This window comes from Streptomyces sp. NPDC041108, from assembly GCF_055592645.1.
Map to the genome: position 1 here is coordinate 1 of NZ_JBVIYK010000013.1, position 57,671 is coordinate 57,671.

Below are 57,671 nucleotides of genomic sequence, written 5' to 3' on the forward strand. Positions count from 1 at the left end.
CTCCGTAGGAACCGCCGCTGTCACGGACGACCACCGTCTTGGAACCCTTGCCGCCGCTGCCGCCGGCCGTCCGGCTGGAGCCGGTACCGCAGGCGCTGAGTGTGGTCGCGGCGGCGATACCGGCAGTGACTCCGCCTACTCCTCGCAGGAACAGTCTGCGGTCTATTCGGGCGTCTTTCATTTGGTGCCTCCTGGTGATGCCGGCCGTGGGAAGGGACGGCTGGGGAGTGGGAAAGGGGGGCGGCTGGAATGGGGGTCTAGGAGCGGGGATCCGCCTCGTCGGATCCGGCACCCAGGCCGGGTGCCCGGAGGGTGTCGGCCCGCGCGGCCGTGTCGGGGTCCCACGGGATGGCGAGGGCGGCGAGTTCGGTACCGGGGGCGACGGTGAGGCCGTGCATGGCGTAGAAGATCCGTCCGTCGGCCGGGGCGTGGAGGGTGTGTTCCGTGCCGTCGGCCGGATCGACGATGCGGCCGAGGAGGTCGCCCTCGGAGACATCGCCGATGACGTCGGCGTCGAAGGAGTACTCCGGGTACCACAGACCGGTGGCCTCTGCGGTGACGCCGGCGGACCAGACCCATGCGCGGATCGGCGTCGGGGCGGAACCGTCCTGGTCGAGGACGCCCAGGTGTCGAAGGGCCTTCAGCAGGCCGTCGACGCGGCGGAGGGCAGTGGCCTCGTCCCGCCGGCCCAGCTCGCCCACCTCGACGAGGACCGCCGAGATGCCCCGGCGGGCGGCGGCCGCGTGGCTGTTGCCGCCCTCGGGCGTCAGCCCGAGGATGACGTCCTCGATGCCGAAGGAGCCTGCCAGTTCGGCCGTCGCCTTGTCCAGGTCCGGATCACCGGTGATGCGGTAGCCGACGAAGTCCCGCAGGACCTGGTCGATGCCGCCGCAGTGCAGGTCGATGTAGACGTCGGCGCCGTCGATCAGGTTCGCGAAGAGCCAGGCGGCCAGCCGCTCGGTGGGGCCGCCGACCGGGTCGCCGGGGAAGACGCGGTTGAGGTTCACCCCGTCGACCGGGGAGATGTTGAGCCTGCCCCGGTACACGGCGGGAGGGTTGGCGACCGGACAGATGATCACCTGTCCGTGCACCTCGGAGGGCTCCAGCCCGTCCGCCAGTCGCACCACGGCGTCGATGGGCGGAAACTCGCCGCCGTGGACACCTGCGGTGATGACGACGCGGGGGCCGGGACGGGTCCCGTTGACGAGGGTCAGCGGGATGTCAGCGGTGAGGGTGCCGAGGTCGGCGGGGACGTGGCCGCGGACCTTGGTGCCCGGCTCGGCGACCAGGGTGCCCACGGAGAGCGTGGTGTCGTTCATGGTCATGCCTCCGCACGGCCGACGGTGGAGATGAAGTCGATGGGCTGGGGCGAGGCGCCGTCCAGCGCGAGGTCCGCGGCGATGTCGCCGAAGGCGGGCGAGAGTTTGAATCCGTGGCCGGAGAAGCCGGCGAGCAGGATGACGTTCTCGGCGCCGGGCAGCGGGCCGACCAGGGGGCGGCTGCTCTCGGTGTAGCCCTCCATGTAGACGGAGAGACGGGTGGGGTCCGGGTGCAGGTCGGGCAGGTAACGCCCGATCAGCTCGGAGAAGATCTCCAGTTCGTCCGGCCGTACGGTGCGGTCCAGCTGGTTGGGGTCGTCGGTGAGCCGGTGCAGCGCGCGGGACAGTCCGAGCTTGACCGAGATGCCGTCCGGGGAGGGCAGGCCGTAGCAGTGGGTGGGTGCCGTACGGATGAACGCCGGGCGCTCCTCGCCGAACCAGGCGTCGGGGGCGGTGGGCACGTACCAGGCGCTGACCAACCGGCGGATCTCCACCTCCCACGGCAGGTCGGGCAGCAGGTCGTTGACCCAGGGGCCGGGCGTGACGACGGCGGTGTCGAAGCGCTCGCTGCCGGAGTCGGTGCGGATCTCCACGCCGCCCGCGACGGGGACGATCTCGCGGACCGTGCTGTAGCGGTGGATCACGGCGCCCAGCTGCTCGGCGCGGCGGGCGGCGGTCTGGATCGTCAGTTCGGGGCGGATGAACCCGGCGCGGCGGTCGAGTACGGCCGCGTCGCCGTCCTCGATGCGGTACTGCGGGAATCGCTTGGCGAGCGTCTCGGCGTCCAGCACCTCGTGGTCGAGGTCGTGCTCGGCGATGGACTCAAGGACGGTGGCCATCTGCTGGTGGCTGGTCGGCCCCATGAGCAGGCATCCGGTCAGGCGGCGCAGCTCGCGGCCGGTCTCCTGCTGGAGCTGCTCCCAGAGGCCGTCGGCGTGCTTGAGGAGGGGGACGTACCGGGAGTCCTCGAAGTGCGCGCTGCGGAAGATGCGGGTCTCACCGCCGGCGGCGCTTCGGTCGTGGCCGGGTGCGTAGCGGTCGTAGCCGACGACCTCGGCGCCGCGGGCCGCCAGCCGCCAGGCGGCCTGGCTGCCCATCGTTCCGACGCCGACCACCGCGACGCGCTTCCTGGCAGCTGACACAGGACTTTCCTTTCGTATCGCCGAGGCGCATGCTGAGCCTTCGACGTGAGGCTGTTCGATTCGGGATGGTTTGAGCGGGAGCCAGGCCCTCCTTGTGGACCTGCGGCTCGCAACCGCCGCGTCTCGCAATCCGGCTCCCTGCGAGGGATCCCCCCGCCATGCCGTGCCACTATGTGGAATGCTGTGCTAGAATCTGGCACAGAGAATGACAGCGCCCTCGGAGGGGAGTCAAGAGGGTGTCCAGCAGAAATTTCGAGGATTAACAGGGGGAAACCGGATGGAAATGAAGAGCGTCACCAGGTCGCTGCGCGTCCTGGAGGCGGTCGCCCAGCATCAGCCCGTGACCGTAGGAGAGTTGACGAAGATCTTCGGGCTGCCGAAGTCCACCGTGCAGCGGACCCTGGTCACACTGGCCGAAGCCGGCTGGCTGCGCGCCAACCGCAAGGACACCACCCGCTGGGAGATCGGCGCCCGCGTCCTGGCCGTACGACCCGCCGCCCTACAGGGCTCCAGCCTGTTCGCCGCAGCCCGTGAACCCATGGTTCGCCTCCGGGACACACTGAACGAGACCATCCACCTGTCGGTACCCGACGCCCTGCAATGCATGGTCGTCGTCGACCGCGTCGACTCCGACCACGCCGTACGCACCTTCCACGCCATCGGCGACACCTCGCCCCTGCACGCCACCGCAGTGGGACGCGCCATCCTCGCCCACCTTCCGAAGCGAGATGTCCAAGAGCTCATCACCGCAGGGCTGGAGCGGTTCAGCGACACCACCCCCGTCCAGCCCGACGAACTGCGCGCCGAGCTGGACCGGATCCGCACCGACGGCTACGCGGTCAACCACAACCAGTACCGGCCCGGCGTCTGCGCCGTCGCCGCCACCGTGCTCGACGAGGACGGGACTCCGCTGGCAGCCGTGGCCGCCTCCATGCCCGAGGCACGGTTCGACAGCGAACGCGCGCCCGAGTGGGGCCGCCTCGTCGCCGACACGGCCGCGGAGATCTCACAGCGCCGCCTGGGCGCCTGAACGGCGGACAACACCCCGCAGACCGTCGGTCGAGGGCCGGCTCGCACGCCTCAGCGCGCAAGCCGGCCCTCAGCCTTGCCTCACGGCAGCCACCGCCCTGCGCCCGACCGGGGGAAGACCGGACGCAGGGCGGCCGCACCACGCGGCACGGCAGGGACGGTCAGAGCACTACCGCCGCCCATCGCCGCGGGGAATCGGGATGCACCTCCACACCCTCCCAATCGTGCCATATTGTGGAACGCTATGCTATTATCCGGCACGATCGGCAGATGACTCCTTGAGGGAGTCACGAGGCGAGAAACATGAATCCACAGGTCTGAGGGGGCATCGGATGGAAATGAAGAGCGTCACCAGGTCGCTGCGCGTCCTGGAGGCGGTCGCCCAGCATCAGCCCGTGACCGTAGGAGAGTTGACGAAAATCTTCGGGCTGCCGAAGTCCACCGTGCAGCGGACCCTGGTCACACTGGCCGAAGCCGGCTGGCTGCGCGCCAACCGCAAGGACACCACCCGCTGGGAGATCGGCGCCCGCGTCCTGGCCGTACGACCCGCCGCCCTACAGGGCTCCAGCCTGTTCGCCGCAGCCCGTGAACCCATGGTTCGCCTCCGGGACACACTGAACGAGACCATCCACCTGTCGGTACCCGACGCCCTGCAATGCATGGTCGTCGTCGACCGCGTCGACTCCGACCACGCCGTACGCACCTTCCACGCCATCGGCGACACCTCGCCCCTGCACGCCACCGCCGCCGGGAACGCCGTCCTCGCCCATCTGGGGAAGTCCGAGATAGCAGAGGTCACCGCGGGAACGCTGGAGGGTTACGGCGAGGAGACCATCACCGAGCCGGGGCAACTGCGGGCGGAGCTTCACCGCGTGCGAGAGCGTGGCTACGCCGTCAACCACAACCAGTACCTGCAGGGGGTCTGCGCGATCGCGGCACCCGTGCTCGACGGTGAGGACACACCGCTGGCCGCCGTGGCCGCCTCCCTGCCCGACTCCCGCTTCGAGCCCGGCCTGCTGCCCGAGCTGGGTCGGCTGGTCGCCGAGACGGCGGCGGAGATCACCGCCCGGCATCTGGCCTGACGGCGGTCCCGGCTCCGGCCGCGGGTTCCTCACCCCGGCCGACGGCCGCGTGCCGACGCGGAAGAGGGCGTCGCGCGACGGCATCACTTCACGATCACGTAGATCTTGCGCACGGTTTCGACGGTCTTCCAGACACCGACGAAGCCCGGCTTCATGACAAAGCTGTCACCTGCCTCGTAGACCACCGGCTCGCCACCGGCCGGCGTGAGTTCGACGATGCCGGAGAGGATGTGGCAGAACTCGAAGGTATCCCCCTTGATCGAGCGCGTCTCGCCGGGCGTCGCTTCCCAGATCCCCGTATGGATCATCTCGCCGCGGGCGACGTCCTGCGGCCAGGTCATGAACGCGGGGTCGCCGGAGATCAGACGTTCCGGGGGCGGACCGGACCGGTGCGGCTCGAAGGAGGGATGGGTGTCGATGGTCTTCAGGAGCGACATGTTCTTCCTTGCCTGGACTTTCTTTCTGCCTGGACTTTCTTTCTTGCCCGGGCTCCCGACCTGGTAGCCGTGGCCTCGGCAACCAGCGCCTCCATCGGCCCGCGGGAGCTGTGATGGAGGCGCTGGTCGACGAGGCCCTCGCCGAGGGGAGGGCATGGCCGACCTCCCGTGCCCGGCGGCGTGGAAACCGGGCACGGGGGCGGCCCGTCGCGGTGCGTGTTGCGGCGCGGTCAGGGCATGACCGCCGTCAGCTCACGGGCACCGCGAGGTACTGGTACTCCAGGAACTCGTCGATCCCCACCCGGCCGCCCTCGCGGCCCAGCCCCGACTGCTTGACGCCGCCGAACGGTGCGGCGGGGTTGGACACGAGACCGGTGTTCAGCCCCACCATGCCCACCTCCAGCCGCTCGCTCACCCGCAGGGCACGGTCGAGGCCCTCGGTGAAGACATAGCCGACCAGTCCCCAGGGAGTGTCGTTGGCACGGCGGATCACCTCGTCCTCGTCGTCGAAGGTGAGGATCGCGGCGACCGGGCCGAAGATCTCCGTGTCCATCAGGCGGCTGGCGGGATCGACGTCGGCCAGCACGGTCGGCGGGTAGAAGTTGCCGGGACCTTCGGGTGCACGGCCTCCGGCGAGCACCCTCGCCCCGCGCTCCACCGCGTCGGCGACCAGCTCCTCCACCTTGCCGCGCCCCCTCCTGTCGATCAGCGGACCGACGTCTACGCCGTCCCGGGTGCCCGGACCGACGACCAGCGCGGCCATCCGCTCGGCCAGCCGCCGTCCGAACTCCTCCGCCACCGAGCGGTGCACGAAGAAGCGGTTGGCGGCCGTGCACGCCTCGCCCATGTTGCGCATCTTGGCGACCATCGCGCCGTCCACGGCCTTGTCCAGGTCGGCGTCCTCGAAGACGATGAACGGCGCGTTCCCGCCCAGCTCCATCGAGGTCCGCACGACCGCCTCCGCGCTCTGGGCGAGGAGCAACTGCCCCACGGCAGTGGAACCGGTGAAGGACAGCTTGCGAATCCGCCCGCCGCGCAGGAGCGGTTCGCACACCTCCCCCGCACGGGAGGTGGTGACGACGTTCAGCACGCCGTCCGGCAGCCCGGCCTCCTTGAGGATCGCGGCGAGAGCCAGGCTGGACAGAGGGGTCTGCGGGGCGGGCTTGAGCACCATCGTGCAGCCGGCGGCGACCGCCGGACCGATCTTGCGGGTGCCCATCGCCAGCGGGAAGTTCCACGGGGTGATCAGCAGGCAGGGGCCGACCGGGCGGCGGGAGAGCAGCATGCGGTTGCGGCCGTCCGGCAATGTGGCAAGGCCACCGTCGATACGCACGGCCTCCTCGGAGAACCAGCGGAAGAACTCCGCCGCGTACGCCACCTCTCCCCTGGCCTCGGCGAGCGGCTTGCCCATCTCGGCCGTCATCAGGTGGGCGAGCTCGTCGGTGCGCTCGATGATGATCTCGTAGGCCCGGCGCAGGATCTCGCTGCGCACTCGGGGCGCCGTACGCGCCCACTCCGCCTGGGCCTGCACGGCCGCTTCCTCGGCGAGCTTCGCGTCCTTGGAACCGGCGTCGGCGACATGGCAGAGGATCTCGCCGGTGGCGGGGTCGTCGACGGGCATGGTGGCACCGTCCGCAGCGTCCACCCAGGCGCCACCGATGAACAACTGCGTGGGTGTGTCGGTCATGAGTTCTCTCCTGGTTGTCCGGGTCGGTCGGCGGCGGGGTCGAGCAGTTCCGCGAGGTGCAGGGCGCGGATGCCCCGGTCTCCGGCGAGGTGGTCGATCTGGGTGGCGCAGCTGAATCCGTCGGCCACGACGACGGCCGGTGTCCGCGGGCCGATGTCGTCGAGGCGTGGCTTCAGAGCGAGGTCGGCGACGGCCATCGAGGTGTCGTAGTGCTGTTCCTCGAAGCCGAAGTTGCCGGCGAGCCCGCAGCAGCCCTCGGCCTCGTCGACCTTGTGTACGCCGAGGCGGCCGAGCAGGTCGCGGGGGTGGCGGCCCTTGAACGTGGCGTACTCGTGGCAGTGGGTCTGCAGCACGACGTGGTCCGGCAGTTCCGGGGGCGTCCAGCCGGGGGCGGCGAGGTCGGTCAGGGCTCCGGTGAGGGTGTGGACGCGGGCCGCGACGCGCCGGGCGGCGTCGGTGCCGAGGAGTTCGGGCACGTCACGCTTGAGCGCTGCGGCGCAGCTGGGCTCGGCCACGACGATGGGCCGGTCGTCGCCGTTGTCCAGACGGGCGACCGTACGGGCCATGATGCGGCGCGCCACGGACAGCTGTCCGGTGCTCACCCAGGTCAGGCCGCAGCACAGGTCGTCCTCCGCCGTGCAGGGCAGGCCGGCGTCGGCCAGTACGCGGCTCGCCGCCCCGGCCACGTCGGGGCGGAAGGCGCGGGTGAAGCTGTCGACGAAGAGCAAGGCCTTCGCCGGCTCACCGGCCCTTGCCGTGCGCAGGGCCCGGCGTACCTCGTGCCGGGAGGCGAAAGCGGGGATCCTGCGTTTCGTGGTCACTCCGCCGAGGCGCGCGAGCAGCCTCCCGACGGGCCCGCGCAGCAGCGCGTTCACCGGGCGGGCCGCGAAGCCGACGAGCCTGGACGTCAGGGGGAGCCAGCCCAGCGAGTAGTGGGAGCGGGGCCTGACCCTGCCCTTGTAGTGCTGGTGCAGGAATTCCGCCTTGTACGTGGCCATGTCGACGCCGACCGGGCAGTCGCTGGAGCATGCCTTGCAGGACAGGCACAGATCGAGGGCGTCCCGCACCTCCGTGGAGCGCCAGCCGTCCTGGACGGTTCCGCCCCGCACCATCTCCTGGAGCAGACGGGCCCGGCCCCGGGTCGAGTCGTTCTCCTCCCCCGTGGCCCGGTAGCTGGGACACATCACGCCGCCCGCGTCGCTGCGGCAGCGGCCGACACCGACACAGCGGCGTACCGCTCCCGCGAAGCCGTCCTCGTCGTGGGGGAAGGAGAAGAGGGTCTCGACGGGCAGCACCTTCGAGGGTGTGTGCAGCGCCAGGTCGGCGTCGAGGGGAGCCGGGGCCACGATGACGCCGGGGTTGAGCAGCCCCTCCGGGTCGAAGACCTCCTTGAAGGCGGCGAACGTCCGGATCATCCGGTGGCTGTACATGACCTCCAGCAGCTCGCCCCGGGCCCGCCCGTCGCCGTGCTCGCCCGACAGGCTTCCGCCGTGCTCGACGACCAGGGCCGCGGCCTCCGTGAGGAACCGGCGGGCGGCGGCCCGCCCCGTGTCCGTGGCGAGGTCGAAGTCGATGCGCACGTGGACGCAGCCCGCGCCGAAGTGGCCGTACAGCACGCCGGTCAGGCCGTGCGTGGCCAGCAGCTTACGGAAGTCGCGCAGGTAGGCGGCCAGGTCTGCGGGCGCGACGGCCGCGTCCTCCCAGCCGGGCCAGGACTCCGAGCCGTCGACGAGCCGGGCGGCGAGCCCTGCCCCGTCCTCGCGGACCCGCCACAGCGAGCGCCGCTCGGCCGGGCTGTGCACGACCCGCCCACCGGTCATCCGGCCCTGTGCTCTGAGCACGTCCAGCAGTTCGTCCGCGCGGGCGTCGACGGCCGCCTGGTCCTCGCCGTCGAGCTCGACGTACAGCCAGGCACGCCCCTCGGGGAGGCCGGTGACGGAGTCCGGACCGCGCCGGGCGCGCATGGTGGCGACGATCGCCTCGTCCATGCCCTCGACGGCGGTGGGGTTCCAGCGCAGGATCTCGGGGACGTCCTCGGCGGCGTCGACCACGTCGTCGTAGCCGAGGGCCAGCAGGGTGGAAGCCTGTGCGGTCGCCACGAGGCGGACCGTCGCCGCGGTGACGACCGCACAGGAGCCCTCGGTGCCCACCAGTGCGCGGGCCATGTCGAAGCCGTGCTCGGGCAGCAGGTGGTGCAGTTGGTAGCCGGAGACCTGGCGCGGTACCCGGCCCAGTTCGGTGCGGATCGACGCCAGGTTGGCGTCGATCAGGCGACGCAGGTCTGCTTCCAGACCGGCGACACGCCGGACGGCGTCCGTGTCGTCCGGGTCGGCGGCCCGCAGTCCGGTGCGGTCGGCAACGGCCCGCACGCCGTCGGCCGTCACGATCTCCAGCGCCTCGATGTGGCCGCTGGTGCGCCCGTGCCGCACGGATCGGTTGCCGCACGCGTCGTTGCCGATCATGCCGCCGATGGTGCAGCGGCTGTGCGAGGAGGGGTCGGGTCCGAAGGTGAGCCCGTGCAGGGCGGCCGCGGACCGCAGCGCGTCCAGGATCACCCCGGCCTCGACGCGCGCGGTACGCGCCGCGACGTCGATGTCCAGGATCCGGGTCAGGTACCGGGAGAAGTCCAGCACGACGCCGGGTCCGACGGCGTTGCCCGCCATGCTGGTGCCGCCGCCGCGCGCGGTGACGGGGATGCCTGTCTCGCGGCAGGCCCGCAGCACCGCGACGACGTCGTCGGCGCTGCGGGGAAAGACCACGGCCCTCGGCGGGACCCGGTAGTTGGAGGCGTCGTAGGCGTAGGGCCCGGTGGAGCCGGGGCCGGTCTCCACCCGCAGGCCGGGCGCGGCCTCGGCGAGCCGCACGACCAGCGGCTCCAGGGCCGTGGTGGTGTCCGTCATCGCCGTGCCGCTGCCGATGTGCCGGCCTCGACCGCGGTCGCCCACGCCTGCAGGCCCTCGTCCACCGCGGTCTCGTCGATGACGAGCGCCGGGATCATGCGTACGACCTGGTTCCAGGCGCCGCACTGCAGCAGGAGCAGGCCCTCGTCGACGGCGGCACGCTGCACGCGGGCGGCGGTCTCGGGGTCGGGGCTGCCGTCCTCGGTGACGAACTCGGTGGCGAGCATGAGGCCGAGGCCGCGCACGTCGCCGATGCCCGGCGTGCGGTCGGCGACCGCCTCCAGGCCCTGGCGCAGCCGCTTGCCCATCGCCTCGGCGTTCTCGACGAGCTTCTCGTCGCGTACGACGTCGAGGGTGGCGCACGCCGCGGCGCAGGCGACGGCGTTCGCACCGTACGTCCCGCCCTGCGAGCCGGGCCACGCCTTGGTCATCAGCTCCTCGGAGGCAGCGATGCCCGACAGGGGGAAGCCGCTGGCCAGGCCCTTGGCGGTGACGAGGATGTCCGGGGTGACACCGAAGTGGTCGTGTCCCCAGAAGCGGCCGGTACGGCCGACACCGGTCTGCACCTCGTCGAGCACGAGGAGGAAGCCGTGGCGGTCCGCCCGCTCGCGCAGGCCCTCCATGAAGGTGCGGTTCGCGGGGACGTAACCGCCCTCGCCGAGGACCGGCTCGACGATGATCGCGGCCGTGTCGGCGGGCGAGGAGATCGTCTGGAGGGTGTAGTCCAGCTCGTTCAGGGCGAAGCGGGTCGCGGTCTCCTCGTCCCAGCCGTAGCGGTAGGCCGACGGGAAGGGGGTGACGACCACGCCGCTCATCAGCGGGGAGAAACCGGAGCGGAAACGAGTACCGGAGGTCGTCATGGAGGCGGCGGCGACCGTACGGCCGTGGAAGCCGCCGTGACAGACGATGACGTTCGGGCGCCCGGTGGCCTGGCGGGCCAGTCGCAGCGCGGCCTCCACCGCCTCGCTCCCGGAGTTGGTGAAGAACAGGCTGTCCAGGCCGACCGGCAGCACCTCGCCGAGCTTGTCGACCAGGCGGCGCAGCGGCTCGTGCATGACCGTCGTGTACTGGCCGTGGATCAGCGAGCCCACCTGCTCCTGGGCCGCCGCCACGACCTTGGGGTGGCAGTGGCCGGTGCTGGTGACGCCGATGCCGGCGGTGAAGTCGAGGTAGCGGCGGCCGTCCTGGTCGAAGAGGTGGACGCCCTCGCCCCGGGCCGCCACCACGGGCGTAGCCTGGCGAAGGTGCGGCGACAGTGCGGTCATGTTCGTCTCCCGGCCTCGGTGTTCGGTCAGCTGCGGTCCCCCGAGCATCCCCGCGGGCGGAGGGTGCGCCAACGCGCGATCTGTCCGGCCGGAACGCGACATCCGGACGTTGTGTCAGCCTCCTCGGTGGGCACGCCAGGCACCGATCACTCACGGACCGCTCTTGCGCAGGTCAGAGACGCTTGTCACAGTGGCCGGGCACTCCCTCGGGCTCCGGGCCGAGTTCGAGCAGGGACCCTCATGGAGAGACCGTGAACGACAACCACCCGGCCGGCCAGGGGCCCACCCGTCCGCTCACCGTGGCCGATGTCCTGGCGCTCCCCGTCCTGGCCGCCGGACTGCCCCAGGTCGTCACCGGCAGGCCGGGCCTGGACCGACCCGTGCGGTGGGTCCACATCACCGAGCTGACCGACCCCGCGTCGTTCCTCAAGGGCGGCGAACTCGTCCTCACCACCGGAATGCCCCTGCCGCAGGACGCGGCCGGCGTACGCCGGTATGTCGACGAACTCGCCGACATCGGCGCCGCGGCCCTGGTCATCGAACTCGTACGCCGCTACCACCGCCCCCCGGAGAGCCTCGTCGACGCCTGCCGCCGTCGTGGCCTGCCCCTCGTCACCCTCGCCAAGGACGTCAACTTCCTGGAGGTCACTCAGGTCGTGCACGCGCTCCTGCTCGGCAACCAGGCGGAGGCCATGCGCCGTACGCAGCGCATCCACGAGGCGTTCACCACCCTGACCCTGCGCGGTGCCGGGCCGGAGGACGTGGTGCGAGCGGCGGCGGAGATGAGTGGGCGCACGGTCGTCCTGGAGAACCTGGTCCACCAGGCCCTGATCTGCGAGCCGTCCGGGCTCACGGTCGAGGAGGCACTCGCCGACTGGGAACGGCTCTCCAGGGCGACCGGGCCCGGCGACAGCACGGCGGTACGCGGTCCGGGAGGCTGGCTGACCGCCTCCGTCGAGTACCGGGGCGAGCGCTGGGGTCGTGTGGCCATGCTCCCGGCGCGCACCGAAGGTGCGGCGTTCGGGCCGGAGGAGATCACCCTGCTGGAGAGGACCGCGATGGCCCTGACCGTCGCGCGCCTCATCCACTCCACTCCATGGGAATGCACCGCGCACCGGAACGCCCTGCGCGACCTGGTGGAACAGCGCCACCGCTCCGCGGGGGACGCCCGCGCCCGCTGCTCCGCACTGGGCCTGCCGATCGATCGCAGCCACTTCGTCGCCACCTTGGTGGACCTGCGTGCAGGGGAAGGGGTGACCGAGATCGAGTCCCGTCTGCTGCAGGAGCTGAGATCGGCAGGCGCGCCGGCCCTGGTCGGCGAACTGGCCCCCGACCGCCTCGGCATCCTGCTGGCTCTGCGCGCCTCCCAGACCTGGCGCCCCCTCGTGGAGCGTCTGTCCGGCTCGGTACTGAACTCGGCCCCGGAAGCCGTCGTGAGTGTCGGCTCCGAGGTCACGGACCTCACCGAGACCACTCGCTCGTTCCGCGAGGCGGCCCGCGTCGCCGAGGCCACCCCACCCCATCAGCCCCTCCCGCCGGACCGCTCCTTCCACGAGCTGTCCGACATCGGCCTGCGCCGCCTGCTGTACGCCGTCCGCGGGGACGCCCGGATCCAGGAGTACACCGAACGGCAGCTCCGGCGCCTCATCGACCACGACACCCAGCACGGCACCGACCTGTTGACGACCCTGCGCCACTACCTCGACGCGGCCGGCAACAAGACGACCGCCGCCCGTCGGGGCGGCCTCTCCCGCGAGACCATGTACCAACGGCTGCGCACCATCGAGCGTCTCCTCGCCCGTGACCTCGAATCGGGCGACCAGCGCACCGAGCTCCACGTGGCACTCACAGCACTCGACGTGTTGCGGGCCGGCTGACCCTCGCGAACACGCCGAGCAGCCGCCCGCCCCCGTCCCGGGCGGCGAGCGCCGTGCGGGAGCGGGTCGCCTCCGCGTCGCACAGCCCGGATCCGTATCCCTGCCCGGACCAGGTCCGGGCTGAGACGCGCGGGCTCGGCGGAAAGCTGAGCGGGGCGGGCCGCGCTCGGTACGGCAGCAGGGCCCGGACCGCGTGTCGCGGTCCGGGCCCTGCTGCCGTACGGTGCCACCCTGCGGTGGCGGTGCGTCAGCTCTGTGCGGTGGTGTCGCCCGTCTGCCCGGCGCCCTCGGCTGTGCCTGCCTTCTCACGCATCTTGCGCACCAGCTCCGCCTTCTGCTCGGCCGCAGTCTGGCGGTCGAGGTTGCGGTGCGGACCGTTGTTCTGCCGTTCGGCGCGGGACAGCTTCTTGCGCTGGCCGCCGCCCATGCCCACGGGGTTGTTGATGTTCTTGCTCACGGGTTCTCCCTGAGTGGTGTGAAGTGATCTACGGATTCATCGGTGGGGGACGGGCACGGCGACGTCGAAGGACGTCAGCAGGGGCCCATCACGCTCTCACTCGTAAATCGGCGTCTGGAAGAACATGAGCCAGACGTTACCTGCTTCCGTCGGCTGCGCATACCAAGTTTCCCGCGGCTGCGGAGCGCAGATCGTAGCCCGGCTCGCGTCACGGGCTCACGAATGCAGCTGTCCGTCCTGTGCTTCCGCAGGCCCGTCGGCGACTTGGCTCCATGAGCCGTCACCTGTCCTTCGGCTGTCCTTCGGCCCGGAGGCGTACGGACGGGGGTGCGACAGCAGGCGGGCGAAATCGTCGCAGGCCGCCCGCACTCCGATGCGGGTGTCGACCGCCTCGGCGGCTTCGCCGCCCCACTTCACGGTCTCGTCCAGCGCGTCGAGGTGGAGGGGAAGCGGGCGGCAGACCGCCTGACGGGGTACTCGGCCCGCCCGGCGGCGACCGGATACCCTGCGCGGGACAACAGCCCGGCCGGCAGGGGGAAGCATGAGCGACGCCAGCGACACCCGATCCGCCGAAGGCGCGACGCAGGCTCCTCGGCCGAGCCGGCTGCACCGTCTGATGCGGTACCTCCCCCTGATCGCCCCCGTCCTGCTGTGGGTCGTGCCCTGCTGGGTGCTCCTGCACGCCGGCCAGCACTGGCCACTGCCCGTCACGCTCGTCGGCACCGTCCTGTTCGTCCTCGGTCTCGTCGGCATGCCGCTCGCAATGGCGCGTGGCCACGGCCGGCGGCAACAGGACCGGGCGGCGATCGTCGGCGACACCCTGCTGGGCGTCAGCTGGGTGCTGTTCACCTGGTCCGTGCTGCTCGGTGTCCTGCTGCGGCTCGCGCTGAGCGTGGCCGGCGTCGGGGAGGGCCAGGAGCGGGCCCGGATCGTCACCTGGGCCGTCGTCGGCGTGGCCGCCGTCCTGCTCGCCCGGGGGTACGCCGAGGCCCGCCGCGTGCCACGCGTACGCCGACTCGACGTGCAGCTCCCGCGGCTGGGTGCGGGGCTGGACGGGACCCGCGTCGTCCTCATCACCGACACCCACTACGGCCCGCTCGATCGCGCCCGCTGGTCGGCGCGGGTGTGCGAGACCGTGAACTCGCTGGAGGCCGATCTGGTCTGTCACACCGGCGACATCGCGGACGGCACGGCCGAACGCCGCCGCGCCCAGGCCGTCCCGCTCGGTACCGTGCGGGCCACCCGGGCCCGGGTCTACGTCACCGGCAACCACGAGTACTACAGCGAGGCCCAGGGCTGGGTCGATCTGATGGACGAGCTGGGCTGGGAGCCGCTGCGCAACCGTCATCTGCTGCTCGAACGCGGAGGCGACACTCTCGTGGTCGCGGGCGTGGACGACGTCACCGCCGAGTCCTCCGGCCTGGCGGGCCACGGCGCCCACCTCGCCGGAGCCCTGCACGGCACCGACCCCGACCTGCCCGTCCTGCTCCTGGCCCACCAGCCCAAGTTCGTCGACCGGGCAGCGGCCGCCGGTATCGACCTCCAGCTCTCCGGGCACACCCACGGCGGTCAGATCTGGCCCTTCCACCACCTGGTCCGCCTCGACCAGCCCGCCCTCGCCGGCCTCAGCCGCCACGGCACCCGCACCCTCCTCTACACCAGCCGCGGCACCGGCTTCTGGGGCCCTCCGTTCCGTGTCTTCGCGCCCAGCGAGATCACCCTGCTCGTGCTCCGCTCCCCTCAGTCGCCCGCCTCGTCGTGACCCCGGACGCCGAGGACGAGATCCGGACCGGACGCGGGACGACGGCTCAAGACGACTGAGGACGACGGCTCGGGACGACGGGCCTCGTCCGGGACGGACGGACATCGACGGGGTGGAGCCAGGTTCGGCCTGGCTCCACCCCTTGGTGCGGGCGTGTCATGAGAACTGTGCGAAGAACCTCCAGATCTCTGCCTTGGTCCAGGTCGTGACGCCGCTGTCGCCCGAGGAGCCGTCGACCGGGCCGGGAGTGTGGCCTCCGTCGAACGCGGCCCATTGGACCGGGTATCCGGCACGGCAGCCCGAGTAGGCGGTCGTGATGTGGGTGCGGCTGCCCGACGCGGGCTCGCGCGGGTTCTGGCGGGTGCAACCGTTGTTGCCGACGAACCTGTCGCGCAGGGACCGTCCTTGTGCGATGTTGAGGACGGAGTCGCCGACACCGTGGATGCCGAGGTAGGCGATGGGCTGGGAGCCGCCGTCGCACCCGCTGATCTGGGCGCCGGAGATGACCGCGACGGCCCTGAAGACGTTCGCCCGGCTGCAGGCGAGTGCGTAGCTCATCCCGCCGCCCCAGCTGAACCCCGTGGCGAAGCGCTGTGCCGGGTTGACACAGAGACCGCCCTCGATGCGTCGGAGCATGTCGTCGACGAAGGTGACGTCCTCACCGCCCGCATTGCCCCAGCCGTTTCCGAGGCCCTGGGGAGCGACGAGGATCGCGCTGTTGTTGGACTGTTCCTGCTGGCCGTAGTAGGACCAGGCGCTCCCGCTGGTGCCGCCCGAGGCGACGTCGCCGGCGGTTCCGCCCCGCCAGTGGAAGGCGAAGATCAGCCGGTAGGGGCGGCTGTTGTCGTAGTTGGCGGGAACCCTGAGGATGAAGCTTCGGCTCTTGCCGCCGCTCTGGATCGTGTGCGTACCGCTCGCCAGCGTCGGGGCGTTACCGCATCCGCCCGCGCCGCCGGACGACATCTTGACCATCTGCCATTGCTGGTTGGCGCCGCCCCAGTCGGTGTACTGGACGACGTTGCCGCCGTCGGCGGTGGAGGCGCCCTGTACCTCCACCGCCTTGCCGCTGGTGCGGTTGATCAGCCGGACGTGGCCCGCGTCGGAGTCGGCCAGGCGGAACTGCTGGTTGGCCCCGTTGTGGTCGGCCCACTGCTGGATCGCGGCGCCGTCCGCGGTGGATGCGCCGGCCACGTCGAGGACCTTGTCCGAATGCCGGGCCTTGAGGCGGTAGAAACCGTCGCCGGAGTCCGTGAACCGCCATTGCTGGTTGGTGCCGTCGTTGCGCGTGCGCTGGCTCACCCGCGTGCCGTCGGCGGTGGCCGCACCGGTGACTTCCAGGGCCTTGCCGCTGTTGCGGTTGACCAGGACGTACCAGGCATTGGTGTCCACCGTCGCCGCCTCGGCGGGCGCCGGGTTCACGACGGCGAGCATGCCGATCGCGAGGGTCGCCGCCACCAGCGCGGCGACCCGGGACCACCAGCGGTGTCGTGCGGGAGCGGCGGGGTGGGCCGCACCGTCGGTCTTCATCGGTTACCCCTTTCGTCGGTGACGGATCCCCTCATGCGCGGGACCAGCGTTGGCCGCTGCCGTTGGAGCAGGAGGAGAGCTGGATCAGGGTGCCGTTGGCGGTGCCGCCGGCGGCGGCGGCGAGGCAGAGGCCGGACTGGACGCCGACGATGGTCCCGTCGGAGTTGAGGCGCCATTTCTGGTTGTCGCCGCCCCAGCAGCCGTAGATCTGGACCTTGGTGCCGCTGCCGGTGCCGGCGGCGTCCAGGCACTTGTTTCCGTAGACCCTCAGCTCGCCGGCGGCGGTGTACGTCCACTGCTGGTTGGTGCCGGTGTGGCAGTCCCACAACTGGAGCTGGGTACCGTCGGTGGTGCTGGTGCCGGGCACGTCCAGGCAGCGGCCCGAGCCGACGCCCTTGACCGGTCGGGCGTCCGCGGGGGGCGTGGGGGTACCGCCGTTGAGTGCGTTGAGGACCGAGGTGTAGGCGGGCTTCTTGCTTCCGTCACGGTTGAACAGCAGCGGTGTGTGCTCCGGTCGCCAGGAGTCGGAGTCGCGCACACCCCAGACGGTGATGCCGAGGCAGCGCGGGACGGCCAGACAGTCGTTGGTCACGTTGGCGTAGGTCGTGCCCGAGGCGCCCTGGATGTCGAGTTCGGTGATGGCCACGTCGACCCCGAGGGCGGCGAAGTTCTGCAGGGTGGTGCGGAAGTTGCTGTTGTAGGGACTGTCGTTGTTGAAGTGCGACTGGAAGCCGACGCAGTCGATCGGTACGCCGCGCTGCTTGAAGTCCCGGACCATGGCGTACATGGCCTGGGTCTTGGCCCAGGTCCAGTTCTCGACGTTGTAGTCGTTGTAGCAGAGCTTGGCGGCCGGGTCGGCGGCGCGCGCGGTGCGGAAGGCGACCTCGATCCAGTCGTTGCCGGTGCGCTGCAGGTTGGAGTCGCGCCGTGCTCCGGAACTGCCGTCGGCGAAGGCCTCGTTCACGACGTCCCACTGGGCGATCTTGCCCTTGTAGTGGGCCATCACGCCGTTGATGTGGCCGATCATGGCCTGGCGCAGGGCGCTGCCGCTGAGGCTCTGCATCCAGCCGGGCTGCTGGGAGTGCCAGGCCAGGGTGTGGCCGCGCACCTGTTTGCCGTTCTGCACGGCCCAGTTGTAGACGCGGTCGGCGGCGGCGAAGTTGAACTGGCCTCGCTGCGGTTCGGTGGCGTCGATCTTCATCTCGTTCTCGGCCGTCACCGAGTTGAACTCACGGTTCGCGATCGTCGTGTACGTCGAGTCGCCCAGCCTGCCGGAGGCGATGGCGGTGCCGAAGTAGCGGCCGTTCTGTGCCGCGGCGGCACCGAGCGTGCTCTCGGCGGCGTGTGCGGCCGGTGGCGCGATCAGCGCGGCGACCGTACCGAGGACGCTGACGAGCAGTGTCAGCAGCAAGCCGCGGATCTTTGGGCGGACGTCTGGTCCGCGAAGGGCGTACGAGCCCATGACTGTGCCTCCAGACAAGGTGGACATCGTGGACATCACGGAAGGATCGAAGGCGCAGGGGAACCCCTCACCGCCCCCGGCGATCACGGGACGGCAGCCGGTCGGTCGGCCGTCGGGGGACGTACGGCCGGCGGGGGGTGGGGCGATACGGACATGGGGGTGCTCCCTCGCGGCTCGCCGGTCGGCCGCCACGTGGCATCGGTCGTCTCTACGGCTGCGCGAACAGCCAGGATGCGGTGGTGCGAGCTCACCGGCACGGAAACGGGGTGGCGCTGGTGCTTCGAAGGACTGATCAGCGGATCCGCGTGCGGCTGCGCGGGATCGGCCGTGCGGCACAGCCATTCAGGGCGACGCGGTCCGGAATCCCGAACCACGGTCGGTCACTCAGAGAGGGATGATTGAGGGATTGACAGTGAATCGTCAATACTCATCACAAAGAAAGTTTCCGCTGCCGGATCGAATCTTTCGGAAACACATCGAGCGACCGAACCTCGATCACTCAACTCTCCTTCTCTCCATTCCCCTTGGGTCGGCGTGCCTTGTCGCGGAGCTCCCGGGTGCCGCGAGGAGCTGTTTGTAGACAGATCGGCGACAGCCCTTGACCGAAGAGGTCCCCATTCCTAGCTTGTGGCGTCAAAGGTTCGGCTTGTTCTTCGAATGTTTCGAAGCGTTCTCCGCTGCCCGATCCCCGCTCCCCGGTACAGCCGCTCCGCTGATTCATCGGCGTCGCCTCACCCCGCCCCCCAAGGAGGCCCTCTGATGTGGTTCCGCCACCCGTCCCCGGTCGGTCCAAGACGCCTGCTCGCGGTCCTCTCGCCGCTGCTGCTCGTGGCCGCCTTCCTCGGCGCCCAGCCCGCCGCCGCGGCGACCGTCGACCCCAACGCCTCGTACGTGCTGGTCAACCGCAACAGCGGCAAGGCCCTGGACGTCTACAACCGGGCGACCGAGGACGGCGCCCGCATCACCCAGTGGACCAGGAACGACCAGGCCCAGCAGCAGTGGCAGTTCGTCGACTCCGGCGGCGGCTACTACCGCGTCAAGTCCCGTCACTCGGGCAAGGTGCTGGACGTCCACAACCTCTCCACCGCGAACGGCGGCTCGATCGTCCAGTGGGCCGACCTGAACGGCACCAACCAGCAGTGGCGGCTGGCCGACAGCTCGGACGGCTACGTGCGGCTCATCGCGCGCCACAGCAACAAGGCCCTCGAAGTACAGGGCGCCGGCACCGCCGACAACGCCAACGTGGTCCAGTACGACGACTGGGGCGGCACCAACCAGCAGTGGCAGCTCGTCAAGGTCGGCGGCGGTGGTTCCGGCCCGTGCGACCTTCCGTCGGCCTACCGCTGGACGTCGACGGGCGCGCTGGCGCAGCCCAGGTCGGGATGGGTCTCGCTCAAGGACTTCACCGTCGCCCCCTACAACGGCAGGCAGCTCGTCTACGCGACGACGCACGACACGGGGACGCGTTGGGGGTCGATGAACTTCGGCCTGTTCACCAACTGGTCGGAGATGGCCTCGGCCGCCCAGAACACGATGTCGACCTCCACCGTCGCGCCGACCCTCTTCTACTTCGCGCCGAAGAACATCTGGGTGCTCGCCTACCAGTGGGGCGGGACCGCCTTCTCCTACCGGACGTCGAGCGACCCCACCAACCCGAACGGCTGGTCGTCCCAGCAGGTGCTCTTCTCCGGAAGCATCTCCGACTCCGGGACAGGACCCATCGACCAGACGCTCATCGGCGACGGGACGAACATGTACCTGTTCTTCGCCGGTGACAACGGCAAGATCTACCGGGCGAGCATGCCGATCGGGAACTTCCCGGGCAGCTTCGGCACGACCTCCACCGTGGTCATGAGCGACACGCGGAACAACCTGTTCGAAGCCCCGCAGGTCTACAAGCTGCAGGGCCAGAACCGCTACCTCATGATCGTCGAGGCGATCGGCTCGCAGGGCCGCTACTTCCGCTCGTTCACGGCCACCAGCCTGAACGGCTCGTGGACCCCCCAGGCCACGACCGAGAGCAATCCCTTCGCCGGCAAGGCCAACAGCGGAGCCACCTGGACCAATGACATCAGCCACGGCGAACTGATCCGCTCCAGCGCCGATCAGACCATGACCGTCGACCCCTGCAATCTGCAGTTGCTCTACCAGGGGCGCAGCCCCAACTCCAGCGGGGACTACGGCCTCCTGCCCTACCGTCCGGGTCTGCTGACACTGCAGCGCTGACGGCGTGAGCACGGGGTCCGCGCAGGGGGGCCGGGCCGGGTGGAAACCCGGTTCGGGCGCCCCTGCGGACCGGCCGGTGGGGATGTCTATTCGGCGTCGAGCTGATGGTCGGCCCAGACATAGCTGTCCGGCAGCAGGTCCGTGATCGGGACGGAGCGGATGTGGTCGCCCGACCCGACGATGACCTGGAGGGAGGGGAAGTAGTCGAGGAGGACCTGGCGGCATCGGCCGCAGGGCGGCACCACTCCCCTGCCGCGGTCGCCCACGGCGACGACGGTGTCCAGCTCGTAGGCCCCCTGCGCGGCCGCCGCGCCGATGAGGACCAGTTCGGCGCAGGGGCCTCCGGTGAAGTGGTAGGCGTTCACGGCCGTGATGACGCGGCCGTCCCGGGCGCGGGCCGCTGCTGCCATGGTGTGGTTGTCGCCCCGGCACCGGGTGCGCGCGACGTCGGTCGCGGCCCGGACGAGTTCGTGGTCGACAGGGTGGATCCCGGTGGTCATCGTCTTCGGCTTCGTTCTTTTCGTCGGCGACGGGCGACGCCCCGGCGGAGGGTGGGGTCACTCCGTCGGGGCGTCGGGGTCGGCTGGGCGGCCCGTCACCTGGGGCGGGCGTCGGGGCCGGCGTCGGTGTCAGGCGCGCCCGGGGGGCGTATCAGCTGCTCACCGGCTGCAGTTTGGCGCGGAAGTGCCGCAGAATCGGGGACTGTTCCACGATGCGGTAGCCGTGGACGGATTCCGCGTTCTTGGCGATCTGTTCCAGGGTGCGCCCGACATGGTCGTAGTGGCTGCGGGTGTAGACGCGGCGTGGGAGCGCCAGCCGGACCAGTTCGTAGGGCGCGCTCTTGGTGGGGTTGCCGTCCTCGTCCTCCTCGCCGAGGTAGAGGGAGCCGAGTTCGGCCGAGCGGATGCCGCCTTCGAGGTAGAGGCGGCAGGCGAGGGCGTGGCCCGGGTAGTGGTGGGGCGGTATGTGCGGGAGCAGGCGTCCGGCGTTGAGGTAGAGGGCGTGCAGGCCGGGGGGTTCGAGGATGTCGACGCCTGCCGAGCGGACGCGGTCGGCGAGGTGGGAGGCGACGTCGGCCCGTTCGGCGAGGTAGGCGGGTTCGGTGACCTCCAGCAGGCCGGTGGCCATCATGTCGAGGTCGCGGCCGGCGAGTCCGCCGTAGGTGGCGAAGCCTTCGGTGGCGATGAGGAGGCGTTCGCACTTCTCGGCGAGTTCGGGGTCGTTGAGTCCGATGAAGCCGCCGATGTGGACGATTCCGTCCTTCTTGGCGCTCATGACGCAGCCGTCGGCGAGCCGGAACGCCTCTTCGGCGACCTGGCGGGGGGTGCGGTCGCGGTAGCCCTCTTCGTGGCGGGTGACCAGCCAGGCGTTCTCGGCGAACCGGGCGGCGTCCAGGATCATGGGGACGCCGTGCCGGCGGCAGATCTCGGCGGTCTGCTTGAGGTTCTCCATCGAGACGGGCTGGCCGCCGCCTCCGTTGTTGGTGATGGTCATGATCACCACGCGGACGCGGGCGCCGTCCGGTCCTTCGAGGGTGGTGCGGAGTGTGTCGAGGTCGATGTTGCCCTTGAAGGGCCGCTCGCTGTCGAGGTCACGAGCCTCGGCGCAGGGGATGTCATGGGCCTGACATCCGGAAAGCTCCACGTTCGCCCGGGTGGTGTCGAAGTGGGTGTTGGACAGGACGATGCCGCCGGGTTCGAGGAGCGTGTTGAACAGGATGCGTTCCGCGGCACGCCCCTGGTGGGCCGGGAGGATGTGCCGGTAGCCGGTCAGCTCGGTCACGGTCTCGTGGAAACGGTAGAAGGAGCGCGAGCCCGCGTAGGACTCGTCGCCCTCCATGCCCGCCGCGAGCTGGGCGGCGGAGATGGCTCCGGTGCCGGAGTCGCTGAGCAGGTCGATGGTCACCTCCTCGGCACGCAGGTCGAACAGGTTGTAGTGCACCCGCTCCAGCGCCGCCTCGCGCTGTTGCCGAGTGGTGAGCGCGATGGGCTCGACGACTTTGATGCGGTACGGCTCCATGCTGATCCTTGCTCCTGAAGTACTGCGGAATACTTGGTCGTTGCCGTGGCGTCGGACGGACGCGTGCCCTGCGTGGGACGGGGCGGTGGGGTCCGCCGACGGGGTGTTCGGGGGCCGGACCTCATAGGCCTCCGACGAGATGTACGTGGTCACCCGGGGCGGCTGGTGCTGCTCGTGGGCCAGGGCCACGTACGCGATGAGTCCGGCGCCGTCCCGCAGGGCGCGGGGGGTGAGGGCGGCCAGCGACCGGGAGAGCGTGTCGGTGCCCAGCCCCTGGCGGCCGAGGACCGCTCCGGCCCGCCGGAGGGCTTCGGCGTCGTCCCGGACGTAGTCCCTGACCGGGACATGGAGGGTGAAGCCGGTGGGGCCGCCGGTCGTCCGGGTGAAGGAGTGGCAGGTGAGAACGGGGCGCCGGTCGAACCGCGCCTCCGGGGCCGGCGTCCGCCCCGCTCCGTCGGCGAAACCGCCCGCCGTGCGGAGGAACTCCTCCAGCGTCGCGCTGTCGGGGCCGGACTCCATCCGGCACAGACCGCCGACGTCCGTCACCGGCAGCCCGTGATGGGTGGCGTAGATCTTCACCCGGGGCGCCGCCCAGTCGCCCAGGTCGAGTGCGAAGAACGGGTGCCCGTCGGCCGGGGGCAGCGCGTCGAAGGCGTGCCGGTGGCCGAGGCGGTCGAGCGCTTCCCGGATCGTCCCGGCGGCCCTCGTCGGGCCGGACGCCGCAGGGTTGAGGTACACCTTCATCTTGGGCACGCCGCCCGGGCGCAGTTCCAGGGCGATCCACAGGGCCAGCGGGCCCTGCGGGTCGGGGGGCAGGAACAGGTCCTCCAGGGCGTCGAGTTGCCCGGTGTCGAATCCCCAGCGCCCCGCCATGGACCGGACGACACGCAGCCCGGTGCGGCCGTCCTCGCGGAGGTCGCCGGCGCCGCAGCCCGGTTCGAGCAGCACCCGCAGCCGGGGGGACGCGTCGGTGGCGAAGGAGAGCGAGAACTCCACGGGGGTGGAGTCGTCGGACAGGAAGCTCCGGGAGGGGGCCGGCAGGTCCAGGGACCGTTCGGCCGCCGCTCCGAGGGAGTCGGACAGGACGTGCGCGTAGGTCTCGGTGTCGGACGGGCCGAGCCCCGACACCTGGCACAGGCGCCGCAGTTGGCCTGTCACGAGCTCGCCGAGCGTCCGGTCCGGCCGGGTCCTCCCGGTGCCGGACGTGATGGCGCTCACCGGGTCTCCCGCCGCTGCTCGCAGGGGGCGGGCGGGGTCGCGGACGAGGGTTTCTCCCTGGGGGTGCCCTGGGTAGAGATGGACACAGAAAGATACCCGCCGACCTCGGCGGGTATCTCGTGTCGTGGTGACCGGTGGCGGATCTCGCCCCTCGTGGCCTCCACGTGGGTTAAAGCGGTGTGCCGTCGGGAGCGGCGGGAAATGTCCGGATGTCGAGCAGAAGCGGCGCCGGTGGATATGTGGTCCACGACACCTCCCTTTGTTCGTTGGTCACCACGAATTGCCGCCGCGTTACTACCCCGTTGGTTGAATACTCATGCAGTGCCCTCTGTCACAGGATGTTGCGTGCGTCACCCCTTCAACCAGGACAGGAAGGAACCCCACACACCTCGCTCCTGCTTGCGGCCCGCCGGGGCGCTCTCGCCGCGAGCGGCCGTCTCCGCGCGGGGCGGGGCGGGCCGCTGCATCACCTGAGGGGTGAAGCGGCAGGGAAGTGCGGCGAGCGCGCGGTGGAAGGGGCCGGGACGCCAGGTGAGGCTGTCCGCGGGCACCGCGAGTTCGATGTCGTGCAGCCGGTTGAGCAGGTTCTCGATGGACACCATGGTGACCAGCCGGGCGAGTTCCTTGGAGGGGCAGGCGTGCGGTCCGGCGCTCCAGGACAGGTGGGCCCGCCTGCCGCCCGTCTGACGGGCCGTCGCGAGCGCCGGGTCGGTGTTGGCCGCCGTCATGCTGATGAGGACGAGATCGCCGGCCCGCATCTTCGTCCCGCCGAACTCCAGGTCGATGGCCGGGTAGTGCGGCGCGAAGTTCGCCATGGGCGGGTTCTCCCACAGCGTGTCGTCGATGGCTTCCTCGATGAGGCCGCCGTCGGCGTAGCGGTCGTGCAGGAGCAGGCGGTGCAGGGTGTTGCCGATGAGGTTGCGCAGCGGTTCGGCGCCGGCGCCGAGGAGCAGGATCAGCTGGTGGACGAGTTCCTCGTCGGTCAGCCGTGCCTCGTGCCGCATCAGGTAGGAGGTGACGTCGTCGGCGGGCCTGGCGCGCTTGAGGGCGACCAGTTCGAAGACGGCCTGGCCCAGCACCGCGTTGGCCTTCTCGGCGTTGACGCCCTCGAAGACCCCGGAGATGCCGAAGACGACCCGGTCGCCGATGTCCGCCGGGCAGCCGAACAGCTCGTTGAAGACGAGCAGCGGCAACTGCTTGACGTAGTCGTTCATCAGGTCGATGGACCCGCGGGCGGACACCTGGGCCAGAAGGTAGTCGGAAGCCCGCTTGGTCATCTCGCTGATGCGGCGGGAGTCGACCTTGGCCAGGCTGTCGGTGATGGCCTGGCGGAGCCGGGCGTGCTCGGCTCCGTCGGTGAACATGGCGTTGGGGCGGTACCCCAGCATGGGTACGACCGGACTCTCCGGGCCGATCTTGCCCTCGGCGACGTCACGCCAACGGCGCGCGTCCTTGCGGAAGTTGCCGGAGTCCTGGAGCAGCCGCAGCGCGGTCGCGTGGTCGGTGACGAGGGTGGCGTCGACGCCGGGCGCGATCTCGACCGGAGCGGTCTGCCCGTAGTGCCGCATGTACGCGTAGTACGCCTGCGGGTCGGCCGCGTACTCCGGCCCGTACAGCGGAACCCGCATTCCGCTGTCGTGGGCGGGGCAGCCGGGCGGGGGTGCGGGGAAGGTGGGGTCGGGGGTCATGTCTGCTCTGCTCCTAACGGGCGCGGTCCATCAAGTAGCGGACGAGCGTGATCAGTGCTTCGGCCGACGACCGTTCGTCCCGCGCGTCGCAGGTGACGATCGGGGTGTCGTCGAGCAGATCGAGCGCTTCGCGCAGTGCCCTGGCATCACGTATGGATGTGCCGTCGAAGTGGTTGACCGCGATCGCGTAGTCGAGTCCGTACTGCTCGATCAGGTCGATCACGGCGAACGAGTCGGCCAGCCGCTCGGGGTCGACCAGCACGAGCGCCCCGAGGGCGCCGCGTGCCATGTCCTCCCACATCTGTACGAAGCGCTGCTGGCCGGGGGTGCCGAAGAGGTACAGCACGACGCGGTCGCTGACGGTGAGGCGGCCGAAGTCCATGGCGACCGTGGTGGTGGTCTTGCCCTGGACGCCCTTGAGGTCGTCGATCGCCTCGCCCGCCTGGGTCATCGTCTCCTCGGTGGAGAGCGGCGAGATCTCGGAGATCGACCCGATGAACGTGGTCTTGCCCACCGCGAAGTGCCCGACGACCAGGATCTTCACGGCGGTCTGCGTCTCTCCGCCGGGAACGTAGGCCCGCTCATCCAAACTTGGACTGGAGACCATGGAGCACCTCCTCGAGGATCTGCAGGTTGGCGACGGGCGCACGCGCCGCCGCCGGCGGGCGGGTGACGAGGTAGCCGGCCTCGGAGAGGGCGGCGAGCAGGATCTTGACCACTCCCACCGGCAGGTGCAGGTGCCCGGAGATCTCGGCGACGGAGAGATAACCGCCGACGCACATCCCCAGCAGGTTCTGCTCCTCGGGCGAGAGGCGGGCGGGCCGCTGTTGCTGGTCGACGACCGCGGTGACCAGCGTGATCAGCGAGAACTGACTCTCGCCGGGCAGGCTGCGGCCGCCGGTGATGACGTACGGGCGTACTAATTCGGCGGCTTCGTGCTCGTGCCTGTCGGATTCGGTCATGGCCGTACCACGCTCTCCCGGGGCGGCGCGGTCATGACCTTGCCCAGTTGTCGGACGAGCTGCTGCATGCGGAAGGTGATGTCCGCCATGTCGACGTCGGAGGAGGCCGACACGGCGAGGTAGGCGCCGTCCCCGGCCGAGATCAGGAAGATCCAGCCGCCGTCGAACTCGACGAGGGTCTGCTGCCAGCGCAGGTCGGAGCGGGAGCAGAAGAACGCCAGGGACCGGCTGAGCGACTGCATGCCGCTCATCGCGGCGGCGGCCTTGTCGGCGTCGTCCTTGTCCACGTCCTTCGAGCGTGCCCTCAGCAGCCCGTCGGAGGAGACCAGAACCGCGTGGAGGGCTCCGGGGATCTCCAAGGCGCTGTCAAGCATCCAGGAAAGATCGTTGTTCATGGGACCTCGTGCCCTTCGCTGCTCGCGTCACGGGTTCCGCCCGGCCGCTCCCCCTCCGGATGTGTGGCGCGGCCCGCGTCCGTGCCCTGCTTGAAGGCGGCCATGATCGCTGCCGTCTCCTCGCTGCGGCGCCTCGGGGCCGGCGCGGCGGTCGGGCCGGTCGAGACCAGGGCCATCGGCCGCTTGCGCCGCCGCTTGGGCAGACCGTCCTCGGTCGTGCCGATGGGCAGCGCGGGCTCGGGCGTGCTCTCGTACGCCGAGGTGCGCGTCTCGACGGCCGCGGGCTCCTCCCGCGGCGCCACCGGCTCCACCGACTCGGCCGGCTGCTTGGGCACCGGCATGTCGGTGAGCAGTTCGTCGGGCAGCAGCACGACCGCCCGCACTCCTCCGTAGGGAGAGGTGGAGTCCACCGAGACCGTGAAGCCGAACCGCTCGCAGAGCACACCGATCACCGCGAAGCCGAACTGCGGCGGGTTGCCGAGACCGGAGACGCCCGTGGCACGCTCGCTCGTGAGGAGCTTCTCGGCCCTGGCCTTCTCCTCCTCGTTCATGCCGACACCGGCGTCGTCGACGATGATGCAGACACCCTTGGGCACGGAGCGCACGTTGATCTCGACCACCGTGTCCGGGCTGGAGTAGCTGGTCGCGTTGTCGAGCAGCTCCGCGAGGGCCAGTGCCACCGGTTCGACGGCCCGGCTGGTGACGCCGAAGTCGACCTTGGACAGGATGTGGGCCCGCTGGAAGTGGCGGATCCTGCCCTGGGCGCTGCGGACCACGTCGTAGACCGAGGCCACGTCGCGGTGCCGGCCGAGCCAGCCCTCGCACAGCACGGCGATGGACTGGGCACGCCGGCCGAACTGCGCGTTCATGTGGTCGATCTCCAGGAGGTCCTGGAGCATGACGGAGTCTCCGTACTTGCGCTGCAGTCCGGAGATGATGCGCTGCTGTTCGGCGGCGAGGCCCTGCAGGGTCCGCATGGCGGACTTCAGCGCGGTCCTCGTCTCGCCCTCGGCCTCCTGCTGTGCCGAGCGGACGGACTCCGAGTATTGGCTCTCCAGCTCACCGTAGTGGTTCTTGAGCCCTGCGATCTCCTGCCGTAACGTGCGCGCCGCCCGTCGCTGGCGAACGATGAGGGCGGCGGCGACAAGGGTTACGACAACGAGCGCCCACAGCGCCGGGTTTTGTATGTATTGCGTCATGAGACCCTCTTCAGGCGGCCGATAGCCAGCTACTGAATTCCTGTCAATTCACACATACCGAAGGTCAGCCATTCCAGGGTTGTCGCGAGGAATTCACCAAAGACGACGAATGCTCTTTTTGCACCCATCCGTCCACTCGGTAAGTGCCGTGATCGTATCATCACTCAACCTGATGACTGGGTGTCAGCCTGAGTACATCTGGCGACAGTTGAGCCCAACCGGAACGTGCTGAACACGGGCACAAGCCGCATTGCCGCAGACGACTGACGCACGCCCGGGCGGTGTTGACTCGTGCAGTCGCCCACCAGCCCTGAATCCGACCGCAGTTGATGATCCCGACCGTCGCGCGAGAAGCCTCCCGGAAGTCATGATGGACGGTAAGCGGAACGTCAGGGGGAGATCGCTGTGCGTGGAGGCCGCCGACCCGGCTCCGGACTCGGGCCGGGACGCTCGTCGCGGTGCGCGGCCGTGCGCCCGCGCGACTCGCTCGGCTGATTCCGCGCCGAGAAGAAACCACGAAACCGCGGCGGCGTGCCGACGATCCGCCGCGTCGACATCACGGAGGTTGTCATGTCACACACAGAACACAACGGCGTCAGCAGGCGTCGGTTCCTGACCCGGTTCGGAGCCGGGGCCGTGACACTCGTGGCCGGATTCGACCTGGTCGCCCGCCAGTGGGTGACCGAGGCGGCGGCAGCGGAGAACTCCGCCCTCGTCGGCGTGCCCCCGCTCGACGGCACCCTCGTCTTCGACGCGGCGTCCCTCACGGCGAATGCGCACGACCAGGGCAACATCGTGTTCCGGAGACCGTGCGCGGTACTCCGGCCGGGGTCCGTCCAGGACGTCCGGAAGATGGTCGCCTTCTGCGCCGACCACGGCATCGAGGTGGCGCCGGCCGGCGCGCACCACGCGATGTTCGGCCAGCCGCTGGTGAGCGGGGGCCTGGTCATCGAGATGCGGTCGCTGGACACGATCCACTCGATCGGCACGGACGGCGCCGACGTCGACGCAGGCGTGCTGTGGCAGGACCTGATCGAGGCCGCCTTCGAGCAGGGCCTCACCCCGGTCTCGATCACCAGCTACCTCGGGACGACGATCGGCGGGACCCTGTCCATGGGCGGCATCGGGATGATGTCCGCCTACCGGGCCGGCGCACAGGTAGACCACGCCCGGCAGCTGCAGGTGGTCTCGGGCGACGGCCGGCTGAGGTGGTGCTCCGGCACGCAGAACAGCGACCTGTTCGAGGCCGCGCTCGCCGGACTCGGGCAGTGCGGTGTGATCACGCGGGCCACCGTCGACCTGGTGCCCGCCAAGCAGCTGGCCCGCACGTACCGGATCGGGTACCAGGACATCCCCACGTTCTTCCGGGACATCCGCGTCCTGGCGAACCGGGGCGAGTTCGACTCCCTCGGCAGCATCCCCCAGCCGGGCACCGCGCAGCCCCTGACCCTGTGGGCCACCGTCTTCCACAACCCGGGCGACACCCCCGACACGTCCCGTCTGCTGCGCGGACTGAGCCCCGCCGCGGCCACGGCCGTCTTCCAGGACTCCCCCTATCTCGACTACATCTCCCTGGTCACCACCATGTACGACTCCTTCGCGGCGAATCTGGACTGGGACGCGAAGGTCAAGCCGTGGTCGGACCTGTTCCTGCCGGACGACGCGGTCGAGGACTACGTCGCGTCGGTGTTCCCGTCGCTGAGCGCCGAGGACCTCGGCCCGACCGGGTTCGGGCTGATCTTCCCGATGCTGCGTTCGAGCTACGGCCGACCGCTGCTGCGGCTCCCCGGCGACACGGGCGGCCCCTGGGTCTGGCTCGTCAGCGTGCTGACCGACGCCGCGCGGTCCGGCCCCGACCCCGAGTTCGCGACGCGGATGACACAGCGCAACTACCGCTTCTACCAGGAGGCCGCAGCCGTCGGCGGGGTGCGCTACCCGCACGGCGCCTGCGCGTTCACCGCGGCCGACTGGCAGGCGCACTACGGCTCGATGTGGTCGCAGTTCTCCGAGTGGAAGCACCGCTTCGACCCGTCCGGCGTCCTGACCCCGGGCCCGGGCATCTTCTGACCCCGGGCGGCGTCCGGCACTCGGATCCGGGGCGACGGGGGAACCCGCCCCGGCTCCGCGGGCCGGCCCCGCAGCACGGGCCCGCTCCGGGCTTCACTCTTTCGGTCCTTTCCTGTGACCGGACGCGCGCGTCCGGTCACAGGCCCCGCGGACGGACGGAGCGAGGTGGTGCCGGAGTGACGGGAGAGGTCCGCGGTCGCGGGAGCGCACGGAGTTCGTCACCGATACTGCGGATCTACCGCGTCAGGTGGCTCGTTCACGCCTATCGTGGAACGACACACCGACGCTCGGCGCCAAGGCAGGCTGGACATGAGGGAACCGCATATCGACTATGCGGAGGTCTTCCGGGCACTGCCCGGCATGGTGGCGCTGCTCACGCCCGATCTCGTGTACGTCGACGCCAACGACGACTTCCTGCGGCTGGCCGGACGCTCCCGCGAGCAGCTGCTGAACCGCTACATCTTCGACGTCTTCCCCGAGAACCCGAACGAACCGGCGGCGGCCGGGATGCGGGAGACCCGGGAGTCGATGCTGCGCGCGGTGTCCACCGGCGAACGCGACACGATGGCACTGCTCCGCTACGACATCGAGGACCCCCAGCTTCCCGGCTCGTGGCAGGAGCACTACTGGAGCCCGGTCAACGCGCCCGTCCTCGGCCCCGACGGCAAAGTGGTCCTGATCGTCCACCGGGTGGAGGAGGTCACCGAACTCATCCGTGCCCGGGGCGGCCCGGGGGGCGACACCCGCGCCCAGGTGCTGGAGGCCGAGCTGTACACCCGCGCCCGGGAACTGCAGGAGGTCAACGAACGGCTGCGCACGGCCCACGCCCACGAGCGCGAGGTGGCCCTCGCCCTGCAGGCCGCGATGCTGCCGCCGCCCTGCCCGACCGGGCAGCACGACGCGGCCGTACGGTACCGCCCCGCCATCGGCGCGCTGAACGTGTGCGGCGACTGGTACGACCTGGTCGGCCTGCCCGGGGAGGGCCTCGCGGTGGCCGTCGGCGACGTCGTCGGCCACGGCCTGGCTGCCGCCTGCGCCATGGGGCAGCTGCGCAGCGCCCTGAGCGGGGCCACCCGCGTCTCCGGCGGTCCGGCCGAGGCACTGGAGGCCCTGGACCTGTACGCCCGTTCCGTCGAGGGCGCCGAGTCGACCACGGTGGTGACGACCTTCATCGACTGGGACAGCCACACCATCACCTACAGCTGCGCGGGCCATCCGCCGCCCGCCCTCGTGCGCCCCGACGGCACCGTCACCTTCCTCGACCAGGCCACCGACCCGCCGCTCGCCGCCCGGCCCACCCACGCCGCCCGGCCCCAGGCCCGCACGTCCTTCGTCGAGGACTCCACGCTGGTCCTGTACACGGACGGACTGATCGAGCGCCGCACCGAAGGCATCGACACGGGCCTGGAGCGCCTCGCCCACTCCCTGGCCCACCACCGCAAGCACGACCCCGAGACCCTGGCCGACGCCCTGCTCGCGGATCTCCTGCCGCTGTCCGGCAACACCGACGACACGGCCCTGATCGTCCTGCGCCTGTGACCCGCACGGCGGCCACGCCCCGCGCGGGCCGTGCGGCCGGGGCCCGCCGGCGCCCTCACCTGCCCCAGATCTTCCGGTACCCCTCCCGGTAGCCCGACGGGTTCCAGCTCGTGGCGCCCTCGCTGTTGTCGGCCGTACTGATGTGGACCGGGGCCACATAGCCGCTCGCCGGGCGGCGGGAGAAGGCGCGGTTGAACTCGTCGACGATCTGCCAGCCCTGGAGGGTGAGCGGCTCGGGGACGGTGGCCGCCTGGTACTGGCCGCTGTTGACGCGCTGGAAGGCGGAGGGGTCGCCGTCTCCCGCGCCGATGTTGAAGGGCGGACCCGAGCCGTCCTTGCCCGCCGCGCGGAAGGCGGGCGCGGCGTCGGCGAAGTACAGGTCGTTGATGGCGACGGAGTGGGTCCAGCGGTCCTGGAAGCGGGAGAGGAGCGAGGAGACCTCGCGGGGCGTGCGGCTGCTCGCGTCGGGGATCGGGATGTTGACGTACGACAGCAGCTTCACGCCCGCGCAGGTGGCGAGTTCCTCTCTGATCAGGTCGGACTTGTTCTTGGCGAAGGGGATCGAGGCGTCGGTGAGGATCACGACCCCGGCGTCGCCGTCGGAGGTCGCGACGACCCACTGCGCGCTGATCCTGGCGACGTCCTCGACCTGGGTGGTGACGTTGGTGAACAGGGCGGGGCGCCGGCTGGGGCCGGGTGCGGCGACCGCGTGCCAGCCGATGACGGGGATGCCCGCCCTCTCGGCACGGGCGAGCTGCTGCGAGGTCGCGTCGGGGTCGAAGCCGCCGACGACGATGCCGGAGGGCCGAAGGGTCACCGCCTCGCTCATGGCCGCCTGGATGCCGGCGGGGGTGCCGCCGCCGTCGATCACCCGGACGTTCCAGCCCACGACCCGCCCGGCCTCCCGGACGCCGTCGGCCGCGCCCGCGACCCCGGGGTTGGTCATGGTCTGTGCGACGTACACGAGGGTGCGTCCGGTCACGGCCTTCGGGCCGGTGGCCGGGCCGTTCCAGGGGACGTCGGTCCGTTCCGCCCGGCCGACGGCGGCCCGGGCCTCGGCATAGGCCCTCGGACAGCCGTTCGGTCCGGAGGCGGACTCCGTGGGATCACCGGACGACCCGCGTTCGCAGCCGGCGAGCAGCGCGGTCGTCACGGTCAGCAGCGCGGCCGCCGCGTACCGGGTCCTGGGCGCGCCGAAGCCGGTCCTGCGTCGGCGCGGGCCGTGGTGGGAGTGGTGCACGAGTGCTCCTCGCGGAGGGGCGAGCGGGAGGGCGCGGCGGCGCGCGGCCGCGGTCATGGAGTGCCGCCCGGTGGCGGCTCCGCAGGGCCGGCGGGTGCGTCGCGGGCGGCGAAGGCGCCGGTGCGCATCCGGCGGCGGGCGGCGTATCCGGCCAGGCCGACGGCGAGGAGCAGGGTGCCGCCGTGGAAGAGGGGCACCGTCCAGAAGTCGGCGCCCATCTGCGCGATGCCGGTGAGGCCGACGGCGAGGACGGCGACCGCGACGAGGGTGCCCAGGGCATTGGGGCGGCCGGGTCTGATCGCGGTGGAGCCGAGGAGGGCGCCGACGAAGGCGGGCAGCAGATAGTCGAGGCCGACGCTCGGATTGCCGATCTGCTGCTGGGCGGCGAGCAGCACCCCGGCGAGGCCGACGATCAGACCGGACGCGGCGAAGGCGCAGACGGTGTATCTGCGGACGGGGATGCCGACGAGCTCGGCGGCGCGCGGGTTCGATCCGACGACGTACAGACAGCGGCCGATCGGCAGCCGTTCCAGCACCAGCCAGAGGGCGAGAGCGAGGGCCAGCACGTAGAAGGCGGGGACCGGGAGGCCGAGGAACGTGGAGGTGTAGAGGTCGGTGAAGGCGGGCGGGAGGCCCTGGGGGCCGGGGACGATCCGGCCGCCGTCGGTGACCCAGCCGGTCACGGCGTACATCATGCTGCCGGTTCCGAGGGTGGCGATGAAGGAGTCGATGCGGCCGAACTCGACGATGACGCCGTTGATGACTCCCACGACCGTTCCGCCGACGGTCACGGCGAGGCAGGCGAGCGGCCAGGGCCAGTCGGCGTCGACGATCAGGTACAGCACCATGACGTGTGCCAGGCCGAGTCCGTAGCCGATGGACAGGTCGAAGGCGCCGGTCACGATGGGGACCATGGCGGCCAGGGCGAGGACGGCCGGGATCGACTGGGTGGACAGGATCGAGTCGACGGTGTCCAGGGTGGGGAAGGTGCGCGGGAGGGCCAGGGAGAAGACCAGGACGAGCAGGACGGTCAGACCGAGGAGGCCGTAGGCGCCGATGACGTGCCCGCCCGTGCGCGTGCCCGAGACGGTGCCTTTCGACGGGCGCGGGCGCGGGGCGGACGGGGAAGGCGGGGCGGTCATGGGGCCGTCGCGGTTCCGCCGGGGGGCATGGCCGAGGCCGCCCGCGTCAGGGCCGCGACGGTCAGAGCCGGCCCGGCCGGTTCGGCTGTCACGGCCCCGCGGACGAGGACCAGGGCACGCCCGCACACGCCCACGACCTCCTCGAAGTCGGTGGAGATGAGGAGGATCGCGAGGCCGTCGGCCAGTGCCTCCCCGAGCAGCCGGTGGACGGCCGCCTTGGCTCCGATGTCCACGCTCGCCGTGGGTTCCTCCAGGATCAGCAGCCGCAGGCCGGTCCGCAGCCGGCGGCCCAGCATCACCTTCTGCTGGTTCCCGCCGGACAGGACGGCGACGGGCACCTCGCCGTCGCGCGGCCGCACCGAGAACCTGTCGATCAGGGCGGCGGCCTCGGCGCGCTCGCGGCGGGGGCCGAGCCAGCGGGGCGTCGGCCCGTCCCCCGCGCGCGGGTTGGCCAACAGGTTCTCCCGCACGGTCAGTTCGGGGAGGCAGCCCTCCCGCTGCCGGTCGCCGGGCACGAGGGCGACCCCGCGCCGGACGGCCTCGGCGACGCCGCGGGGGCGGTACGGGGCGCCGTCGAGGAGGACCCGTCCCCCGAGGAGGGGCCGGGCACCGGCGAGGGCCCGGCCGAGTTCCATGTGCCCGGCCCCCGGCAGCCCGACCAGGCCGAGGGCCTCCCCGGCTCTCAGCTCCAGGTCGACCGGGCCCGCGCCGGGAGTCCGTACGCCGTCCAGGACCAGGAGGGGCGGGGCGCCGGCCGGGGCGGGCGCGGGGCGGGGGGCGGCCGGGGGCGGGGCGGGGCGGAGACCGGCCGGGTCCTCGCCGGTGATGTCGCGCACCAGGCGCAGCGGGCTGTGGCCCGCGGTCGAGCCGTGGCTGACGAGACGGCCGTCCCGCAGGACGGCGAAGCTGTCGGCGACCTCGTACACCTCGTCGAGGCGGTGGCTGACGTAGAGGATGCCGTGGCCCCGGTCGCGCAGGCTGTGCAGGACGCGGAAGAGGCGGGCGCAGTCCGCGGCGGGCAGGCGGGCGGTCGGTTCGTCGAGGACGATGAGTCTCGCCCGGGTGGCCAGGGCGCGGGCGATGGCGACCAGGGACCGCTCGGCGGGGGTGAGCCGGGCGATGGGCGCGTCGGGGTCGAGGTGGCCGCCGACGAGTGCGAGGGCCTCGGTGCAGCGGTCGCGGGTGCGTGGCCAGGAGATCAGTCCGGCGCGGCGCGCGTATCCCGTGCTCAGGGCGATGTTCTCGGCGACCGTCATCCACTCGACGAGACCGAGGTCCTGGTGGATGAAGGACATGCGGGGCGTCGCGGTGTGGCTCGCGAGCGGGTGCCCGTCGACGGTGATCCGGCCCGCGTCGGCGTGGTGGACGCCGGCGAGGATCTTGATGAGGGTGGACTTCCCGGCTCCGTTGGGACCGAGGAGCGCGAGGACGCTGCCGGCGTGGACGTCGAGGTCGACGCCGGCCAGGGCGAGGGTGCCGCCGAAGCGCTTGGTCAGGCCCCGGACACGGACCAGCGGCTCCGGCCCGCCGGGCGGGGCCGGCTGCGCAGAGGTGTCGTGAGCGTCGTGCACGGACAGCTCCGGGGGTCGGCCTGGCGAGTTCTTCCGGCGTGTGCTTCCGGCAGCGATACTAACCACCCATATCGCTTCCTATGCGACATTTGGTCGTCGGTCGGCGCCGGTCGCGTCAGCCCCCGTCGAGTCCGCACTGGGCCCAGATGACCTTGCCCTCCGGGGTGTAGCGCGTGCCCCAGCTCTGGGAGAGCTGGGCGACGAGGAACAGGCCCCGCCCGCCCTCGTCGGTGGTGGCCGCCCGGCGCAGATGCGGAGCGGTGCTGCTGGTGTCGGCGACCTCGCAGATCAGGGAGCGGTCGTGGAGCAGCCGTACCCGGATGGGGCCGGTGGCGTGGCGGATGGCGTTGGTGACCAGTTCACTGAGCATCAGTTCGGCGGCGAACGCGGCGTCGTCGAGGCCCCATTCGGCCATCTGCCGCTGGGCGGCGGCGCGCACCTCGCTGACGCGGGCGGGATCCGCCGGCAGCTCCCAGGTGGCGATCCGCCGGGGGTCGAAGGCGTGGGTGCGGGCGACGAGCAGGGCGATGTCGTCGCCCGGATGGGCGGGCGCCACGGTCTCCAGGACGACCCGGCAGGTCTCCTCCGGGGTGCGCTCGGGGTGGGCCAGCGCGCCGCGCAACTGGTCGAGGACCACGTCGACGTCACGGTCGCGGTCCTCGATGAGTCCGTCGGTGTACAGAACCAGCTGACTACCTTCGGGCAGGTGGATGTCGACGGACTCGAAGGGCAGCCCGCCGAGGCCCAGGGGAGGTCCGGCCGGCAGTTCGGGGAACGACACGGTGCCGTCGGGGCCGACCAGGGCGGGCGGCGGGTGGCCGGCGCGGGCCAGGGTGCACTGCTGCGATGTCGGGTCGTAGACGGCGTAGAGACAGGTCGCGCCGATGATGCCGCCGCCGTCGGAGACGGGGTCCTCCCGGTCCAGCCGGCCCACGAGGTTGTCGAGGTGGGTGAGGACCTCGTCCGGCGGGAAGTCGAGTTCGGCGAAGCTGCGGGCGGCCGTGCGGACCCGGCCCATGGTCGCCGCGGAGAGCATGCCGTGGCCGACGACGTCGCCGACGAAGAGTCCGATCCGTGCGCCGGAGAGCGGGATGACGTCGTACCAGTCGCCGCCGACGTCGGATTCGGCGGGCAGATAGCGGTGGGCCACCTCGACGGTGTCCTGGTCGGGGAGCCCCTGCGGGAGCAGGCTGCGCTGCAGGGCCAGGACCATGGTGCGTTCGCGGGTGTAGCGCCGGGCGTTGTCGATGGACAGGGCGGCTCGGGTGGCGAGTTCCTGGGCCAGCGAGCGGTCGTCGTCGCCGAAGGGGGCGGGGTCCTGGGCGCGGTAGAAGGCGGCGACGCCCAGGACGACGCCACGGGCGACCAGGGGGACGGCGATCAGGGAGTGGACGTGCCTCAGCAGCCGGTCGGTGTGCTCGGGGTCCTGCGCGAGCCAGCCGGCGGCCGTCCTCAGGTCCGGCTCCAGCACCGCTTCTCCCCCGGTCAGGGAACGCAGCTGCGGAACGGCCGGGCCGTAGTCGACCTGCTTGCCCACCGGACTGAACGGAAGGTCGTCGCGGATGCCGTGGACCACCGTGCGGCGCAGGTCGTCGCGCGGGTCGGCCGCCTCCTCGCCGCGCAGCACGGGTTCGGCGAGGTCGATGGTGACGTAGTCGGCCAGGCGCGGGACCGCCGTCTCGGCGAGTTCCCGGGCGGTGCGGCGCACGTCCAGGGTGGTTCCGATCCGGGCACTGGCCTCGGACAGCAGTTCCAGCCGGCGGCGGGCCGCAAGGGCGTAGGTGCCGACGTGGGGCTCGCCCACCATCAGCAGACCGCGGCCGGGGGGCGGGGAGCCGTCGGTGGTGATGCCGTCGACGGCCGCGGCGGTCCTGGCGGGTGATGCGGGGTCGTACTCGGGTGGTGCGGGGTCGTGCTGACGCCCGGGGGCGGGTACGGCGGTGAGCGGCCCCGGCGTCACGGTGAGGGGGCCGCCGTGGCGGGGCCGCACCGTCGGAGTGCCGGCGGCGCCGACGCCCCGCGCGGGGTCGACGGAGAGGGCCGGCACGAGTTCGGCCGGGCGGAGCGCGGCGAGGACCTCCTGACGCGGGGCTCCGGGCAGTACGGCCTCGACGGCGATGCCCTCCACTCCGGAAGCGCTGGTCACGAGGCGGCTGACGAGCGTGACCCGTCGGCCGTCGGTCAGGGGTACGTCGACGGCGGCCCGCTGGGCACGGGAGATCAGTTCTGCGGACTTCTCCAGGAGGGTGGCCCGGTCGGCGGGGCGCAGCCCGTGGACCAGTTCGTCGACACCGACGCTGTGGTGGGGGCCCGCACCGGCCTCGGCCCTGGCGTCCAGGTAGGCCCGCAGCAGGGACCGTTCCCGCACGGAACTCTGCCCCAGCAGCCGCCGTTCGATGGCCGCGGCCGCCTTGCGGATCACGCCGTCCAGCGCCGGATGCTCGAAGCCGCGCGGATATCCGAAGCACAGGACGCCCTCGATACGGCCGCTGAGCGGGTCGCGCACGGGGAGCGCGCGGCAGGCGCTGGCCTGGGAGCGTTCGGCGAAGTGCTCGGCGCCGTAGACCCGGATGAGCCGCCGTTCGGCCAGGGCGAGGCCGATGCCGTTGGTGCCGGCGAACTGCTCGGCGAACACGAACCCGGGGACGGTCTGGATGTCCGGGAGCCCTCTGGCCAGCGACGCCTCCCCGAAGCGACGCAGCAGAACCGTGCCGTTCGCGTCGGCGACGGAGATGTTCATCGCGCTGCCGGCGAATCTGGACTCCAGCCGGTCGAGGACCGGTACGGCCGCGCGGGCGATCCGGTCGTCCCGGTCGAAGTCGTCCCGGAAGGGCAGGTCGGACCGGTCGGGGGACAGCCCGAGGGACCGGCACCGCTGCCAGGAGCTGAGGATCGACGTGCGGACACCCGTCTCCAGCGACTCACCCTGCAGGAACCGCTCGCGGAACAGGGCGGGACTCCGGTCACGAAAAAGGGCGGGGCCCGTGCCGTCTTTCGCACGTCCCGTGAGTATCGGCTCGCCGTCGGACCGCACCACGCTTGCCTCACTCGCGCCCTGGACAATCCGCTAATCGGAAATATCTGGCATTGACGAGGATACGGGCATCAGCAACACGAGTCACGGTTCGCGGGTCACTCACCCGTGATGACGGGCCGGAGAGGGCGGTGGAGCGGGCGGTGGAGCGGGCGCGGGGAACGCGGGGGATCAGCCCAGGGCCCCCGCGCGGTCATCGGGAGCCACCCGCACCGCCGGCCGTGCACCCTGCACCCCGCACCCCGCACCCCGCACCCCGCACCCCGCCCGGCACGGCCCGGGATCTCCGGCACCGAACCCCTCCATGACCCCTCAATTTGAGCCCACTGCAAATTTTACCTAGAGCAATGATTCATTCGCCGCGCTCGCCTACCCCGCCCTGGTGGGCGTCGAGAAGACGACCGCCACCCCGGACCGGATCATCGCCAGCACCCAGTACGGGCCGCTCACGGAGGCCGACCGGGACTTCGTCATCAAGGTGCGCTCCGCCGTGGGAGTACCCGCTCGGTGAGATGGCCAGGCAGCGCGGCACGACGGCGGAGATGAAGGAGGCGGGTGCGCATCTCGTCGTCGGACACGCAGGGCTCGACGAGCTGTGCCGCAAGATCGCGCCCGAGCTGGGCATCACCCTCAACAACCAGGCCAGCCCGCAACAGCAGCCGCGGGGGGACCGACGGCCGACTCCGCGGGCGGTGGTGCGGCGCAGTGCCCCGCCCTCCCGTGGGGGTGGGGCGCGGCCCGGCGGAGCGCTCAGGCGCCCCGGCCCATCCAGGTGTCGACCCAGCCGAGCGGATACGTCTCCGAGTCGTCCGCCGCGGGTGCCGCGGGCTCCCCGCCCGCCGTGTTGAAGGCGGTCAACGCGGCGACGAGCGCCTCCCGTTGGGCCGGGGCGAGGCGCTCGACGACCGTGGCGAGTTCGGTACGCCGGCGCGCCATGACGTCCTCGACGGCGCGCCGGCCTTCATCGGTGAGCTGCAGCAGGGTCTCGCGGCGGTTGTCGGGGTTGGTCCGGCGGTCGGCGAGTCCGGCCGCGATCAGCCGGTCGACCATGCGCATGGCGGTGGACGGGGCGACCTGGAGCTGGTCGGCGAGGACGACGAGTTTCGTGGCGCCCCGCATGGACAGCACCACCAGCATCCGGAACTGCGGCAGTGTCACCCGCTCCTCGACGGCGGCGAGTGACCGTGCGGAGATCGCGACCAGCAGCCGCGACGCGGTGAGCACCGCTCGCGTCACCTCATCGACGTCGTCCACGCCACCTGCCGGACCCTCGCGTTCAGTCATGTCCCTTTTTATCTCGCCGCTCCGTCCGGGCAGTCGGCGGATCCGCGCAGATTTTCCCTCCGTATGACCGAACGGGGTCTTCGACAGCAACGGCGGGGCGGCGGGTGGGCGGGTCGGCGGGTCGGCGGGTCGGCGGGTCGGCGGGTCGGCGGGTCGGCGGGTCGGCCCAGGGCACCGCCCTGGTGGCCGGAGTGCCGTCCCGGTCGTCGGAGTGGTGGTGGGAATGATCGCCGGGCGCGGGCCCGGCGGCCCACGCCCGGCGACCGGACGTATCAGACCAGGGCGGCGACCAGCACGGCGAACGCGGCGACGATCACGGCGACGCGGACGTGGTGGAGGCGGTCCCAGCGGTTCGCCTGCTGCTTCCAGTCGGCGGGCCGGTTGTCGGGGGTCCACGTCTTGCTCCGGTTGTTGATCGGGACGAGCAGCAGGACCGACATGATCACGCTGAGCAGCAGCAGCGCGCCGGCCGTGACGACGAGGCCGGCGCCGTGGTGCTGCCGTCCGGCCACCGCCCAGACCGCGACGAGGACGAGTGAGGTGACGTACCAGACCGGCATCACGGCACCGAGCATCCGGCCCCCGTGGGCGCGGCCGAGTTGGCCGCTGTCCTCCGGCAGGGCGTCGAAGATCCGGTTCATGACGAAGGCGACGGAGAACTCCACCCCCACCATCACGCCGACGGCCACGGTGGTGAAGACCTGCAGAGCATGGAACATGACGACCCCCGGGATCTAGCATTGACAGGTGACGTGCCAACGCTAGCTCTACTGCCGCTCGATTGTCTAGCGGTGCTAGGATCGGGTCATGTCGGTACAGGAACGCAAGGAACGCGAACGGGCGGACCGCGAACGCCTCATCGTGGCGACGGCCCGCGAACTCGCCGAGCAGCAGGGCTGGGACGCGGTCACCACCCGTCGGCTCGCCGAGCGCATCGAATACAGCCAGCCCGTCCTCTACAGCCACTTCCGCGGCAAACGCGAGATCATCGGCGCCGTCGCCCTCCAGGGCGCCGCCGAGATGGCCGTGGCGCTGCGGGCCGCGGCCTCTGCCGCGGACGGCCCTCGCGCCCGGGTCACCGCGCTCGCCCGCGCCTACCTCGACTTCGCCGAGCGCAACCCGGCGGTCTACGACGCGATGTTCCAGCTCGACGGCGGCCTGGCCTTCGCGCAGGAGGACACCCCGGAGCCGCTGAAGGACGCCTTCGCCGCACTGCTGGAGAGCCTCGACGCAGTCGCCGGGAAGGGCGTCCACCCGGGGCTGTTCACCGAGGTGTTCTGGGCGTCCCTGCACGGCCTGGCGACCCTGACACGAGCGGGACGGCTGCCGCCGGAGGAGTCCGAGCGAAGGGCCGAGCTGCTGGTGGACCGCCTCGCCGTGCTCTGACGCACCGTCCCGGCGGGCGCACGGCCGCGGAACGGCAGGCACCCTGCGGTTCGTCTCCTCGGCCCGGACGTGCCACGCCGCGCCACGCGGCTCGCACCCGTCAATCCCCTCGCGCACGCTCCCGGCGCCCCGCGGCCGGTCGTCGGGACAGCGGCGGGGACGGCCCGGGGCGGGCGCGCGCCCAGGCGAGGAGCAGCACCGAGCACAGGGCGGCGAACGCGCACCACGTGGAGACGAACTCCAGCCGCCACAGCGTCCAGCAGGCCGCGGCGCCGACGGCCGCGAGGATGCCTAGGGCCGTGAGCCGCCGGTCACCGGAGAGGAGCAGCGAGCCGACCGTCGCGAGGAGGTAGCCCACGACGAGGAGCACCGGGTGGGAGAGCGCGAACGTGTAGCCGATGGTGTGGCCGCGGATCTCGGCCGTCACCGGCCCGTCGACGAGGCCGCGGGTGAGCAGCGCGGCGGTCGCGGCACCGATGACGAGGAGCACGACGAGCCGTTTGCGAGCGGAGGGCGGGGCCGCGCACCACACGCCGAACGGCACCCAGACGGCCAGCAGCGGAAGCGCGACGACGGCCCAGGCGACGGTGGCCGCCCCGCCTCCCCCGCCCGAGGACCAGACCACCGACTCCACGATCTGGTGCGCCCCCAGCAGCAGCGGCAGTGCGGCGAGCGGCAGATCCCGCACGTCGCGCACCAGCGCCACACAGGCCGCCCCGACGGCCGCGACACCGGTACCGGCCACGAGGTCGGCCGTCGCACTCCAGCACATCGCGCCACCATCGGGTCGACCGTCATCGGCGCGGCCACGGTACGTCGCACGCTGCGGTGGTTCGTGGGACGACACGGGCGGCAGGAGGGTCACGGGCACCACGAGAGTCACCGGCGGCAGGAACGTCCCGAGAGTCACGGGCACCACGAGAGTCACCGACGCCACGAACGTCCCGAGAGTCACCGAACCACGGGAGTGAGGGCATGCCGGGGTGCGCCTGACCGCCGGGGCGGGGCGCGCCGAACCGCCGGAAGCCGTCACCGGCCTACGAGAGCACGGCCGCGAGCCTGTCCGTTCCCGGGCCGGTGACACCCTTCAGCCCGGCAGGCCGCCCCGTCGCCAGGAGGAGCAGGTCGGCCACCGGCCCGCGGACCTCGTCGGGGCCGGCGCCCGTCGCCCAGGTCGCGTCGGTCGCCACCAGGCGTACGCCCCTCAGCCGTTTGCGCGCCCCGTGGAACGGACTGGCCACGACGTGGTCGAGCGCGGCGGTGGCCCGCTCCGTGGGCATCGGACGCTCACGCCCGAGGGGACGCGCGATGTCCTGGCCGTGGACGAGGAAGTCGACGAGCGGGTCCAGCGGCGCCGCCAGAGGCGCGCGGCGGGACGAACCAGCCGTCTCACGGATCTGCGCGACGAGTTCGGCCGGCCCGAACCGGACCGCCCGTTCCCGGGCGAGGTCGAACTCCATCCGGTTCCAGTCGCCCCGCGCCCGGATCGCACCTCTGATCGTGCCGAGGAGCGTGGTGCGGGTCGACAGGGTCAGGTGGGCCGCCACATCGTGCATCGTCCACCCGGCGCAGAGCGAGGCTTCCTGCCACTCGTGCCCGTCGAGACCGTCGAGGAGGTCGGCGACGCCCAGCCGCTCCGCCTCGGTCCATCGCAGAATCCGCTCACGGTCCATGTCGTCCGCACTCCTTCACCCGGGGCAGGGCACTCGGCACCGCCGTCCCCCTGTCGACCCCCGCCGGAGGCGGAACTGATCGACCCCGAGGTGTGACCCACATCACCGCCAGCGTGGCCTTCGTCGCACCCCCACCCCCGGTCCGTGACGTGTTTTTGATGGGTTTCCGCGCATTGAATGATGGGTTCCGGCTGCGCAGACTGGCAGGGAAACCAGGCTGCGAAAGGAACCTCGATGCTCCCCATCGCCGCGGCGCAACGAGTCTGGCCGACCGAGGCGGACTGTGATCTCGACACGTTCCGCACGCTCGTAGAGCAGCGCACCGACCCCGCCGACCATCCCTCGGCCGACCGGATCGAACACGATGTGCCGCTCTACGACAGCACCCGGCTCCGTGCCCTCACAGCCACACCGGAGGGCCGCCGGAACGTCCAGGCCGAGCTGGCCCGGACCCTGATGGACGGCCCCGGCATCGTCGTCTTCAAGGGCGCGTTCACGGATCCGGCCGTCGTGGACCGGGCGTCCGCCGTCTTCCGGGACCTGATCGAGGAGGAGCGCGCCGCGGGCACCGCCCGGGGCGACCACTTCGCGAAGCCCGGCGCCAACGACCGCGTCTGGCGCGCGCTGGACAAGATGGCCGTGCGCGCGCCGGACGTCTTCGCCGACTACTACGCCAACGACATCCTGGCCCTGATCGCCGAAGCCTGGCTCGGCCCCGCCTACCAGATGACCTCGCAGGTCAACGTGGTCAACCCGGGCGGCGCCGCCCAGAGCCCGCACCGCGACTACCACCTCGGGTTCCTCTCCCAGCGGCAGGCGGCCGCCTACCCCGCCCACGTCCACCGCCTCTCCCCCGTCCTCACCCTCCAGGGCGCGGTGGCCCACTGCGGCATGCCCGTCGAGTCCGGGCCCACTCTCTACCTCCCGCACTCCCAGAAGTACGAGCCGGGCTACCTGGCCTGGCGACTGCCGGAGTTCGTCGCGTACTTCGACGCCCACCACGTCCAACTCCCCCTCGACAAGGGGGACGCGGCGTTCTTCAACCCCGCGCTGTTCCACGCCGCCGGGCACAACCGCTCGTCGGACGTCCGCCGGATGGCCAACCTGCTCCAGATCTCGTCCGCCTTCGGTCGCGCCATGGAGACCGTGGACCGGGAGGCGATGGCCGAGGCCGTCTTCCCCGTCCTGGCGCACCGCAGGTCCGAGGGCGCCTCCGAGGACTGGCTGCGCCGCGTCGTCGCCGCCACCGCCGAGGGCTACCCCTTCCCCACCGACCTGGATCTCGACCCGCCCGTCGGCGGCCTCGCCCCGGCCTCCCAGGCCGACGTCCTGTGGCAGGCCGTCAGCGAGAACTGGACCCCGGACCGTCTGCGCCGCGAGCTGAGGGCCGCCAGCCACCGCCGAGGACGCTGAGCAGCCTCAAGCCCGACAGCAGCGACAGCGGCGACAGCGGCAGCGGTGACAGCAGCGGCGGCAGCGGCAGCGCATGACCCGCGCATCGCACGGTGCGGATGCCGTCGCGAGGGGTTGACGGCGGTGGGTGTGACGGCCACCTTCGATAGCGCACCCTCGCGGGAGCGCTCCCATGCCTCACGCCCCCACGCACCCCCACCGCTGCGTCGAAGGGACGACCATGCGCACACCTCGCCACTTGTCCCGACGGACGGTGGTGGCGGCCGGCGCCGCCGGCCTCGCCGCCACCGTCGTGTCCCCCGCACCAGCCGCCGCGCGCACCGCCGGGGCGGAGTCGCCGACGGCCCGGTTCCACACGGTCGGCCGGGTGGAAAGGGCCGCGGACGGGTCCGTGCGGTACAGCTGGCCCGGCATCTCCTTCGAGGGAAGGTTCCGCGGGACCGGGATCGGAGTGGTCCTCGACGACGCCGACAACGACTACGACGTCCAGGTCGACGGGGAGACGGTGGCCACCCTCGTCACCCCGGGCCGGACCGTCTCCTGGATCGACGGCCTGGCCGACACCCGGCATCGCGTGCGGATCGTGAAGCGGACGGAGAGCCCGTGGGCAGCCGGCCGGTTCGGCGGATTCGTCGCGGCCGCCGGCGGCGCGATTCTCGCGAGGCCCCGGGCGCGCGACAGACAGATCGAATTCATCGGCGACTCGTACACCGCCGGTTACGGAAACATGTCCACCACCCAGGACTGCTCCGGAAACGGCGGGGTCAATCGGAACAGCAACGCGGATCTGACGTTCGGCGCGCTGACAGCCCGGAAGCTGGACGCCGATTTCCAGATCAACGCCTTCTCCGGCCGGGGAATGGTCCGCAACTACAACGGCGGTGAACCGGGCACCGATTTCCGCACCTATTACGACCGGGCCCTGCTGAACGTCGAGGGTGATGTCTGGCGGAAGCCGGACAGCTGGCGCCCGCGGGTCGTCGTGATCGGACTCGGGATCAACGACTTCTCGACCCCCTTGAATCCCGGGGAACGCTGGAGCACGACGGCCGACCTGGTGGCCGCCTACGAGAGCGCCTATCACGGGTTCCTCGACAAGCTGCGTGCCCGCTACGGGCGCGGGACGTTCCTCGTGGTCGCCGCCGCCCGCCTCTGGAACACGACCGCGTTCGCGGAGGCCACCCGGCGGATCGTCGAGGAGCGCCGCCGGCGAGGGGACCGCCGGATCAGCCACTGGTACTACGACGACCCCGGCCTCGATCATCTGGGCTGCGACTGGCATCCCTCGCTGCACGACCACCGGATCGTCTCCGGGCTGCTGGACGGCCATCTCGCGGGGCTGCCGCTGCGCTGGTAGCGGGGAGGCCGGCGGTGTGCCGCGCGGGCTCAGGCCGTCAGCGCCCGCCCCGGCCTCAGCGTGTGGACCAGGTCGGCGTGGTGCAGCGTCGCGACGGGGGCGAGGAGGTCGGGGTGGCGCAGCAGCGCGGCGGCCCTTCGGTCGAGCTCGTCGGGGGTGAGGAGGCGGCGGAACGCGGCGGGTGAACCGGCGGTGTGGGGGGAGCCGGCAAGGGCGGCCACGGCGGCGTGGGCCAGAGCGGGGTCGGCGAGCAGACAGGCCGCCCAGCTGGCGACGACCTCGTCGACCCAGGTGCGCCAGGCGTACTCGTCGGGGGTGAGGTGTTCGTCGAAGCCGGTGATCCAGTCGAGCCGGGCCGTGCCGCCCGGTCCGGCCATCCCGACGAGCGCGGCGTCCGTCGGCGTGGGATAGCGGAGCCAGGCGGCCACCGTGACGGCCTGGCGGGCCTGAGCCTCGCAGAGGGCGCCGTCCAGGGCTCCGCCGCCGGCCGGGTAGGCACGCGTCAGCCACTGGGTTGTCGCCGCTATCAGCGGGGAGAGGTCTGCGAGCACTCTGGGCCGTCCGTGGGAGCTGGGGGGAACGCGTGGCACAACGTAGTCGTGCGCCGTCCGGCCGGAAAATGGCGCAGGACACGGAACGGGCGTGTCCTGGGCCACATCTCCTCGGCGCACTGACTCACCGGGACGTCAATACGACGCATTACGGTCCGCGAGGGTTTCACTGACCTCCACAGAGATCCGGTCCGGTACGGCCGGCCGGGGCGTGCGGGTGAGGAGCGACGGAAATGGCACACGGTGGAGATGTCGTCGAGGAACTGAAGACCGACCACCGGGAGGTGGAGGAACTCTTCGGCAAGATCGAGGAATTGCCTTCCGGTGACTCGCGGCGCAAGGAGTACGCCGACCTCGTCACCATCGAGCTGGTACGTCATTCCGTGGCGGAGGAGGCGTATCTCTATCCGGCGGTACGCCGGCACGTACGCAACGGAGACGCGGTCGCCGACCGGGAACTGGCGGATCACACGGCGGCCGAGCGCACCATGAAGGATCTGGAGCGGTGTGCCGCCGACGACCCGGAGTTCGACCGGCTGATCGGCCAGTTGATGGCCGGGATCCGGCACCACGTCCGGGACGAGGAGAGCAATCTCTTCCCGCAGCTGGCGAAGTCCTGTTCGGCCGAGGGGCTGAACGACCTCGGCGACAAGGTCCGCCGGGCCAAGAAGCTGGCACCGACCCGCCCCCACCCGTCGGCCCCCACCAAGCCCCCGGCCAACAAGATCCTCGCACCGGGCCTCGGCCTCGTCGACCGGATGCGCGACGCGCTGAGCGGCGGGGGCAAAGGAGTCCTGACCCGGCGAACCGCCGGTCCGCCCGGTCCGCGCCGTCCACGTTTCACGGCATGAGGCTCCTCGTCATCGGCGGCAGCGGTTTCCTGGGCGCCGAGTTGACACGCCGGGCCCCGGCGGCCGGATTCACGGTGGCCGCCACCTACGCCCCCGGCCGCCGGACTCGGCGGTGGGCGTCGCCCGGTACGCCGGGCTTCTCGCGCGGCGGGGTTGAGCGGCGGTCTCCCGGTGGCGGTCGCCAGGGCGCGGCGGACCGTCTTCCGCCGGGGCCGACGGGCTCCCGCGCTCCGGCGGAACCCGCGCCTTGTCACCCACGGACGAACCGTGGCCCCCCGGGACTCATCTCCCGCACACAGAACGGTGATCGCCCCGGTCCGGCCCTCCTCCGCTGCCATATTCGGAAGCCACTTCGGAGGTGGCTGTGACGCTAGAGGTGACGACATCCCGGGACAGGCGGTCGGTGGAGCGGACCGGCGGCCGTGAGGCCGACCAGGTCGCCGACCAGGTCGGCGACCGTACGGTCGACCGGACCGCCGACCGCATCGCCGACCTGGAGGGCCGCCGGATCCGGGCGGTCGCACCGGCCGGGCCGAGGAGACGCGGCGAGTACGGCGCCCGGGAGCGCATCGATCTGCTGCTGGACCCCGATTCGTTCACGGAGACGGGCCAGTTCGTGCGGGCCCGCCCCGCCGAGGGCGCCGGCCGGCGGTCGTACGGCGACGGCGTGGTCACCGGGCACGGCACGATCGACGGCAGGCCCGTCTGTGTCTTCGCCCAGGACTCCACGGTGTTCGGCGGCAGCATGGGCGAGGCCTTCGGCGAGAAGACGATCGCGCTGATGGATCTCGCCCTGAAGACGGGCTGCCCCGTCATCGGACTCAACGACGGCGGCGGCGCCCGTATCCAGGAGGGCGTCACCTCGCTCGCCCTCTACGCCGAACTGGTGCGCCGCAACGTGCGGGCGTCCGGCGTGATCCCGCAGATCTCGGTCGTCCTCGGCCCGTGCGCCGGCGGGGCCGCGTACTCGCCCGCCATCACCGACTTCACCGTGATGGTGGACGGCACCTCGCACATGTTCGTCACCGGGCCCGACGTCATCGAGACGGTCACAGGCGAACGCGCCAGCGCCGAGGAACTGGGCGGCGCCCGCACCAGCAACACCGTCAACGGCAACGCCCACTTCCTCGCCGCCGACGAGGTGGACGCCCTCGACACCGTCCGCGACCTGCTGTCGTACCTGCCCGCCAACAACGCGGAGCAGCCCCCGCAGTACGCGCCGGGGGCCGCGCCCGCCGGTCTCGGGCTGGACGCGGTGGTGCCGGACCGGCTCGCGCAGACCTACGACATGCGGGACGTCCTGCGCGCGGTCGTCGACGACGGTGAACTCCTGGAGATCCAGGAGCTGTTCGCGCCGAACATCATCTGCGCGCTGGCCCTGGTCGAGGGTTCCGCGGTCGGTGTCGTCGCCAACCAGCCCCTCCACGCGGCCGGGGTCCTCGACATCGACGCCTCCGAGAAGGCCGCACGGTTCGTACGGTTCTGCGACGCGTTCGGCATCCCGTTGCTGACCTTCGCCGACGTCCCCGGCTATCTCTCCGGCGTCCGCCAGGAACAGGCCGGCATCATCCGCCGCGGCGCGAAACTCCTGTACGCGTACGCCGAGGCGACCGTCCCCAAGGTCACGGTGGTGGTGCGCAAGGCGTACGGCGGCGGGTACGCGGTGATGGGGTCCAAGCACCTGGGCGCCGACATCAACCTGGCCTGGCCCACCGCCCGGATCGCCGTCATGGGCGCCGAGGGCGCGGTGGGTGTCCTGCACCGCCGCGAACTCGCCGGCGCGGCCGACCCCGAGGCCCTGCGCGCCCGCCTCGTCACCGCGTACGAGAGCACGTACGGGACCCCGTACCTGGCCGCGGAGCGCGGTTACGTCGACGCGGTCATCGCCCCGCGCGACACCCGCGCCCACATCTGCCGGGCCCTGCGCGCCCTGCGGGGCAAGCGCGCGCCCATGCCGGAGCGCCGCCACGGCAACATCCCGCTCTGAGCGGGCCCACGCCCCGGCGCACCGCGCCGCCGTCGGGCCGGTGCCCCGCCCCCGCGACACCCCGTGAGCCGTCCCCGTGAACCACCGCAAGTCGTCCCCGCGACGTGAGGAGCCATGCCCGATGGACAGCCGACGCCCCCCGCTCGCGCCCGTGTTCCGCAGTCTGCCGGAGTATGTACGGCACTGGGCCGAGACCACCCCCGACCGCCGGGCGTTCACCTTCGTCGACCATCCGGCTCCGCATTCGCGGGGCGTCCACCGCACCCTGACCTGGCGCAGGCTGGACCTGCGGATGCGGGCCGTGGCCGCCCGGCTCGCGGCGGAGGCCGAGCCCGGGGCGCGGGTCGCGGTGCTGTGCCCGCAGGGCATGGACTACGTCACCGCCTTCCTCGGGGCGCTCGCCGCCGGCCTGGTCGCCGTACCGCTGCACCCGCCCGGTCTGCCCGGCCAGGGCGACCGGCTGTCGGCGGTCCTCACGGACGCGTCCCCGGCGGTCGTCGTCACGACGGGCCATGTCCTCGCCGAGGTGCGCGAGGCGTGCGCGGGCCGGGAGGTGAAGGTCGTCGCCGTCGACCAGGTGCCCGACGCCGCGGCCGGCGAGGCGCGGCCCTCGGTGCCCGACGCCGACGCCGTCGCCTACCTCCAGTACACCTCCGGCTCGACCCGCACCCCGGCCGGCGTGGAGATCACCCATGGCAATGTCGTCGCCAACGCCCGCCAGGCGCTGGCCGCCTACGGTGCCGACGCGCATCCGGTTACCTTCGTGGGCTGGCTGCCGCTCTACCACGACATGGGGCTGGTGCTGAGTGTCGCGGCCCCGGTGGTGCGCGGGCTGCTGTCGGTGCTCATGGATCCCGTGGCGTTCCTGCACGAACCCGCGCGCTGGCTGCGGCTGCTGACCGCGCACCCGCGCGCGCTGAGCGCGGCGCCCAACTTCGCCTACGACTACTGCGCCTCGACGGTCACCGAGGCGCAGAAGGCCGGGCTGCGGCTGGACGGGGTCCACGCGCTGATCAACGGCAGCGAGCCGGTGCGCCCCGGCACGGCCGACCGTTTCCACGCCGCGTTCGCCGCGCAGGGGCTCGCCGCGGGGACGCACTGTCCGTCGTACGGGCTGGCGGAGGCGACCGTCTTCGTCAGCGCCGCCCGTCCCCGGGAGCCGCTGCGCGCGTTCGCGCTCGACCGTGACGCCCTGGCGGCGGGCAAGGCGCTGCCCGCGCGGCCCGACGACCCGAGGGCGGTGCTGCTGGCCGGCTGCGGCGCGCCGGCGGGCCAGCGGATACGGATCACGGACCCGGTGTCGCGGGCCGCGACGGCGGAGGGCGAGGTCGGCGAGATCTGGGTGCAGGGGCCCAACGTGGGGCGGGGGTACCGCGGCCAGGAGCGGCAGACGCGGCGCGTCTTCGCCGCCGTGCCGGCCGAGGTCACGGCGGAGGCGGGCGTGTGGTTGCGGACCGGTGACCTGGGGACGGTTCTGGACGGGCAGTTGATCGTCACCGGGCGGCTGAAGGACCTCATCGTCGTCGACGGACGCAACCACTACCCGCAGGACGTGGAGGCCACGGCCCAGGAGACGCATCCGGCCGTACGCCGGGACCGGCTCGCCGCGTTCGGCGTGCCGGGCGGCTCCGGGGAGCGGGTGGTCGTGGTCGCGGAGCACGCGCGCGGTGTGCCGGTCGCCGACCTCGACGTACCGGCCCTCGTGCGGACCGTGCGCGCGGCCGTCTCCGCCCGGCACGGGCTGCGGCTCGCCGACGTCGTCCTCGTCCCGCCGGGCACGGTGCCCCGTACGTCCAGCGGGAAGGTCTCGCGGACGCTGACCCGTGAACGCTATCTGGCCGGTGCCTATGCGGCGGGGGTCGCGGGATGAGGGCCGTCGGGGACGGCGCGGGCGGCGCGGAGGGCGCGCTGCGGCGGCTGATCGCCGAGCGGGTGGCCGTCTGGGGCGGCACGGCCGTCGCGGACGTGCCGATGGACCGGCCGCTCGCGGATCTCGGCATGTCCTCACGGGAGGCGGTCGCACTCACCGGGGAGCTGTCCCGGGCGACGGGCCTGGAGCTGCCGGCGACGCTGCTGTGGGAGGCGACCACCGGGGACGCGCTGGTGGCGCTGCTGTGCGGTACGCGGACGGACCTCGCCCCCGTGCCGGCCCCGCCTCCGGGGGCGATCGCGTCGCCCGGCGAACCGGTCGCGGTGGTCGGGGTCGGCTGCCGGCTGCCCGGGGGTGTGCGCGGGCCGGCGGAGTACTGGCGGGCGCTGCTCGACGGCGTCGACGCGATCCGGCGGGTCCCGGAGGACCGCTGGCGGGACTTCACGCCGTACCCGCCGACCGACGCGCTCCCGTTCGGCGGCTACCTGGACGACATCGCCGGGTTCGACGCGGACTTCTTCCGGATCACCCCGCGCGAGGCCGCGGTGATGGACCCGCAGCAGAGGATCCTCCTGGAGGTCGTCCACGAGACGCTCGATCATGCCGCCGTCCCGGCCGCGTCCCTCGCGGGCAGCGCCACCGGTGTCTTCGTCGGGGTCTCGGCGTCCGACTACGGGCAGCTCACCGGCGCCGATCCGGCCGCCGTCGACCCCTGGGCGCCGGCCGGCGGGGCGCTGAGCGTGGCGGCGGGGCGGCTGGCGTACGTCCTGGACACGCGGGGGCCGAGCATGGCCGTCGACACCGCCTGTTCGTCGTCGCTGGTGGCCGTGCACCACGCCTGTGTCAGCCTCCGCACGGGTGAGAGCGACCTCGCGATCGCCGCCGGGGTCAATCTGGTGCTCTCCCCGGCCGTCACGGTCGCGTTCCGGCGGGCGGGCGCTCTCGCGCCCGACGGGCGGTGCAAGCCGTTCTCAGCGGTCGCCGACGGGATCGGCCGGGGCGAGGGGTGCGCGGCCGTGCTCCTGAAACGGCTCTCCGACGCCGAGCGGGACGGCGACCGGATCCTCGCCGTCGTGCGTGCCACGGCCGTCAACTCCGACGGCCGTTCGGGCGGCCTCCTGGCCCCCAACCCGGCCGCCCAGCGGGCCCTGCTGACCACCGCCTGCGCACGGGCCGGCCTCTCGCCCACGCACATCGACCACGTCGAGGCGCACGGCACCGGCACCCCGCTCGGCGACCCGATCGAGGCGGGCGCGCTGGGTGCCGTCCTCGGCCGCGACCGTGACCCCGACCAGCCCCTGCTGCTCGGCTCCGTGAAGGGCAACCTGGGCCACCTGGAGTCCGCCGCGGGCGTCGCCGGCCTGGTGAAGACGGTGCTCGCGCTCCACCACGACCTGATCCCGCCCTCGCTGCACTGCACCGGGGGCAGCTCCCTGGAGGACGACGCGCCGCTGCGGGTGGTGACGGAGGCCGAGCCGTGGCCCCGGTACGGCGGTACCGCCACGGCCGGGGTCTCCGGGTTCGGGTTCGGCGGCACCAACGCCCACGCGGTGCTGGAGGAGTGGCCGCCCGACGCCGCCTTCCCGCCCCCGGCGCAGGAGCCCGTCGCCCGCCTGCACCTCCTCTCCGACGCCGATTCCGCCCGGCTCCGCGACACCGCCGCCCGGCTGGCGGACTGGCTGGGCACGCCCGAGGGGCGCGCCGCGCACCCGGCCGACGTGGCACGCACCCTCGCCGGACGGGCGGGACGGGGGAAGGTGCGGGCCGCGGTCGTGGCCGGTGATCCGGCCGAACTGGCGGACGGGCTGCGCGCGTTGGCCGGTGGGCGGCCGCACGCGTCGGTCGTGGTGGGCGACGGGGACCGCCTCGGGCCCGGTCCGGTGTGGGTGTTCTCCGGGTACGGAAGTCAGTGGCCCGGCATGGGGCGCCGACTCCTCGCCGAGGAACCGGCCTTCGCCGCGGCCGTGGAGAAGCTGGACGCACAGCTGGCCCCCGAGTGCGGGTTCTCGCTGTACGACCACCTGGCCACCGGCGGCGGCCTCGACCGCCTGGAGGTCGCCCAACCCGTGCTCTTCGGGATGCAGTTGGCGCTGGCGGAGCTGTGGCGGGCGCACGGCGCCGAGCCCGCCGCCGTCATCGGGCACTCCCTGGGCGAGGTGGCCGCCGCGGTGTGCGCGGGCGCGCTGGAGGTGTCGGACGGGGCTCGTGTGGTCGCCGTACGGGCCCGGCTGCTCAGCGGGCTGCGGGGCGGGGCCATGGCGGTGGTGGACCTCGCCGACGACGAACTCGACGCCCTGGCACGGGACTTCCCGGGCGTTCATGTCGCCGTGCACTCCTCGCCCGGCCAGAAGGTGGTGACCGGGGAGGAGGAGCCGGTGGCCCGGTTGGTGCGCCGGCTGGAGGCCGAGGGGCGGGTCGCGCGGGCGATGCGGGTGGTCGGGGCGGGTCACTCGCCGCAGGTCGAGCCGCTGCTGCCGGTGCTGACGGCGGAGCTGGCGGACATCCGGGGCGGGCTCGCGCGTGTCCCCGTGTACTCCACCGTGCTGGACGACCCGCGCGGCGACTGCGTGTTCGACGCGGCGCACTGGGCCGCCAATCTGCGCAGACCGGTGCGCCTGGACCGGGCGGTCGCCGCCGCCGCCTCCGACGGCCACACCGCGTTCGTCGAACTCTCTCCCCACCCGGTCCTGCCCCGGGCGATCACGGACACCGCGCCCGAGGCCCTCGCCCTCGGCACCCTCCACCGCGACGCCGACACCGCCGCGGGTTTCCTCGCCCAGGTGGGCGTCCTGCACACCGCCGGGCTGCGGCTCCCTCTGCCCCCGGGCCGCGTCATCGACCTGCCCGGACCCCGCTGGCGGCATACACGGCACTGGTGGACGGACGGAAGGGCGGGCTGCGCGGCGCCGGAGCCGTCCACCGCCCCGGTCGTGGGTGCCGGTGCCGCCGTACGGGGGCATCTCACGGCGGAGTCGCGCATGGTGCCCGTTCGGCAGCGGCCGGAGGAGGGGCGGACGGCGGACCACTCCTCGGTCTCCGACCGGCTCCGCCACCACATCGCCTCCGTCACCGGACACCCCCCGGCCCGCGTCACCCCGGCCACCGCCCTCGCCGAACTGGGCCTGGACTCCCTGATGGCCGTCCGTATCCGCACCGCCCTGGAACGCGAGTTCGGCATCCCGCTCCCCCTGCGCGACCTGCTGGGCGCCGGCACGGTCGAGGCGACGGCGGCCCGCATCCAGCGCGCGCTGCCGGGCGGGGCGACGCCCGCCACCGGGGACGGTCGGCGGGAGGCACCGGTGACGGCCGTACCGGCCGAAGCCCTTCCGACGTCCCCGCCCCGGCCGGTTCCTGCCGTGGACATCCGGCTCACCCCCTCCCCACAGGCACCGCGGGCCGACGGGCCGGCACGGGAGGAGCCGCCGCCCCGGCCTCTCCGCTCCTCCGGCACTCTTCCCCGCCGCCGGCCCCACGGACTCCCCGGCTCCCACCCGCTGCTCCACCCCCTGCACCCCTCGGGTCCGTACCCCCCGCTCTTCCTCGTCCACGCGGCGGGCGGCACCACCGACGTGTACCGGTCGCTCGTGGAACGGCTCGGCGGGGAACGCCCGGTGTACGGGCTGGAGCGGGTCGACGAGGCCCGTACGGTCGTCGAGAAGGCACGCCGGTACGCCGAGGCGGTGGCCGCCGTGCACCCCGACGGGCCCTGCCTGCTGGGCGGTTGGTCGTTCGGCGGCTTCGTCGCCCAGGAGGCGGCACGTCTGCTGACGGCCGCGGGGCGTGACGTACGGCTGGTGGCGCTCCTCGACTCCGTACGTCCGCTCCCCCGCCCCGAGAGCACCGAGGCCGAGCGGATCCGCGCGCACTTCACCGGCTTCGCCCACCACGTCGCCGACACGTACGGGGTCGAACTGGACCTGCCGTACGACGAGCTGACCGCGACCGAGGACGACGCCGAGCGCATCGATGCCGTGCTGCGGAAGCTGCGGGAGGCGGCCGACGTCCCGTCGGCGGTCCTCGACCACCAGCGGGCCTCCTATGTGGACCTGCGGATCGGCGAGGCGCACCGGCCGGACCGGTACGACGGGCAGGTCGTGCTCTACCGGGCCACCGAGCCCGCCCCGCACACCGTGCGCGACCCCGCGTACGAGCGGGACGACGAGGCGCTCGGCTGGGACGAGGTGTGCCCGCGCCTGACCGTCGTCCGGGTCGCGGGTCACCATCTCTCGCTGCTCGACCCGCCGAACGTCGACGAGATCGCCGCCCATCTGCGGTGGCTGCTCGCCGGGGAGACCCGCTGAACCGATCCGAGGAGAGCCGCCATGACCGACCCCAGTAACCACAGCACCCGCACCGGCCGACGGAGCGACACCACCGGGTGGTCCCGTCGCTCCGTCACCAGGGCGGCCGCCGCCACCGCCCTGGCCGCCCTCGTCGGGACGACCACCGAGAACTCCGCCGCCGCTGCCACCCTCGGGACCGCACCCGGCGCCCGGACCGCGCCCGTACCCGGCGTCCGGTCCGTCACCCGCCTCGGCGCCCGTACCCTCGACCTCTCCTTCCCCTCCGCCGCCCTCGGCCGGAACGCCCCGGTCCGGCTGATCCTCCCCTCCTCCTTCGACGCGCGGCCCGCCCGGACCTACCCCGTGCTGTATCTGCTCCACGGCGCCCACGACGACTACACGTCGTGGACCCGGGAGACGGACATCGAGGCGTTCACGGCGGGCCGGGAGCTGATCGTGGCGATGCCCGACGCCGGGCCGACCGGCATTCCCACCGCCTGGCGCGACGGCCCGGACTACGAGACGTTCCAGGTCTCCGAGGTCCCGGCGCTGCTCGCCCGCGACTATCGCGCCTCCGGAGTCAGGGTGGTCGCCGGGGTCTCCACCGGCGGCTACGGCGCGATGGCGCACGCGGCACGGCACCCGGGGAGGTACGCGGCGGCGGCCTCGTACAGCGGAATCCTCGACACCATGGCGCCCGGGGTGCCGAGCCTGATGGACGCCATCGTCAGCCGCGAGAACCTGGCCCCCCGGTCGCTGTGGGGCAACCCGATCCTCAACCTTCTCACCTGGCGGGACTTCAACCCGCGTTCCCGGGCGGCGGGATTGCGCGGCACCGCCCTGTACGTGTCGAGCGGCAGCGGAGTGGTCGGCGGGCTCGGCGACTGGCTCCCGGAAGCGCTGGAGAGCCTGCTCTGGCCGTCCGCCCACGCCTTCACGGACGCGCTCGCCCTGCTCCGGGTGCCGGTGACCACGCACTTCTACGCCGGCGGCGGACACGGCTGGGCCTACTGGAAGCGGGAGTTCGGCGCCTCGTGGCCGATGCTCGCCGGTGCGCTGGGGGTGCCGGCGTGAGGCCGGTGCCGTCGGGGCACGGAACGGAGCGCGGGGGGCGTACGTCCTACTCAGGACTTGCCCCTCGCCCCACGGGCACCGGCCCGCGGGTGAGCCGCTTCCGGGTGAAAGGAGGGTCCGCCGTGGCTGCCCCCACTCCGCCGTACGGCGTACCGAACGGTCCCGGCGCCGCCCTTGTGCCGCCCGAACTGGCCAGGCTGCTGCGCGACGAACTGGAGTCCGTCGCCGACGAGGTGGAAGCGGAGGTGCGCAGACAGGTCCCGGAGTACGCCGCCCGGTCGGCCGACGAGGCGAGCCGCGCACTCCTCAGGTCGGGGGTCGTGCAGGCGCTCACCCTGTTCGTCGACCACATCGCCGATCCGCGCGCCCGGGGAGACTCGATCGCCGCGATCTACCACGAGCTGGGACGCGGCGAGGCGCTGCAGGGCCACAGCCTCGAAACACTGCAGTCCGCGCTGCGGGTCGGGGGGCTGCACGCCTGGCGGCTGCTGGGCCGCGCGACGGAGGCACTCGGGCTGGACTCCTCGGTCATGGCCGGACTGGGCGAACTGGCGTTCCGGACGGTGCACGAGGTGGCCGAGGCCGCTGCGGCGGGGTACGCGGAGGGGCAGCTGCGCAGCACGGACGAGCTGGAACGGCGCCGGGGGCGGCTGCTCGCCCTGTTGCTGGGCGAGCAGCCGGTGTCGCCGGAGGCGGTGCGTGACCTGGCGCACGGCGCCCGCTGGTCCGTGCCGACCCACGTCGCGGTCGTCGTCCTCGCGGCCTCGCCCGACCAGCGGGAGGAGCGTCCGTTGGCGGCCGCCGGGGCGCTGGTGGACATGGAGTCCCGGCCACCACGGATGCTCGTGCCCGACCCGGACGGTTCGGGCGGCTTCGGCGGCCGGGCGTTCACGCTCGCGCTGCGGGGGCGGCCGGCGGCGATCGGGCCCTCGGTTCCGCTCACGGAGGCCGCCCGGTCCCTGCGGTGGGCCACCCGCGCGCTCGGGCTGATGGGGCGCGGCATCCTGCCCCGGCAGGGCGTGGTGCGCTGCTGCGACCATCTGTCGACGCTGCTGCTGCACAGCGACGAACCGATGCTCGCCCGGCTCCGGTCACAGGTGCTGGCCCCGCTGGACACGGTCGCGGAGGGGCCGCGCGGCCGGCTCGCCGAGACCCTGCTGGCGTGGCTCCTCGGCGGCAGCAACGTGCCCGACGTCGCCGCCCGCCTCCACGTCCACCCGCAGACGGTCCGCTACCGCCTGCGGCAGCTGGAGAAACTCTTCGGCGACGCCCTGCACGACCCCGCCACCCGTCTGGACCTCATCCTCGCCCTGCGCGCGGAGGCACTGCGGGACGACGACACGTCCACCGCATAGAAATACCCACTCCCCCGGGCCGGCCCATATCCGTCGGCCCATCTCGGGCTGCCCGTCTCCGTCGGCCCCTCTCGGGCTGCTCGACTCGGATGACTCACTCGGGCGACTCAACTCGGCACAAAAACGAACGTGAATACTGAATTCCCGTACATAACACCAGGACCGACTCCGCGAATACCTTCGGGACGTCCTTTTCCACAGGCGCTTCCACGCGCCCGACCCTCAAAGGATCCCCATGCGTATCCGCCTGTCCCTCGCCGCGCTCTCGCTGGTCGGCGGGGCCGGTCTGGCCGTCTCGGCCCCCACCGCAACGGCCGCCGCCTGCACGGACATCGACGTCG

At 72.2% G+C, this 57,671-nt stretch carries 42 protein-coding genes and 2 pseudogenes (1 of these 44 running past the window's edge); 18 read left to right on the forward strand and 26 right to left on the reverse strand.

All coding sequences use genetic code 11. From position 1 onward, the window contains the following. From ACZ6BB_RS30415 to solA, 3 genes and pseudogenes are all read right to left on the reverse strand, one after another. Positions 1-181, reverse strand: a pseudogene (locus ACZ6BB_RS30415) (ABC transporter substrate-binding protein); the annotation flags it as partial. A 76-nt stretch (positions 182-257) separates the two neighbouring features. Then, entirely contained in the window at positions 258-1,319 is a 1,062-nt protein-coding gene (locus ACZ6BB_RS30420) for a succinylglutamate desuccinylase/aspartoacylase family protein (RefSeq protein WP_471618325.1), read from the reverse strand. A gap of 2 nt (positions 1,320-1,321) precedes the next feature. Next, positions 1,322-2,461, reverse strand: coding sequence for an N-methyl-L-tryptophan oxidase (gene solA, locus ACZ6BB_RS30425; protein ID WP_471618326.1), 1,140 nt, complete (start codon positions 2,459-2,461; stop codon positions 1,322-1,324). 283 nt (positions 2,462-2,744) lie between these two features. Between solA and ACZ6BB_RS30430 the strand changes: the two genes are divergently transcribed. Together ACZ6BB_RS30430 and ACZ6BB_RS30435 are read left to right on the forward strand one after the other, a co-directional pair. Then, complete coding sequence (locus tag ACZ6BB_RS30430; protein ID WP_471618528.1) at positions 2,745-3,491, forward strand: IclR family transcriptional regulator; 747 nt, start codon at positions 2,745-2,747, stop codon at positions 3,489-3,491. Positions 3,492-3,828: 337 nt separating this feature from the next. Continuing rightward, positions 3,829-4,572, forward strand: a complete 744-nt coding sequence (locus tag ACZ6BB_RS30435; RefSeq protein WP_471618529.1) for an IclR family transcriptional regulator — start codon at positions 3,829-3,831, stop codon at positions 4,570-4,572. Positions 4,573-4,655: 83 nt separating this feature from the next. Here ACZ6BB_RS30435 and ACZ6BB_RS30440 read toward each other — a convergent pair whose 3' ends face one another. The 4 genes from ACZ6BB_RS30440 to ACZ6BB_RS30455 all read right to left on the reverse strand — a co-directional run bounded on the left by ACZ6BB_RS30440 (position 4,656) and on the right by ACZ6BB_RS30455 (position 10,861). Beyond that, the gene (locus ACZ6BB_RS30440) at positions 4,656-5,009 is read right to left on the reverse strand and encodes a cupin domain-containing protein (protein ID WP_471618327.1); all 354 of its coding nucleotides are present in this window, start codon (positions 5,007-5,009) and stop codon (positions 4,656-4,658) included. A 247-nt stretch (positions 5,010-5,256) separates the two neighbouring features. Next, the gene (locus ACZ6BB_RS30445) at positions 5,257-6,696 is read right to left on the reverse strand and encodes an NAD-dependent succinate-semialdehyde dehydrogenase (protein WP_471618328.1); all 1,440 of its coding nucleotides are present in this window, start codon (positions 6,694-6,696) and stop codon (positions 5,257-5,259) included. Then, positions 6,693-9,596 (reverse strand): FAD-binding and (Fe-S)-binding domain-containing protein, encoded by a 2,904-nt coding sequence (locus ACZ6BB_RS30450; RefSeq protein WP_471618329.1) that lies wholly within the window; start codon positions 9,594-9,596, stop codon positions 6,693-6,695. The genes ACZ6BB_RS30445 and ACZ6BB_RS30450 overlap by 4 nt, the downstream gene beginning before the upstream one ends. Then, entirely contained in the window at positions 9,593-10,861 is a 1,269-nt protein-coding gene (locus ACZ6BB_RS30455) for an aspartate aminotransferase family protein (protein WP_471618330.1), read from the reverse strand. The genes ACZ6BB_RS30450 and ACZ6BB_RS30455 overlap by 4 nt, the downstream gene beginning before the upstream one ends. 251 nt (positions 10,862-11,112) lie before the next feature. Between ACZ6BB_RS30455 and ACZ6BB_RS30460 the strand changes: the two genes are divergently transcribed. Further along, positions 11,113-12,738 carry a PucR family transcriptional regulator gene (locus tag ACZ6BB_RS30460; RefSeq protein WP_471618331.1) on the forward strand — a complete coding sequence of 542 codons (1,626 nt, stop codon included), beginning with the start codon at positions 11,113-11,115 and terminating at the stop codon, positions 12,736-12,738. 247 nt (positions 12,739-12,985) lie between these two features. Here ACZ6BB_RS30460 and ACZ6BB_RS30465 read toward each other — a convergent pair whose 3' ends face one another. Beyond that, positions 12,986-13,195, reverse strand: coding sequence for a DUF6243 family protein (locus ACZ6BB_RS30465; protein WP_471618332.1), 210 nt, complete (start codon positions 13,193-13,195; stop codon positions 12,986-12,988). Between the two features lie 541 nt (positions 13,196-13,736). On the opposite strand from ACZ6BB_RS30465, the gene ACZ6BB_RS30470 reads away from it, so the two are divergent. Further along, positions 13,737-14,957, forward strand: coding sequence for a metallophosphoesterase (locus ACZ6BB_RS30470; RefSeq protein ID WP_471618333.1), 1,221 nt, complete (start codon positions 13,737-13,739; stop codon positions 14,955-14,957). Between the two features lie 156 nt (positions 14,958-15,113). On the opposite strand, the gene ACZ6BB_RS30475 is transcribed toward ACZ6BB_RS30470, so the two are convergent. After that, positions 15,114-16,415 (reverse strand): RICIN domain-containing protein, encoded by a 1,302-nt coding sequence (locus tag ACZ6BB_RS30475; RefSeq protein ID WP_471618530.1) that lies wholly within the window; start codon positions 16,413-16,415, stop codon positions 15,114-15,116. 100 nt (positions 16,416-16,515) lie between these two features. Further along, positions 16,516-17,946, reverse strand: coding sequence for an endo-1,4-beta-xylanase (locus ACZ6BB_RS30480; RefSeq protein ID WP_471618531.1), 1,431 nt, complete (start codon positions 17,944-17,946; stop codon positions 16,516-16,518). A gap of 759 nt (positions 17,947-18,705) precedes the next feature. Here ACZ6BB_RS30480 and ACZ6BB_RS30485 point away from each other — a divergent pair. Beyond that, positions 18,706-20,172, forward strand: coding sequence for a non-reducing end alpha-L-arabinofuranosidase family hydrolase (locus ACZ6BB_RS30485; RefSeq protein WP_471618334.1), 1,467 nt, complete (start codon positions 18,706-18,708; stop codon positions 20,170-20,172). A gap of 86 nt (positions 20,173-20,258) precedes the next feature. Here ACZ6BB_RS30485 and ACZ6BB_RS30490 read toward each other — a convergent pair whose 3' ends face one another. The 7 genes from ACZ6BB_RS30490 to ACZ6BB_RS30520 all read right to left on the reverse strand — a co-directional run bounded on the left by ACZ6BB_RS30490 (position 20,259) and on the right by ACZ6BB_RS30520 (position 27,653). Next, the gene (locus tag ACZ6BB_RS30490; protein WP_471618335.1) at positions 20,259-20,672 is read right to left on the reverse strand and encodes a cytidine deaminase family protein; all 414 of its coding nucleotides are present in this window, start codon (positions 20,670-20,672) and stop codon (positions 20,259-20,261) included. Positions 20,673-20,823: 151 nt separating this feature from the next. Then, entirely contained in the window at positions 20,824-23,409 is a 2,586-nt protein-coding gene (locus tag ACZ6BB_RS30495) for a tryptophanase (protein WP_471618336.1), read from the reverse strand. Between the two features lie 350 nt (positions 23,410-23,759). Next, a complete protein-coding gene (locus ACZ6BB_RS30500) occupies positions 23,760-25,097 on the reverse strand; it encodes a cytochrome P450 (protein WP_471618337.1) in 1,338 nt (445 codons plus the stop codon). 13 nt (positions 25,098-25,110) lie between these two features. Next, positions 25,111-25,704, reverse strand: a complete 594-nt coding sequence (locus ACZ6BB_RS30505) for a GTP-binding protein (RefSeq protein WP_013005331.1) — start codon at positions 25,702-25,704, stop codon at positions 25,111-25,113. After that, entirely contained in the window at positions 25,679-26,059 is a 381-nt protein-coding gene (locus tag ACZ6BB_RS30510; protein WP_471618338.1) for a DUF742 domain-containing protein, read from the reverse strand. The genes ACZ6BB_RS30505 and ACZ6BB_RS30510 overlap by 26 nt, the downstream gene beginning before the upstream one ends. Further along, entirely contained in the window at positions 26,056-26,454 is a 399-nt protein-coding gene (locus tag ACZ6BB_RS30515; RefSeq protein WP_037727590.1) for a roadblock/LC7 domain-containing protein, read from the reverse strand. Before ACZ6BB_RS30515 ends, ACZ6BB_RS30510 begins: the two co-directional genes overlap by 4 nt. Then, positions 26,451-27,653, reverse strand: coding sequence for a sensor histidine kinase (locus ACZ6BB_RS30520; RefSeq protein WP_471618339.1), 1,203 nt, complete (start codon positions 27,651-27,653; stop codon positions 26,451-26,453). Before ACZ6BB_RS30520 ends, ACZ6BB_RS30515 begins: the two co-directional genes overlap by 4 nt. 570 nt (positions 27,654-28,223) lie before the next feature. On the opposite strand from ACZ6BB_RS30520, the gene ACZ6BB_RS30525 reads away from it, so the two are divergent. Together ACZ6BB_RS30525 and ACZ6BB_RS30530 are read left to right on the forward strand one after the other, a co-directional pair. Next, complete coding sequence (locus ACZ6BB_RS30525; protein ID WP_471618340.1) at positions 28,224-29,720, forward strand: FAD-binding protein; 1,497 nt, start codon at positions 28,224-28,226, stop codon at positions 29,718-29,720. A gap of 309 nt (positions 29,721-30,029) precedes the next feature. Further along, the gene (locus tag ACZ6BB_RS30530; RefSeq protein ID WP_471618341.1) at positions 30,030-31,259 is read left to right on the forward strand and encodes a PP2C family protein-serine/threonine phosphatase; all 1,230 of its coding nucleotides are present in this window, start codon (positions 30,030-30,032) and stop codon (positions 31,257-31,259) included. A gap of 55 nt (positions 31,260-31,314) precedes the next feature. On the opposite strand, the gene ACZ6BB_RS30535 is transcribed toward ACZ6BB_RS30530, so the two are convergent. The 4 genes from ACZ6BB_RS30535 to ACZ6BB_RS30550 form a co-directional block, all read right to left on the reverse strand. Continuing rightward, positions 31,315-32,499 (reverse strand): substrate-binding domain-containing protein, encoded by a 1,185-nt coding sequence (locus ACZ6BB_RS30535; protein WP_471618342.1) that lies wholly within the window; start codon positions 32,497-32,499, stop codon positions 31,315-31,317. Between the two features lie 53 nt (positions 32,500-32,552). Continuing rightward, positions 32,553-33,641, reverse strand: a complete 1,089-nt coding sequence (locus tag ACZ6BB_RS30540; protein WP_471618343.1) for an ABC transporter permease — start codon at positions 33,639-33,641, stop codon at positions 32,553-32,555. Then, on the reverse strand, positions 33,638-35,212 hold the full coding sequence (locus ACZ6BB_RS30545) for a sugar ABC transporter ATP-binding protein (protein ID WP_471618344.1): 1,575 nt from the start codon (positions 35,210-35,212) through the stop codon (positions 33,638-33,640). Before ACZ6BB_RS30545 ends, ACZ6BB_RS30540 begins: the two co-directional genes overlap by 4 nt. 115 nt (positions 35,213-35,327) lie before the next feature. Beyond that, positions 35,328-38,249, reverse strand: coding sequence for a SpoIIE family protein phosphatase (locus ACZ6BB_RS30550; RefSeq protein WP_471618345.1), 2,922 nt, complete (start codon positions 38,247-38,249; stop codon positions 35,328-35,330). 349 nt (positions 38,250-38,598) lie between these two features. Here ACZ6BB_RS30550 and ACZ6BB_RS30555 point away from each other — a divergent pair. Next, a pseudogene (locus tag ACZ6BB_RS30555) lies at positions 38,599-38,905 on the forward strand (DUF4142 domain-containing protein); the annotation flags it as partial. A 91-nt stretch (positions 38,906-38,996) separates the two neighbouring features. Here the strand turns inward: ACZ6BB_RS30555 and ACZ6BB_RS30560 are convergent. Together ACZ6BB_RS30560 and ACZ6BB_RS30565 are read right to left on the reverse strand one after the other, a co-directional pair. Next, on the reverse strand, positions 38,997-39,530 hold the full coding sequence (locus tag ACZ6BB_RS30560) for a MarR family winged helix-turn-helix transcriptional regulator (RefSeq protein WP_471618346.1): 534 nt from the start codon (positions 39,528-39,530) through the stop codon (positions 38,997-38,999). 272 nt (positions 39,531-39,802) lie between these two features. Further along, a complete protein-coding gene (locus ACZ6BB_RS30565) occupies positions 39,803-40,249 on the reverse strand; it encodes an anthrone oxygenase family protein (protein WP_471618347.1) in 447 nt (148 codons plus the stop codon). An 88-nt stretch (positions 40,250-40,337) separates the two neighbouring features. On the opposite strand from ACZ6BB_RS30565, the gene ACZ6BB_RS30570 reads away from it, so the two are divergent. Continuing rightward, positions 40,338-40,916 (forward strand): TetR/AcrR family transcriptional regulator, encoded by a 579-nt coding sequence (locus tag ACZ6BB_RS30570; RefSeq protein WP_471618348.1) that lies wholly within the window; start codon positions 40,338-40,340, stop codon positions 40,914-40,916. Between the two features lie 100 nt (positions 40,917-41,016). Here ACZ6BB_RS30570 and ACZ6BB_RS30575 read toward each other — a convergent pair whose 3' ends face one another. Both ACZ6BB_RS30575 and ACZ6BB_RS30580 read right to left on the reverse strand, forming a co-directional pair. Beyond that, positions 41,017-41,688: a DUF6629 family protein gene (locus ACZ6BB_RS30575; protein ID WP_471618349.1), complete on the reverse strand. Its 672-nt coding sequence runs from the start codon at positions 41,686-41,688 to the stop codon at positions 41,017-41,019. 265 nt (positions 41,689-41,953) lie between these two features. Beyond that, positions 41,954-42,589, reverse strand: a complete 636-nt coding sequence (locus tag ACZ6BB_RS30580) for a maleylpyruvate isomerase family mycothiol-dependent enzyme (protein ID WP_471618350.1) — start codon at positions 42,587-42,589, stop codon at positions 41,954-41,956. A 234-nt stretch (positions 42,590-42,823) separates the two neighbouring features. On the opposite strand from ACZ6BB_RS30580, the gene ACZ6BB_RS30585 reads away from it, so the two are divergent. Together ACZ6BB_RS30585 and ACZ6BB_RS30590 are read left to right on the forward strand one after the other, a co-directional pair. Beyond that, entirely contained in the window at positions 42,824-44,002 is a 1,179-nt protein-coding gene (locus ACZ6BB_RS30585; protein WP_471618351.1) for a phytanoyl-CoA dioxygenase family protein, read from the forward strand. A 220-nt stretch (positions 44,003-44,222) separates the two neighbouring features. Then, positions 44,223-45,359 (forward strand): SGNH/GDSL hydrolase family protein, encoded by a 1,137-nt coding sequence (locus ACZ6BB_RS30590; RefSeq protein ID WP_471618352.1) that lies wholly within the window; start codon positions 44,223-44,225, stop codon positions 45,357-45,359. Between the two features lie 29 nt (positions 45,360-45,388). Here the strand turns inward: ACZ6BB_RS30590 and ACZ6BB_RS30595 are convergent, their stop codons facing one another. Beyond that, positions 45,389-45,910 (reverse strand): hypothetical protein, encoded by a 522-nt coding sequence (locus ACZ6BB_RS30595; RefSeq protein WP_471618353.1) that lies wholly within the window; start codon positions 45,908-45,910, stop codon positions 45,389-45,391. A gap of 233 nt (positions 45,911-46,143) precedes the next feature. On the opposite strand from ACZ6BB_RS30595, the gene ACZ6BB_RS30600 reads away from it, so the two are divergent. From ACZ6BB_RS30600 to ACZ6BB_RS30630, 7 genes are all read left to right on the forward strand, one after another. Beyond that, positions 46,144-46,761 carry a hemerythrin domain-containing protein gene (locus ACZ6BB_RS30600; RefSeq protein WP_471618354.1) on the forward strand — a complete coding sequence of 206 codons (618 nt, stop codon included), beginning with the start codon at positions 46,144-46,146 and terminating at the stop codon, positions 46,759-46,761. 403 nt (positions 46,762-47,164) lie between these two features. Continuing rightward, the gene (locus tag ACZ6BB_RS30605; protein WP_471618532.1) at positions 47,165-48,748 is read left to right on the forward strand and encodes an acyl-CoA carboxylase subunit beta; all 1,584 of its coding nucleotides are present in this window, start codon (positions 47,165-47,167) and stop codon (positions 48,746-48,748) included. 121 nt (positions 48,749-48,869) lie between these two features. Next, entirely contained in the window at positions 48,870-50,618 is a 1,749-nt protein-coding gene (locus ACZ6BB_RS30610; RefSeq protein WP_471618355.1) for a fatty acyl-AMP ligase, read from the forward strand. Next, positions 50,615-54,919, forward strand: coding sequence for an acyltransferase domain-containing protein (locus ACZ6BB_RS30615; protein WP_471618356.1), 4,305 nt, complete (start codon positions 50,615-50,617; stop codon positions 54,917-54,919). The genes ACZ6BB_RS30610 and ACZ6BB_RS30615 overlap by 4 nt, the downstream gene beginning before the upstream one ends. Before the next feature lie 21 nt (positions 54,920-54,940). Continuing rightward, a complete protein-coding gene (locus ACZ6BB_RS30620) occupies positions 54,941-55,975 on the forward strand; it encodes an alpha/beta hydrolase (RefSeq protein ID WP_471618357.1) in 1,035 nt (344 codons plus the stop codon). A gap of 122 nt (positions 55,976-56,097) precedes the next feature. Further along, complete coding sequence (locus ACZ6BB_RS30625; RefSeq protein WP_471618358.1) at positions 56,098-57,330, forward strand: PucR family transcriptional regulator; 1,233 nt, start codon at positions 56,098-56,100, stop codon at positions 57,328-57,330. 235 nt (positions 57,331-57,565) lie between these two features. Further along, positions 57,566-57,671: the 5' end (the start) of a cutinase family protein gene (locus tag ACZ6BB_RS30630; RefSeq protein ID WP_471618359.1), read on the forward strand. The gene runs 533 nt beyond the window's last position; only the first 106 of its 639 coding nucleotides appear in the window; the start codon lies at positions 57,566-57,568; the stop codon falls past the right edge of the window.

Excerpts from the sequence above, each read along its gene's own strand:
- ACZ6BB_RS30420 (WP_471618325.1), bottom strand. The coding sequence starts at position 1,319 with ATGAACGACACCACGCTCTCCGTGGGCACCCTGGTCGCCGAGCCGGGC.
- ACZ6BB_RS30430 (WP_471618528.1), top strand. The coding sequence starts at position 2,745 with ATGAAGAGCGTCACCAGGTCGCTGCGCGTCCTGGAGGCGGTCGCCCAG.
- ACZ6BB_RS30435 (WP_471618529.1), top strand. The coding sequence starts at position 3,829 with ATGAAGAGCGTCACCAGGTCGCTGCGCGTCCTGGAGGCGGTCGCCCAG.
- ACZ6BB_RS30440 (WP_471618327.1), bottom strand. The coding sequence starts at position 5,009 with ATGTCGCTCCTGAAGACCATCGACACCCATCCCTCCTTCGAGCCGCAC.
- ACZ6BB_RS30445 (WP_471618328.1), bottom strand. The coding sequence starts at position 6,696 with ATGACCGACACACCCACGCAGTTGTTCATCGGTGGCGCCTGGGTGGAC.
- ACZ6BB_RS30450 (WP_471618329.1), bottom strand. The coding sequence starts at position 9,596 with ATGACGGACACCACCACGGCCCTGGAGCCGCTGGTCGTGCGGCTCGCC.
- ACZ6BB_RS30455 (WP_471618330.1), bottom strand. The coding sequence starts at position 10,861 with ATGACCGCACTGTCGCCGCACCTTCGCCAGGCTACGCCCGTGGTGGCG.
- ACZ6BB_RS30470 (WP_471618333.1), top strand. The coding sequence starts at position 13,737 with ATGAGCGACGCCAGCGACACCCGATCCGCCGAAGGCGCGACGCAGGCT.
- ACZ6BB_RS30480 (WP_471618531.1), bottom strand. The coding sequence starts at position 17,946 with ATGGGCTCGTACGCCCTTCGCGGACCAGACGTCCGCCCAAAGATCCGC.
- ACZ6BB_RS30485 (WP_471618334.1), top strand. The coding sequence starts at position 18,706 with ATGTGGTTCCGCCACCCGTCCCCGGTCGGTCCAAGACGCCTGCTCGCG.
- ACZ6BB_RS30490 (WP_471618335.1), bottom strand. The coding sequence starts at position 20,672 with ATGACCACCGGGATCCACCCTGTCGACCACGAACTCGTCCGGGCCGCG.
- ACZ6BB_RS30500 (WP_471618337.1), bottom strand. The coding sequence starts at position 25,097 with ATGACCCCCGACCCCACCTTCCCCGCACCCCCGCCCGGCTGCCCCGCC.
- ACZ6BB_RS30505 (WP_013005331.1), bottom strand. The coding sequence starts at position 25,704 with ATGGTCTCCAGTCCAAGTTTGGATGAGCGGGCCTACGTTCCCGGCGGA.
- ACZ6BB_RS30510 (WP_471618338.1), bottom strand. The coding sequence starts at position 26,059 with ATGACCGAATCCGACAGGCACGAGCACGAAGCCGCCGAATTAGTACGC.
- ACZ6BB_RS30515 (WP_037727590.1), bottom strand. The coding sequence starts at position 26,454 with ATGAACAACGATCTTTCCTGGATGCTTGACAGCGCCTTGGAGATCCCC.
- ACZ6BB_RS30520 (WP_471618339.1), bottom strand. The coding sequence starts at position 27,653 with ATGACGCAATACATACAAAACCCGGCGCTGTGGGCGCTCGTTGTCGTA.
- ACZ6BB_RS30525 (WP_471618340.1), top strand. The coding sequence starts at position 28,224 with ATGTCACACACAGAACACAACGGCGTCAGCAGGCGTCGGTTCCTGACC.
- ACZ6BB_RS30530 (WP_471618341.1), top strand. The coding sequence starts at position 30,030 with ATGAGGGAACCGCATATCGACTATGCGGAGGTCTTCCGGGCACTGCCC.
- ACZ6BB_RS30540 (WP_471618343.1), bottom strand. The coding sequence starts at position 33,641 with ATGACCGCCCCGCCTTCCCCGTCCGCCCCGCGCCCGCGCCCGTCGAAA.
- ACZ6BB_RS30560 (WP_471618346.1), bottom strand. The coding sequence starts at position 39,530 with ATGACTGAACGCGAGGGTCCGGCAGGTGGCGTGGACGACGTCGATGAG.
- ACZ6BB_RS30565 (WP_471618347.1), bottom strand. The coding sequence starts at position 40,249 with ATGTTCCATGCTCTGCAGGTCTTCACCACCGTGGCCGTCGGCGTGATG.
- ACZ6BB_RS30570 (WP_471618348.1), top strand. The coding sequence starts at position 40,338 with ATGTCGGTACAGGAACGCAAGGAACGCGAACGGGCGGACCGCGAACGC.
- ACZ6BB_RS30575 (WP_471618349.1), bottom strand. The coding sequence starts at position 41,688 with ATGTGCTGGAGTGCGACGGCCGACCTCGTGGCCGGTACCGGTGTCGCG.
- ACZ6BB_RS30580 (WP_471618350.1), bottom strand. The coding sequence starts at position 42,589 with ATGGACCGTGAGCGGATTCTGCGATGGACCGAGGCGGAGCGGCTGGGC.
- ACZ6BB_RS30585 (WP_471618351.1), top strand. The coding sequence starts at position 42,824 with ATGCTCCCCATCGCCGCGGCGCAACGAGTCTGGCCGACCGAGGCGGAC.
- ACZ6BB_RS30590 (WP_471618352.1), top strand. The coding sequence starts at position 44,223 with ATGCGCACACCTCGCCACTTGTCCCGACGGACGGTGGTGGCGGCCGGC.
- ACZ6BB_RS30600 (WP_471618354.1), top strand. The coding sequence starts at position 46,144 with ATGGCACACGGTGGAGATGTCGTCGAGGAACTGAAGACCGACCACCGG.
- ACZ6BB_RS30610 (WP_471618355.1), top strand. The coding sequence starts at position 48,870 with ATGGACAGCCGACGCCCCCCGCTCGCGCCCGTGTTCCGCAGTCTGCCG.
- ACZ6BB_RS30615 (WP_471618356.1), top strand. The coding sequence starts at position 50,615 with ATGAGGGCCGTCGGGGACGGCGCGGGCGGCGCGGAGGGCGCGCTGCGG.
- ACZ6BB_RS30620 (WP_471618357.1), top strand. The coding sequence starts at position 54,941 with ATGACCGACCCCAGTAACCACAGCACCCGCACCGGCCGACGGAGCGAC.